Below are 57,671 nucleotides of genomic sequence, written 5' to 3'. Positions count from 1 at the left end.
AATAAGCGATAATTTCTGCGCTGGTAGCCTTAGCGCCTGTGTTGCGAGCTACTGATAAGCCTAGGGTAGGTTCAAAAATGTAGTTAAGGCGGGGATCGGTTGCTCTTTGTTCTACAACTTCACGAGTGCGATCGCTAGATCCATTATCCACTACTACAATTTCAAAGTTAGCAGTAAAGTCCTGCGCCAATAGACTGTCAATCGCTGCACCTAAATAGGTATCTCGATTGTGAGTACAGATGATAGCAGAGATTTGTAAGTCCGGCATGGGATTGATTACTATAGTTTTTAAATTTAGAATTTCGTTAAAAATATCCAATTCAACTTTTGCCTACTGGTTATTAATCTACCCTATAAAGTACTTATTGACGAACGTAATTTTGCTGAAAACAATTTTTGGCGACAAGTTTCATGAAAAAATTGTCACCAATTTAGCAATACTTTATGCTTGTCGGATATGACTGTGTAAAGCCACAAGTGTTTCTGCTAATTGACTCAGCCGAGTTTCTAGATATTGTTTGCGTCCAAACAGTTGACGTAATTTTTGATAACGGGCGATAGCCATGCTCACAGTAGGAACTTGCTCTACTGGACATAAACGCGACCAGACTTTACCAGCCGCATCGACTCCACAGAGACGGTAGCCAGTACGCGATGATGGAGATGATCCCTGATCACCAGTTTCACAAATTTCTTCCACATAATCCATCAGACGCTCAACTTCCGCATGACGCAGTGTTGCCGTTCCTCCTGGTTCTGGTTCTTGAGGATTGGATTCTAACCAGCCATTAATCACTGGCCCATCTAAATAAATATCCTGGATTTGTTGCAGAATGACCTGTAGCTCAGTTTGCCAATCAGCGACAGTCTCTTGAATTTCTTGTAAGAGATTCATTGCAAATGCTGGATTGGCTCCGTGGCGATGGTTACTGAAGCTCGGTGTTTTAAACTTAGGTAGGCTAGGTGTTTTGCCTCCACCTAACTGCGCGGGAAAAGTTTGTACGGAATTATCCTGGGAAAATAAATTGGGATCTGAAGACGATTTACTGTCAGGATCTTTGCTTAAGTCAACGGTATTGATGCCCTCATCATCTGAAGGCTCTGTAATGTCTGTAGTTTTGTTAGCTCCGATGCTAATCCTAAAGGAGAACGGGCGTTTTGTTGAATCACCTGTGTCTGTGCTTAAGTCAGTGCCACGAATCCCCAAATCATGTAGAGTTGCCTCAATCCGTTTTAAGCCTGCTTTCATAAAGAGATCCTGAAGCTTGTTCTGGTGGTATTGATTGATTTCCGAATCAGTTTGTTAAGAGAGCAAATTATTGAGAAACTTTTCTTTATTCTATAGGTAGAACAAGAGTTTATGAAAGACCAAGATTGTGATATCTTATGAGTAGAGTTATTTTAGTAACAGGCCCAGCACGCTCAGGTAAAAGTGAATGGGCGGAAACTTTAGCAATACAGTCAGAAAAACCCGTTATTTACATAGCAACAGCTACAGAAAATCCCCAAGATCAAGAGTGGCAGCAACGTATTGAAAAACACCAAAAACGCCGTCCTCAAGACTGGGTAACTTTATATGTACCTGTAGAACTTGCTGCTACCCTAGCTAATGCCCGGCCTAATACCTGTCTTTTAATTGATTCTTTGGGAACTTGGGTCGCTAATTTTCTAGAACAAGACGATGTGAGTTGGGAAAATACCCTGGCAGAATTGCTCAAAATAGTGCGTTTAGTTGAGGCTGATCTAGTATTTGTAGGGGAAGAAACAGGTTGGGGTATAGTACCAGCTTATCCCATAGGTAGGACATTCCGCGATCGCTTGGGTTCTTTAGTTCGTCAGTTAGGTGCGATTTCAGAAACTGTTTACTTAGTCACTGGTGGTTATGTTCTTAATCTCAGTCTTCTCGGTTCTCCCTTACCAGTAGCAAAGCCTTAATTCAAAATTAAAGATTGACCAGGTAAAATTTCTGAATTAAAACTACAATTAAGCATATGGCAAACGAACAAGAAGTTAAAGAATATATTGCTCACTGGTTTCAGTTAGGGAAGAAAGTGATTGTAGGTAATGGTAATCACAGCTTCTTACCTAGCCCAGTCCTAAAAGGCGATCGCTATAGCCCAGAATTTGAAGAATGCTGGCAAAGTATTCTTTCATTAGAAATTAGTGACTGTTATTTAGAAGGCACTCACGAAACCATAGCTGAACTGCTGACACCAGCCTGGGAAATGCTGCCTTGCAGTCGTTGTTCTATGCCAGTACCCATACGTAGTGTGGGAATGCCAGCTTTGTTTTGTCCCTGTAATAGTTTATCCAACTGGCCTAATACCGAACTACCAACGCCGCGCGGCCCCGTTAATAGCCAAGATCAACTGACAGTAATTTGCGATCGCTTAATCGATAATATTCCTTGCATTTGAGTTGGTAAAATCCAAACAACCGATTTCATCTCAGAGCAGAAATTTAAACTTAGAAACTAATGCATTGAACAAATGAGCTTGATAAAGTTTCTCATAGTCTCCTGTGAGCAAGAGCGTCTCAATTTCTTGACCAGCCAAGGGTGGAGAAAATAAATAGCCCTGACCCAATTCGCATCCCAGTTGTTGTAACCATTGAAGTTGTTGTGGTGTTTCAATCCCTTCAGCCACAACAGCCAATCCCAGTTGATTGCTCAAGGCAATGATAGTACTCACAACCTGATAATTACGGTTTCCTTCCTCCATCTGACTCACAAAGGAGCGATCAATCTTCAAATGATCAGCAGGTAAACGATGGAGATAATTGAGCGATGAATATCCCGTTCCAAAGTCATCAATACTAATCTGAATTTTTCTGTCCTTTAATTGAGTCAACAACTCAATTGTCTTATTAATATCCTCAATTAGCATACTTTCAGTAATTTCTAGAACTATAGAATTGCCTTCTAAACCTGTTTTTTTCAGGGTGTCATCAATGTCTTCAATTAAACTGGCTTGGCGAATATCTTGAGCAGAGAGGTTAATACTGACCTTAAGCGGGAAGTGAGTAAAATTTGTTTTCCAGTTGACCAATTGTTGACAAACTGTGTAAAACATCCAACGATCTATCTGCACAATTAACCCAGTTTCTTCGGCAATAGGAATAAATTCTCCTGGACAGACAAATCCGCGAGTAGGTGAAAGCCAGCGAACCAATGCCTCAAACCCAATTAGCCGACCGCCAAGTAAATCCACAATAGGTTGGTAGTAGACAACGAACTCTTCTCGTTCCAGAGCTTTGCGGATATCGGTTTCTAAAGAGAGTCGATTCACAGCTTGAGTATGCATTTGGGCATCAAAAATTTTGTATGAATTTCGCCCCTGAGCTTTAGCTCGATACATGGCAATATCAGCATCTCGGAGTAAATCGGCGGCTTGATGATAGTTTTGTGTAGCAAAAACAATACCAATGCTCGTACTAATAAACATTTCGTTGCCATTGAGCATCAGCGACGTTTGACAATCTGTGAGGATACGTTCAGTAATTTTAATCGTAGCTTCAATACTGACGATATCTTCTAGCAAAATTACAAATTCATCACCACCGAGTCGAGCGACTAAATCAATATCCCGCAGGTGAGTTTTCAACATCTGGGCAATACTCTGAAGTAGTTGATCTCCAGCTAAATGCCCTAAACTGTCATTGATGACTTTGAACCGATCTAGGTCTAGAAACAAGACGGCATAATGATAGGTTTCCACCCTTTTAGCTCGGTTTATAGCCAGTCCCAGTCGCTTCTCCAACAGCGTCCGATTCGGTAAACCTGTCAATGGATCGTGAAAAGCGTTGTGAATAAGCTGTTCTTCAGCTAGTTTGCGTAAGCGAAGCTCGTTGTAGAGATTGGTAATATCCGTGCGGATTGCCAAGTATTGAAATGGCTTACCCAAGGTATCCAAGAAAGGTACAATGGTGCTATTAACCCAGTAGAAACTGCCATCTTTTGACCGATTCCGAATCTCGCCCCGCCAGATATACCCTTGGCTAATAGTTTGCCACATCTGAGCAAAGAATTTTTGAGAATGATACCCGGAATTTATCACCCGATGGGTTTGACCAACTAGTTCCTCTCGGTCGTATTGAGATATCTCGCAGAATCGATCATTAGCGTAGGTGATTACCCCGTTAGCATCAGTGATAGCGACGATGGCTGATTGATCTAGGGCATATTTGAAATTGGATAATTCCTTGAGAGTGCGGTGCAGTCTTTCCTCCGCTTGTTTGCGCTCTGCCCGCACCTGAGCATCCCGAAGTTCTCGACGCACTGCCTCTGGCAATCGGTTTAAGTTGTCCTTCATCAGATAATCATGAACACCGGCTTTCATCAGTTCCACAGCCGATACTTCGCCGATTGTTCCAGAAACCAGAATGAAAGGAATATCTTTTTGAATGTGCTTTGCTATTTCCAGAGCCGCAGGAGCGCCGAATCCAGGCAATCGGTAATCTGAAATTATGATATCCCAAGTCCGGCTATCAAGGGCTGCGCGTAGCTCTGGGGCTGTTTGGACACGCTGCCAGATGGGATTGAAACCACCACGACGCAGTTCATGGAGAACTAACAGGGCATCAGTTTCTAAATCTTCAACAAGCAGAACATTCAAGTCTTCACTCATACCTTATACCATTTCACTTTCAGGTTGATACAAATGGACAGACGCACAGACATGGGGACAGAGAGATTCATTTGTAGCTTTAATTAAGTGAATTGATACAATTTCTGAAGTTCGTCTTTCAGACAACTAAGAGTTTAAGTGAGATTCACGCCGCCAATATTATTTATGAAAATATGAATCCATATCATCAATGGGTATGTTTAATTAAATATAATACCTTTCTTGTCAACTTTTCTCTTGGTAGGAGACCTGCTTTAACGTTTCCCTTTCCCTGTTAGAAACTGTGGTTAGGTATGTCTGATTTTTGATGACGATCTTCTACTTATTGTTTTACATTCAGAAACGTAAGTAGGTTAACAGAAAAATTTAAAGGTATGTGAAGAAAAGTAAAATCGCCCAAAGCTCTCTTCCTGTTCCCTGTTAAGAGTTCCCTGTTCCCTTGCCCCAACGACAATTTTTAACGCCCACCTACTTAACAACTTAAAATTATTGATTAAAGTGCCTGGGAAATTGAAACTGAATATATGGCAAAAGTTATCTCAAGGACAGGCAGAATGTATTTAACAGAAATATTTAGGTCAAAATTACCTGAAAATCGCCAAATGTGGGGCTTAATCCTACTAATTGTTGCTGGCTTTTTAGGAAACTACTTCCGCTGGACGTTATTTTTCGATATTGATTTTCTGTTTGGTTCGATCGCTGTTTGGATTATTGTTTGTCTATACGGAGTGAGATGGGGAACTTTGGCAGGTTTGATTGCCGGCAGTTGTACTTATGTCATTTGGCATCACCCCTATACTACCTTGACTTTTACAGCAGAAGCACTGTTTGTGGGTTGGCTGTTTCACCGACGGGGGTACAGTAATATTGTTTTGCTGGATGCTATTTTTTGGTTGCTGATGGGGATGCCCCTAATATGGCTATTTTACGCCATTGTTCTCCACGTCGATCCGATCCAAACTCGAATTATTCTCCTCAAGCAGCCTACTAATGGTATCTTCAACGCGCTCATTGCCAACTTATTGCTGACGCATTCGCCAATTCATCGTTGGGTTAACCGTCCACCTGCGATTAGCACTCTTTCACTACAACAAACCCTGTTTAATCTGCTGGTCGCTTTTGTCTCAGTTCCTACCCTAATTTTGATTGTGCTGGCCAGTCATCAGGTGGTCGATGACATCAAAAACACGGCTCGTTTAGACTTAAATGATGCCTCTCGTTACCTGACGGTTGAGGTGCGTGGCTGGTATGAACGACGTTTGGCTTCTGTGAATGGACTGGCCGAATTAGCGATGCTCAACTCTTTCCAGAGCGCTGCTTTACAACAAAATGCTGCATTCGTGAGCCGGACTTTTCCTGAGTTTCGACACATTCATATTTTAGATGAGAGGGGAAAAACTGTTCTCGAATTTGATAATAATGTCTCTGTCCCTCAGATCGCCTTTAATCAAAACGACTATTTCGAGCAACTGCGGCGTTCGCCCCAACCGTTTCTTTCTCCTGTTCTACTACTAAGTGGCAAGTCTTCTTTTCCCGTTGCCTTATTTGGTGTGCCAATCCGGCGTGATGGAAAACTGACAGGTGCTATTTTTACTGAAATTGATTTAAGCAATATTACGAAGTTGTTACAGTCTAATTTAGGTGAAGAAAAGCTAGATATTACATTAGTGGATCAAAAACAAACAGTAGCAGCCAGCACGAAACCAGAATGGATTGGTACTCAGGCTTTTAATTGGCGTAAAGATGGCAGGGTTGACCAAATAGGTACTCAAACTTACCATTGGCTGCCAACCACTGGTAGTCCTGTGGTCATGGTGCAGTGGCAAAATTCCCTATTTGTGAAAGAGTTTGCCATTAATCAAACAATTCCCTGGACACTGGTAGTACAGATGGCGGCAATTTCTCATGTGCGTCAAATTGAGTGGGTTCACACCCGTAACATGGCAATACTCCTAGTTGTCTCAGGACTAGCTCTGATTTCTGCTACCCTAGTTAGCCGCCAATTGGTTAAACCCTTGTCTCAATTAGCAGAAGTCACTACTAACTTACCAAATAAACTGCTAGAGCAGAAACCGATCAATTGGATGCAGAGTCAGGTGACTGAATTGGCGCTGTTATTGCGGAACTTTCGGTTGATGGCAGCTAGTTTGCAGCAAAAGTTTAGAGAAATTCATCAAGCCAATGAACTGTTAGAACAACGAGTGCAGGAGAGAACTCAAGCACTACAACAAACAAATGCCGAATTAGAGATGGAGATTGCCGAGCGCAAACGGGCAAAGAAAGACCGCGATCGCTTGGTTGCTATTCTCGAAGCCTCCACCGACTATATTGGCATGGCTGATCCTCAAGGTAATAACTTGTGGAATAATGCCCAATTACGAAGCCTGATGAATTTATTCCCGGATGTAGACTACTCTAGCTTGCGTATTCCCAACTACCATCCTCAGTGGGCATTAGAGATTATTGAAAATCAAGGAATTCCGGCAGCAATCCAGAATGACACATGGCTCGGTGAAACGGCTTTATTGGCTAGTGAAGGTAGGGAAATTCCCGTTTCCCAGATGATTATTGCCCATAAAGCGGCGGATGGCAATCTGGAATATCTCTCTACTGTTATGCGGGATATCAGTGACCTCAAAGCAGTGGAGGCTGAAGTTCGCAAACTCAATGCGGAGTTAGAAGAACGGGTAATCCAACGAACTGCCCAATTAGAGGCTGCTAACAAAGCTTTAGAGTCTTTTTCTTATTCCGTTTCCCATGACTTGCGAGCGCCTTTACGAGCGATTGACGGCTTTTCGAGAATCATCCAAGAAGACTATAGTGAAAAACTAGATGCAGAAGCCAATCGTTACTTAAAAATTGTCCGGGATAATGCTAAACGCATGGGTGAGTTGATCGATGATCTATTAAATTTATCCCGTTTGGATCGGAAAGAAATATCAAAGCAGACCGTGTTTATCAATGATTTAATTCAACAGGTGCTGAGTGATTTGACCCCAGAATGGTCAGGTCGTCAAATTGAATTTGCGATCGCTGATTTACCCATTTGTGAAGCTGACCTTTCCCTCCTCACACAAGTCTGGATCAACTTGTTATCGAATGCAATCAAGTACACTCGCTACAAACCAGTTGCCCATATTGAAGTGGGTTATGAGGTTATCGATGGTGAAGGAGTGTACTTGATCAGAGATAATGGGTCAGGATTTGATATGCAGTATGCCGATAATTTGTTTGGAGTATTCCAACGTCTACACCGTGAACAAGAATTTGAAGGTACAGGCATCGGACTAGCGATCGTCCAACGGATTATTCAACGCCACGGAGGGCGCATCTGGACCCAAGCAGCAGTCGATCAAGGTGCAACCTTTTATTTCACCCTACCGAGTAGTGAGTACCGAGTACCGAGTACCGAGTAGTGAGTAGGAATTTTCCTGCCTCCTGCCTCCTGCCTCCTGCCCCCTGCCTCCTGCCCCCTGCCCAATTCCCTATTCCCTGCCATAACCAATGACTGACCAACCCATTGATCAGCCTACTGATACATCTTATGAGCAACCGATTTCTATTGTGTTGGTTGAAGATAATCCTGCTGATGCAGAACTAGCTATCCGAGCCTTGCATCGTGGCAGAATTGGCAATCAAGTCCAATGGCTCCAAGATGGAGCAGAAGCCCTCGATTTTTTCTTTTGTCGCGGAAACTATGACCATCGGAATATGACCAATCAACCCAAAGTCATTTTGCTGGATTTGAAATTACCAAAGGTGAGTGGATTGGAAGTTTTACGACAACTCAAATCTGACCCACTTACACAAACCATTCCAGTTGTGGTGTTGACCTCTTCGGCTGAAGATAAAGATGTGATTGAGAGTTACCAACTGGGGGTAAATAGCTATATCGTCAAACCTGTGGATTTTGAGCAATTTAACCATGCAGTCCAGCAGCTGGGGTTTTATTGGGTTTTATTTAATCGAGTACCCATTTCTTGAAGAAGAGACAAGGGGACAAAAGAACAGGGGGAAATCGATCTCCCCCTCTGTGCGTCTTCTTGATCAACTACCCTGCTTAATGAGCAATGAAGCTCACGGACTTGATATTATTCCAGCACCTGGGCTGTCTTCTGCTGATCCAATTTGAGAATCAAAACTCCCAAAGGTGGTAAACACAAATCCAGGGAATAAGGACGATTATGCAAAGACCAATTATCAGTCCACTTACCGCCTAAATTGCCCATATTGCTACCGCCATACTGACGGGCATCACTATTGAACATTTCGGTATAAAAACCTGATTCAGGAACACCGATGCGATAGTGAGAATGAGGTTGGGGTGTGAAGTTGCAAATCACAACCACAAAATTTTCCGAATCCTTATCGCGACGGATAAAAGAAACTACACTATGACGGTTGTCGCTACAGTCGATCCACTCAAACCCTGGCTCGGCAAAATCCTGGGTGTACAAAGCTGGCTCAGAACGGTAAAGATGATTTAGAGCTTGGAAAAAGTCTTTTAACTGCTGGTGTGGTTCATGCTGGAATAGATGCCACTCCAAATCAGCCCAGACATTCCACTCACTCCATTGCCCAAACTCCATGCTCATAAACATGGTTTTCTTACCTGGGTGAGCAAACATATAACTAAACAAACAACGCACATTGGCTAACTTCTGCCATCTATCTCCCGGCATTTTGCCAATGATATTGCTCTTACCATGCACCACTTCATCATGGGACAGCGCCAGCATGAAGTTTTCGCTGTGGTTATACCACATACTAAAAGTGATGTTGTTTTGGTGGAACTGGCGGAACCAAGGGTCCATGCTGAAGTAGTCCAGCATATCGTGCATCCAGCCCATATTCCACTTTAAGTTAAAGCCCAACCCTCCTGTGTAAGTAGGCCAAGATACCATTGGCCAGGAGGTAGATTCTTCAGCAATGGAAAGCGCACCAGGAAAATAGCTAAAAATATTGTGATTTACCTGACGCAGGAAATCAGCAGCTTCTAAATTTTCTCTACCGCCGTATTCATTGGTTAGCCATTCCCCATCTTTACGGCAATAGTCAAGGTAAAGCATGGAAGCTACAGCATCAACGCGAATTCCGTCAATGTGGTATTTATCAAACCAGAACAGGGCATTTGCTACTAAGAAATTGCGGACTTCGTGACGATTGTAGTTGAAGACCAAAGTTCCCCATTCTTTATGTTCGCCTTTGCGAGGGTCTGCGTGTTCGTACAGGTGACTACCATCAAAGAAAGCTAAACCATGACCATCTTTGGGGAAGTGACCAGGAACCCAATCCACAATTACGCCAATACCATTTTGGTGACATTGGTCAACAAAATACATAAAATCTTCTGGGGTGCCAAAACGGGAAGTTGGGGCAAAGTAACCAGTTACCTGATAACCCCAAGAACCATCAAAGGGATGTTCGGCAATTGGTAGCAATTCCAAATGGGTGTATCCCAATTCTTTGACGTAGGGAATGAGTCTGGCTGCTAATTCCCGATAGGTAAGAAAGCGTGCGCCCGGATTTAGTTCGGAGACGGTAACTACAGGTTGAATTTCTCCATTGCTTCCTTTGGCGGGTTCCCCACTAGCCGCGTGTAGCCATGAGCCTAAATGTACTTCATAGACGGAAACTGGTTGAGTCAGGGGGTCTGTGTGACGGCGCGTTTCCAGCCAGTCTTCATCAGCCCAGGTGTAGGAGTTTAAGTCAGTAACAATTGATGCTGTTTTGGGGCGTGGTTCCTGCTGGAAACCGTAGGGATCAGATTTTTCGTAAATATGTCCTTCAAAATTTTTGATTTCATATTTGTAATGCTCTCCCACACCGAGTTCAGGGATAAATAATTCCCAAATGCCAGTGTGTCCTTTCCGCATCTGGTGTTTGCGTCCATCCCATAAGTTAAAGTCTCCCAGCAGGGAAACGTTGCGGGCGTTGGGGGCCCAAACAGCAAAATAAACACCTTTCACCCCATCTACTTCTGTGAGATGCGCTCCCAGTTTCTCGTAAATGCGGTGATGATTGCCTTCACCAAACAAATGTAAGTCAAAGTCTGTTAGGTGGGGAGAACGGAAAGCATAAGGGTCGTAGGTGACACGCTCATGTTCCCCTTCTTTAATTCGTAATTGGTAGTTTGTGAGTTCTGCCGTTTCAATTATGCATTCAAAAAAGTGGGGATCATGGGCTGTCTGCATTGGGTATTCTTTGCGTTCTTCAGGAACTACTACCCATGCGGCGCTGGCATTTGGTAGGTAGGCTCGCACAGCCCAGACGTTTTTACCATTTTGTTCTATGGCATGAGAACCAAGTATTTCAAAAGGATCATGATGCTGATTCCGAACAATGCGATTAACCTGTTCAGGGGCGATCGTGGTTATGGACATGAAGCTACCTACGTGAAATAAGGTGATTGACTAAATCTGCTTTTTTAAATATCTATATATATTCTTTACATTTATTTGCAGTTTTGTCGTCACCGTCATAGTACCTCAGAATGTATCTTGATTGGGAGATAGGGAGTTGGGAAGTTGGGGAGTTGGGGAGACGCGGTGACACGGGGACGCGGGGACGCGGGGATGGGGAAAAATAATGATCTACTGCATCCTGCACCCTGCCTGACCACTAAACTAAATACCTAAAAATGGGAAAATCTGTAATAATGCCTTACGTAACCGTAGTAGGAATATTTGGTCTCGGATTTTGGCATCGAGCTTTGGTGGTGGACTCGTTTGCAATTGGGCTTGTAATTCGGCGTATTCAGCAGCAGTTAGGCGCTTACCATCAATGGGCGATCGCGCTTCGGTGATGATCTCTGTCCGCAATATTTCCTCTGGTGTATCCTCTGGTGGTGGTAATGCCATAACTGCTTTCCCCCAATGGCTACTTACCCCAATTAAAATAGTAGTACTAATACCCAAAACCAAAATTTTTATCCGCTTCATATTTTGAATTTTGAATTTTTAAAGTCCCGGTGGCAGTTTCTCTCCACACAATTGATGGATCTGCACGATGCGCTCAAACAACCAGGGATATCTCTGACGGTAATCAGGAATGAGTGCTAAAGGACTGAGTAAGGCAGCAGCGGTAATATCTGCGACACTCAAGCATCCACCAACTAAATATTCGCTCTTTTGCCAGCGGAGCGATAATTCTGCTAAGGATGTGGATAATCTGCTAGTAGCTAATTTGACTGTAGAATCGTTAATGCCATACTGTTGTCGCACGACTCTAATCAGCATCTGGCTAAAGAATGATGGATCAACTTGTTGTCCTTCATTGGCGCGAAACTGATAATATACAAACCTTGTTGCTGTACCGATGCTTTCATCTAACCAGTCTTCAAGCATCAAAGCTTCAGTTTGCTGTTCTGGGTTGGTTAAAAATAGTGCCGGTTCAGGCTGATAAGATTCTAGGAATTTGATAATCTGGGTTGAGTCAGCGATTGCTTGCGGATGTCCCTCAATTTGGGGCAACAATACTGGCAGTGTACTCAAACCTGTCAGGGGCTTAAGTTTGAGGATATGCAAGCCGGGAGTAAGATTTTCTACCTTGTAATTAATTCGCTTATAACCTAGCGCTAGGCGGGCTTTGCGACAATAGTGAGATGTACTAAATTGCAGTAGCAACATAAAGCTACTTCTTTAAATGAGTTGAACTTTTTTTCAGGCTTTAATGACAGATATATTTTCACTGAGAGGCTTTAGAAAACGTCTTTACTTTTTTTCCCAGTTGCTGTCTTAATTAAATTAGATAGATATTTTAGCACTCTCGGTATGAGAGTACTGTTGCTGTTGCTCGAACCTGATTAAATTGAGTGATAGCGATGTAGTGAGGAGCGCTATCCTGACTTAATTAGGGTGTCGTAGTGGGTGTCGCTGCGGGACTAGCTGCGGGACTAGCTGCGGGACTAGCGCCAGTGTCAGTTGGTTCACCACCTGTTGTAGCAGCAGGAGAACTGGTGGGAGTCCCAGCTGGTTCTCCACCACCTTCGCAAGCTCCGAGCATAGTTGCCAGACTTAACATTAAAGCCAAACCAAAGATTTTTGTTTTCATATCTCTCTCCTCTTTCACCAATTAGGGCAATAGAAATCTTTTGCCTTACTGAATACGATACCCTATTTGTTGCTTTTTGTTAAATCCTTTCAGGATAGTCTCAACAAGAAAAAGAAAACATAATACTAAGTAGCTATCTTCAAGAGGTAACTCTTCAGGGGTAACAGGGAACAGGGGGGTTTCAGATAGAGATTGATACACCACCTGAAACCTGCCACTTACAGAATTCGGGGTCTTTCTTGCCCGTTGCCTCTTGCTTGTTACTGCGCCACATTGCCATAATCTTAGATATAATTTCTAGCTGGTCAATTTATTCAAAGTAGCTGATCGCCCAAAAGCAAGTATTAAACTATCGAGGAGAGGCCAACATTGGTGCAACTACCCTTGAAAACTCTGAAAAGGTGCTAAGTGTGCTGTTTTCTAAATAAACAACTTTAACCTTGGTAAAAACAAGCCGCTTAAATCAATACAATATTTACTTACCTGCACAAAAATTATGGTTGTTGACCGCAAATCAGCTATTTCCACAAAAAGTACTTGGTTCCAAAAAGATTCTATCTTACCGTGGGGTCAGCGACGTTCCAGGCGTTTGGGATTAATGACACCCAAATCCTCGACAGTTGCTGATGAATCCACATCTGTACGCTCCAGAAGACAAAGGAGTTCCTCTAGAAATTTATCAGTTTCTCCCAGCAATGAAGCAAAAAGACCGAACTTGATGAAAGAGTCGGGCAAACAACCAACCTCAAATTTAAAACAACAATCGAGCAGACGCTTACCTGTAATGTCTAATGCTGGGGCTGCGCCTTTGTGGTTGCTAAGGATGTACTCTCTTTATCGTTATTCGTCAGCTGCGGCGTTTTTGTGTGTGGCTGCAACACTTGTGGTTTATGGTTGGACTGTATATTCCCAAGAGCTTTGGAATCAAGCTTACCAGACACTAAGAAGCTTACAACGTCATGAGCGGCAGTTGACTACAACCAATGCAACACTGACTAATAAAATGGCTGAAGAAGCAGAACAGCCAGCAGCAGGATTAGTATCACCAAATCCGGCGGGGACAATTTTCTTGCCATCAACAGCTTCTAGCTCTAATTCGCTAAAAACCACAACTATCAATTCAGAAATGCAGCAACAAATACCCTCAACACTGGGATACTAAGCTGTTATACCAATAAGAGTTGCACATTGAGGCAGGGGTGCAGGGTGGAATGGCAGGGGAGAAGGTTAAAGGGTAATTCTGGCGTTTTCCCCCTGGAAGAGCCGCCCCTGATATTTAGTCCGGTTGACTACTTAAAATAATTAGGGAACCACGCTCTGACGCTCTGAGACGCAGACGGGTCGAATTTTTTTGATCAGCAATTAGCCGGACTTGATATGATCCCGACTTCTGCAAGAAGTATACTGGTCATGGGTTATATAGGTATAACTGACAGATGGCAAAAGACAGAGGACATAACCGATGCAGAAGTCATCAAACCGAAGAAAATTCAGAAATTTGCGGGATTTAGAATTCAAAAGGCAGCGGAAGTTTTCCAGACCAGGTATACCAGGCAATAGTACGGATAAAACTCAAGACCAATCAGCAAAAATTAAGTCCCGACTGTGGATAGTTTGGGGTTTACTAATTGCTGCTGGGTTGGGGTTGGTGTTCAATTTGTATAGGCTGCAAATTATCCAGGGGTCAAAGCTTACCCAGAGGGCAAGAAATCAGCAAATGGTGAATTTGCGTCCTTTTATGCCCCGCCGCCCAGTAGTTGATCGCAATAACAATATGTTGGCGATAGACCGCCCTGTGTATACTTTGTACAGCCATCCCAAGTTGTTTGATAAGTCTAATGAAGAGATGGCACAGCAACTTGCACCCATACTCAACAAAGATGCTACCAAGTTACTTAAAACATTTCAAAGTAAAAAAAGCGGGATTCTTCTAGCCAATGGCGTATCAGAAAATATCGCTGACCGCTTGATTTCATTACGCTTGAATGGCTTGGAGTTGATTCAAAAATATTCCCGTTTCTACCCACAAGGTGATTTAGTTGCTGATGTTGTGGGCTATGTTAATCTTGACCGTCGGGGTCAGGCGGGTGTGGAATACAGTCAGGAGAAGTTGCTAGAACGCTCTGTACAAAAGGTGCGTCTCAGCCGGGCGGGGAATGGGGCGCTGATGCCTGATCATGCTCCAGAGGGTTTTCTACATTTTGATGACTTACAACTGCAACTGACTATTGATAGTCGCTTACAAAGGGCTGCCCGTGCTGCTCTTAAACAGCAGATAGAAAAGTTTCAGGCTAAACGCGGTGCTGTCATTGTTATGGATGCTGCGGATGGCTCATTACTGGCCTTGGTTGCCCAGCCTACTTATAATGCGAATGAATATTCTAAAGCTGATATTTCTCTGTTTAAAAACTGGACGGTAGCGGATCTTTATGAACCAGGATCAACTTTTAAGCCGTTGAATATTGCGATCGCTCTAGAAAATGGTGTAATTAAACCTGATGATGTTTTCAGTGATAATGGTACTCTTAAAGTTGCTGACCGCGTCATCAAAAACGCTGAAAAAAACGGTTATCGCCGGATTAACATTGCTGAGATTTTACAAACCTCTAGTAATATAGGCATGGTGCAAATCATCCAACGATTGCGCCCCCCAGTATACTACAACTGGCTTGAACGTCTGGGACTAGGGCAGAAAGTTGATACAGATTTACCGTTTGAAGTCGGTGGTCGGCTCAAAAGTCAAGAAGAATTTATGGCCTCACCCATTGAACCGGCAACCAGTTCTTTTGGACAAGGCTTTTCTCTGACACCATTACAGCTGGTGCAAATGCAAGGAGCATTAGCTAATGGTGGCAAATTGGTAACACCCCACGTAGTCCGAGGGCTGATTGATACCAAAGAGCAAAATCATTATTCCCCTAATCTCTCACCACCAAGACAAATTTTCTCGCCTACAACTACCCAAAAGGTAGTAGAAATGATGGAAACTGTCATTTCTGAAGGTACTGGTAAAGCAGCACAAATTGAAGGATATCGCATTGGTGGTAAAACTGGTACAGCCCAAAAAGCCAGTCCCAATGGTGGCTACATCCCCGGTGCTAGAATTACGAGTTTTGTGGCTATTCTCCCAGTGGAATCTCCCCGTTATGTGGTTTTAGCTGTTGTGGATGAGCCAAAAGGAGAAAATGCCTATGGTTCTACTGTCGCTGCACCAATTGTTAAGACTGTGATGGAAACGCTCATCCCACTGGAACAGCTTGCTCCCAGCAAAAAATGAGGAAATTGAGCCAGAATTGTTATCTCCTGACTTTACACTCAATACTCATCACTGTTCTATTCAGAGGGAACAGGGAACGGGCAACAGGGAACAGAAAAAACTCATGTTTTTAAACATGAGATTGAAATATAGCGGTTCTTGGTTGAGTGAGATACAAACACCCCACCCCCAACCCCCTCATCGCTTGCGGGGAGGGGACTATGATGTATCTCATTCAAGTGCATACCGCTATAATGACACTGTTTTTTTCGTGCCACTCTCCTTCAAAAAACATCTTTTTTTGACTGAGCTTTAAACTCAGAACTAAAGTTTCTTATCTGTTCCCTGTTCCCTGTTCCCTCTTCCCTTTTTTTGTAAGTTTGCTTGAGTGTTTCTTCAATTGAACCTAAATTTTGGTAAATCTCAATTAGTTGATGAGATTTCGTTTTTCTCTGTGCCAAAATAACTTTTAGCGGTGTTAAAAGTTCAATATCTGGGTCATTTTTCAAAGCAACATCAGCAGCTTGTAAAAGCTTGGTTGCATTGACAAAAATATCCTGATTGTCAAATCCTGATTTGGCTGAAATTTGGTGCAAAGCCGCATCAGGTGTAGTTGCTCGACTATGCAAAGTTTTGTCTAAAATTAGACCTTTTAATAAAGCTAGTAAACCAGCATAAATCGAAAAGTCATCACAACTATCGCAAGCTTTAAATTCTATGCGTCCTATCTCGGCGGGAATCCGGGCAACTTTGGTCAATGAAGGTACACTTTTAATCAGTTGTTCTTGTTTTTCTACAAAAACTAATGTTGCGGATCTTTTGCCAGTTCGGATAAATGTTCTAACTGATAAACCTTCCCATAAACCTCCATTATAAAAAGGTGAACTATAACTAAAAGGAACAATATAGGGACTGTAATAAGTTAGTTTTTCACCTATATCAATTACATCCTCAATGGGTAAATCTGCTACAGAAATATTTAAATCTGGTCCATAGGAAACCATATAAATATTGGCAGTTTGTTCATCAGGATAAGCTTGTAATTGCTTGATTTCAAAATCATTTAATGGTGGTTCTGGCTCAAAAACGCAGGTATAAGGATTAAAACTGATTAAAATAGGTGAGAAACCAAAACTAGCGGCTACCTCCCGCAGGAGATTAAAACTTTCTGTTAATTCATTAATTGCACTTTGAATATTAGAATGTATGGTTGTTCTGATTTCGATACCTTTAGCTGCACAATCAATTACCTCTTCTGAATCAGCAAATCTTTCAAATCCCTCAATATACCAACGCTTCTTTTTAATGCCAGCGTCGCCTACTCGCAATTGTGGGTAATCATGAGGGTATGTGGGTAGCCTGTCCACAATTTGATAAAAATCAGCAAATTGTGTGCAGGAGAAATCAGCAAACTTTCCTTCATGGTTAAGGAAAGCAACTTCATGTTCAATACCAAAGTAAAACATATATAAATAGCAAAAATTGTCAATATTACTCTTCAGAGGAATTTTAACGCAAGATTTATAATTAGGGTAGGTTAGAAATAATTGAGAAAATTTTGAGGCGTGAGTTTATGATCAGTGCTGTTAAAACCCCATACAGCAGCGAACAAATTGCCGCTTGGTTACGTGGACTACTGACTATTGCTTGGTCAGATGGTAATTTTGATCCCCAAGAACAACAGTTAATTGCCAGTATCACTAAGGATGAATTAGTTCCTTCTATTAACTGGGATTCTTTAGAGATAATTACACCAGAGGAATTAGCGCTTGTTTTAGGTAAAGGTACATCTGTAGCGGAAAATTTCTTGCGGACAGCAGTGATGGTAGCGATTGCAGATGGAACATATTCTCCCAGCGAAGAGGAACTTCTGCAACAATTTTGCCAAGCCTTGGAACTGCAAACAGAAGCCCTAGCAGCCCTGGGTCATACCCTAGAAGATACAGAACAAGCAGAAAGCCCCGGTCCAACAGTTTCTGCACTCACAGCACCCCCACCGGACGCACTACGCCCCATGCGCGACTGGTTAGATGGGTTAGATATTCAAGATCCCAGAGTTGCTAGGTTTTTGTGTAAAATGATACCCTCCCAATGTCCCTTTGAGCGAGATGTCACTCTCTTTGGACGGAAGATTGTTCACATCCCACCGATGTGTAAAATTAATCCATTGTATGAACAATTGGTAGGTTTACGCTTCCGCGCCCTGTCTTACCTCGCAGATGACTGTGGTGAAGATATTTCAGCTTATATTTAGTCATTAGTCATTGGTCATTAGTCATTAGTTGGGTGAGATGATGGGGAGTGGGAGGTTTCAGGAATTACGGGTATATCAGCTTTCAGAAAAATTAGCTGATGACATCTGGAAAATCGTTAACAAATGGGAGTCATTACCGCAGGATACATTGGGTAAACAGATCATCCGTTCAGCAGATAGCATTGGTGCGAATATAGCAGAAGGTGTAGGAAGAGGAAGTTATCAAGACAATCGGCGATTCATTAGAATAGCAAGAGGGTCATTATATGAGACTCAACACTGGCTCAGACGAGCATATAGACGTAATCTGTTAACTAATGAACAGATCAACACACTGAAAGTTACCATCAATGACTTAGCACCCCAATTAAACGCCTATCTAAACTCAATTGGTAAACTTCTAAATGAAGAATAACCAACAACTAATGACTAATGACCAATAACTAATGACTAAATTATGCAATTTATTGACCAATCAGTAATTGAAGTGGAAGCAGGTAACGGAGGCGATGGTATTGTCGCTTTCCGCAGGGAAAAATATGTCCCAGCAGGTGGTCCCTCTGGTGGGAATGGCGGAAAAGGCGGTTCAGTCATTTTCGTGGCTGATACCAACCTCCAAACCTTGCTAGATTTTCGCTACAAGCATTTGTTTAAAGCCCAAAATGGGGAACGTGGCGGCCCCAATAATTGCACCGGCGCAGGTGGAAAGGATTTAATTATCGAAGTTCCCTGTGGTACTTCTGTTTATGATGCGGGAACAAGTGCTTTACTATGCGATTTAGTTGAACCCGGACAAGTTTTTCGAGTCGCTGAAGGTGGAAAAGGTGGGCTAGGAAATCAACATTTTTTGAGTAACCGCAACCGCGTCCCAGAATATGCACTTCCTGGGTTGGAAGGAGAAAAAAAGGTATTGCGTTTAGAGTTGAAATTGTTAGCAGAAGTAGGAATTATCGGTTTACCAAATGCAGGTAAATCAACTTTAATTTCTTCTTTATCAGCTGCACGTCCGAAAATCGCTGATTATCCTTTTACTACCTTAATTCCTAATTTGGGTGTAGTGAAGAAACCCACTGGTGATGGTACTGTTTTTGCTGATATTCCGGGTTTAATTGAAGGTGCTTCTCATGGTGCTGGTTTAGGTCATGATTTCTTACGTCACATTGAACGCACAAGGGTTTTATTACACTTAATTGATGCGACAAGTGAAGATGTCATCGCTGATTTTCATACTATTCAAGAAGAACTTAAAGCTTATGGACGGGGTTTAGCTAAACGTCCACAAATCTTAGCATTAAATAAAATAGATGCTGTTGATAGGGAATCTGTTGATTTGGAGGCTTTAGCTACGCAATTAAATCATCTTGCTTTAGCGCCTGTTTTCATAATTTCGGCTGTAACTCGCACTGGTTTAGAACCTATGTTGCAGGAAATTTGGCGGATTTTGGATGAAGTTAATGCTTTGGAAGCTGCGGAGGTTGCGGTTTAATTGATGGGTTGATTTTGTAGAGGAATGTAACAAAAATTTTGTTGCCTGACTAAAAATGTCAAACTAGGTTTTATACTAGTTCAGCTATCTAGTTTGAGAGTTCCGGTATGTCTGGAACTTCTCAGCGTTTAGCGAATAGAATTAGAACTAAAAACCGCATGAATCTTGCTGCTATTTTCAAAGACTCTAATTACAAACTTTCTCAATTCACACCCCAAGAAATTGATACTTTGGAGAAATCCATTTTTATCAAGCAAACAAAAAGCGGAGATGTTGCTTATATTCAATGTTTGGTGCGTGGTAAGGAAATTAAATTAACTCCAGAGGAAGCGGTAAGACAACTTTATTTGCAAGTCTTAACCCAACGTTATCAATATCCAGTTAGCCGCATTACGGTTGAGTATGCTGTTACCTTTGGACGAGAAAAGAAAAAAGCTGATATTGCTATTTTTGACAAAGATAGATTGAATGTTCCCTACATTATTGTAGAACTGAAAAAGCCGAAGTTAAAAGACGGTAAAGACCAATTACGTTCTTATTGTAATGCAACAGGCGCACCTATTGGCGTTTGGACAAATGGCGATCAGATTTCCTATTATCAGCGCAAAGATCCCAATTATTTTGAAGATATTACAGATATTCCTAATGCTAACCAAACTTTAGCAGATATTCTCAATGAAAGATTTACTCTAGAGGATTTAATTAAAAAAGATAAACTCGTCAATGAGAAAAAATCTCTAAAAGCCTTAATTGAAGAAATGGAAGATGAGGTTTTAGCAAATGCTGGAGTTGATGTTTTTGAGGAATTATTCAAACTGATTTTTACTAAATTATATGATGAGTGGCTTTCTGGGAGAGGAAATAATAAGAAAACTCGTTTATTAGAGTTTAGAAATACTGGACAAACAGAAACAGCACTAAAAAATAAAATTCAAGATTTATTTGATAGGGCTAAAAAACATTGGGAAGGGGTATTTAGTCAAGATAGTAAACTCACCTTGACTCTTTCGCATTTGTCTGTTTGTGTATCATCTTTGGAAAATGTCAAACTGTTTAATTCTAATTTGGATATTGTTGACGAAGCATTCGAGTATTTAATTAATAAAAGCAGTAAAGGTGAAAAAGGACAATATTTTACACCCCGTTATGTAATTGATATGTGTGTGAAAATGCTCAATCCTCAAGAGGATGAGTATATGATTGATACGGCTGGTGGTTCTTCTGGTTTTCCTGTACATACCATTTTTCATGTTTGGAAACAAATTATTGAAGATGAAGAAATCAATGTTAGTAATTTGTTTTCTTTAGAAGATAAACCGCCCCGTTGTGAAGATTATGTCCGCGAAAAGGTGTTTGCTATTGATTTTGATGAAAAGGCGGTCAGGGTAGCCAGAACATTAAATTTAATCGCGGGAGATGGACAAACGAATGTTTTACATTTGAATACTTTGGATTTTGAAAGGTGGGATGAAGTTGTTAAAGATGATGATTGGCAAAATATTTATTTTCAGGGTTTTAAAAGATTAAGAAAACTCCGTTGCAGTCAAGATAGTTATAAGGAGTTTCAATTTGATATTTTAATGGCTAACCCGCCATTTGCAGGTGATATTAAAGAATCACAGATTATTCATAGATATGATTTAGCTAAAAAGCCTAATGGTAATTGGCAATCTAAGGTAGGACGTGATATATTATTTATTGAAAGAAACCTAGATTTTTTGAAACCTGGGGGAAGAATGGCAATTATTTTACCTCAAGGAAGGTTTAATAATTCGTCAGATAAAGATATTCGAGATTATATATCGGAAAGATGTCGAATTTTAGCAGTTGTGGGTTTGCATGGTAATACTTTTAACCCCATACAGGAACTAAAACTTCGGTGTTGTTTGTGCAGAAATGGAATGATGATCCCAAAGCGGGGGCGTTATGTCCAAAGGTGGAAGATTACAATATCTTTTTTGCGACTATGCGGAAGTTGGGAAAAGATAATTCTGGTGAGAAAATTTGGCGGAGGGTGTTTTTGAGTTCTGAGGAGGAGTTATCAGAACAGGAGAAGGATAAGGAGTTATTACAAGATAATCATGGTCATTTAATTGTAGATCATGATTTGTTTAATCATGAGGGAATGACGGAAGATGGTATTGCGGAGGCGTTTATTGAGTTTGCAAAGAAGGAGAATTTAAGTTTTTTTAATTTAAGCCTATCTGTTGCGCCGTTTGATGCTGAGAAGTATGGACAGTTGATGGATAGGCTGGAAGCGGTAGAAGTAAGTTTTAGTGAAATTGATCTGGGAGATAGATTTGATGCAGAGTATTTTTGGAAAGAAAATTTAGCAATTGAAAAAATACTACAGCAAAAATATTCGGTTAAATTTAGAGTGCTTGCAAATTTTGTTGCAAGTGCATTTTACCCAGCCGCAACTCAGTTATATGAGTTTGGTGATACTCCTTTTATTAGATGTGTTGATTGTATTAATTATCCATTAATTACTCAAGAACAAAACGAAAATTTTGAGAGAATACCTTTCGATTTTATTGAAAATAATGCAGGTATTAACACAATAAAAGAAGAAGATTTAGTAATTACTAAAGTTGGAACTCCTTGTTATACAAGCATTATAAAATACTATTCTATAGTAGCTCTTTCAAGAACAGTTTTAGGAGTAAAAAATATAAGAAATGTAGATAATTATTACTTACTTTCTTTTCTAAGATGTAGATATGGATTTAATCAGCTTTTGAGACAAAGGGAATTAACTATTCAATATCAGTTAACACTAGATAGAGTAAAAAATATCTATATCTATCAACCAAATAAAAGCTTTCAAATTTTTATTAGAAAAATTGTTTTTAAGTATTTAGATTGTTCATCATCTTCAAAAGATTTGTACAGACAATCTGAAGAATTACTACTTTCAGAACTCAACTTAAAATACTGGCAACCCACGGAAGAAAGCATTGCTGTTAAAAGTTTTTCATCTTCTTTTCTGGCTTCTGGTCGCTTAGATGCTGAGTATTATCAGCCGAAACAACAAAAAATAATGAATATGATGGGTAGTTCTGGACTACGGTTAGGAGATATTGCTAATCTAAAAAAAAGAAAATTTCAACCTAGCCAGCAAGGTATATTTAACTATATAGAAATTGGTAATTTAACTGGCGAAGGATTTGCTAGTAGTGATGTTGTGGATGTTTCAGACACACCAAGTCGCGCACAATGGATAGTTAAAACTAATGATGTGATTACATCTACAGTCAGACCTATTAGACGACTTTCTGCATTCATTGAAAAAGAGCAAAATGACTATGTTTGCTCATCAGGTTTTGCTGTCTTAAAACCTATTAAAGTTGAACCCGAAGTTTTGCTGGTTTATCTACGATTACCTATTGTTTGTGAAATTCTTGATTTACACACTACAGCAAGTATGTATCCGGCTATTTCAACAGAAGATTTATTAAATATTCCTATTACATTGCCAGATACAAAAGTTTGTCAAAACATTGCTGAAAAAGTGAAAGCATCTCGAAAAGCTCGTGAACAATCCAAACAACTCCTAGAAATTGCTAAAATAGGAGTAGAAAAAGCCATAGAAACCGACGAAGCCACAGCTACAGCTTGGATAAACCAACAACTTGCAGCCTTGGGTATTAATTCCCTGTAAATCTTTGTCCAAACCCCATTAATTCTGAGATAATATAGATAGCCAAGTCAATACTGTTCAGGTGCAAATTTTTGTAGGTTGGGTTAAGCGATAGCGCAACCCAACAAACATCTGTAAATGTTGGGTTTCCTTGCGTCAACCCAACCTACGCAATTTTATGTTTTTCGCTTAACCGACAAGTAATTGATATCCAAGTATATCCTGTCCTACAACTACCTAAATATTATCATCTTATGTCAGAGCAAATTTACAATATCACAGTAGAAAACCAAGACCTGATCATCAGGTTCAAAAAAGATATTATTGAGCTAGATACTCTCAAAAAGTTTTTAGATTATCTTGAGTTAGAGTCTTTGAGAAAACAAAGTAGTATGACAATAGCGCAAGCTGAAGCTTTAGCAAAGGAAATTGATATTGATGTATGGTCAAATATCAAACATAAATTTGTTGGAGAGTAACTAATGTCTAGAAACCAGCCAATTATTGTTGATACAAATATTTTATTTTCTGCGTTACTCAATAGCCAATCTAGTTTTGCTAACCTCCTCTTTCAAGGAGAATATAGTTATTTTATCTGTGAGCTAGTATTGGTAGAGTTATTTAAGCGTAAAGAAAAGATAATCAAAGTTAGTCAGCTATCTGAAAATGAAATAGTGCGAATTTACCAAATATTATTACAAAGACTCAATCTCTATAAAGAAGACTTAATTGCACCTGATAACCGAGCAGCAGCTTATGCTTTATGTAAAGACATTGATGAAAGTGACACTCCCCATGTTGCTTTAACATTGGAGTTAGAAGGCTTATTGTGGACAGGGGATAAAAAATTAAAAGAGGGATTAATTAGAAAAGGCTTTGAGAAATTCTTTGAACCCAATAATTTTTAATAACTGAAGCTCAATAAATTCACCTCACTTTGATTGTAATCTTCCTTTGGAGGAAATATCATGACTACTGCACAAGAAACACGCTACTATTCACCCGCAGAATATCTAGAATTAGAAGTAAATTCAGATATACGTCACGAATATATTGATGGATTAATTATACCCATGACAGGCGGAACACCAGATCATAACCAAGTTGCATTGAATTTAAGTGGTACACTAAATTTTCTTCTCAAACGTCAACCTTATCGAGTCTTTGTTACAGATCAACGTCTTTGGATTCCTAACAGACGCATTCACACTTATCCTGATATTATGGTTGTCCAAACTCCTTTAGTTTTTGAAGAAGGAAGAAAAGACACTATTACTAACCCGGTGATGATTGCTGAAGTGTTATCAACATCTACCAAAAGTTATGACAAAGATGAAAAGTTTGCTGCTTATCGAACTATTCCTAGTTTTCAAGAATATATTTTAATTGATCAATACACAATGCACGTTGAACAATATTCCAAAGCTGATAATAACAAATGGATTTTTTCAGAATATTCAGATAGTCATGATTCTTTAAATTTAGCTTCTGTAGCTTGTCAAATTTTGCTGGAAGATATCTATGATAAGGTTGATTTTGAGTTGAAAGAATAAATCTCACGCAAAGACGCAAAGGCGCAAAGTTTTTATTACCATCTTTACGCCTTAACGAACAAAATTTACACTTTGATAAACCAGCGTTTCTGATACATCAAAACCGCCACACCATACCACAAAAACACGGTGACAAGCCCAAATAAAAATGAGCCGTTGAAGTTTCCCGCCCAAGATGCAAAGATATTTTGATAAATCCAATTGTAGATACTGATGGCATTTTCACCTGTACCAAGTTGGGTTCTAGCTGTGATTTTGATTAACATTACAGATGCGACAAAAAGAGCGATCGCATTTAATCCCATAATTTCAAAAGGTTTACTCCAGCGTTTTATTAACCTCACTTCGATTAATTCATAACAAGCTGCTAATAACATTAACGCCCAACCAGCAGTAAATACAACATAGGAACTTGTCCACAATTTTTTATTAATGGGAAATGCTACATCCCAAATAATCGCAATTACTAAACAACACAAACCAAATAAAACTAAATCCATGCTAGTTTGTGAATTAGCCTGTTTTTTCTCTTTTATCCATTCCCCAGCAAAATAACCTGCTAAAACGCTGACTATCGCCGGAATAGTGCTGAAAAGTCCTTCAGGATCTCCCAAATAATTAAAACCATCACCTTTATATAAATGTGCTTTGGGAATAATCACTCTGTCAATAAATGCGCCAAAATTACCTTCCCGCGTCAACACTCCCGCACCATAACCGGGAACTGGGATATACATCATTGTTAACCAATAACCGATGAGTAACACCCCTGCTAATATCCATTGACTTTTACGAGGTAGTTTTAAAACTATCAAAGATGCGAAAAGGTAACTTAAGCTAATACGTTGTAATACCCCCATTAAGCGAATGCTACTTAAGTCAAAAGTCCAAACACCTTTATTCCAAAAGCCGTTAAGTAGCAACCCTAAAATAAAGAGAATTACAGCACGGCGCAGAATACGTAAGTAAACCGCTTTGGTAGGTTTATTGTCTGCGGTGTACTTTGATAGTGAGAAAGTCATTGCTACACCGACAATGAACAAAAAGAAGGGAAATACTAAATCAGTTGGTGTACAACCGTTCCATTCAGCATGATCTAAAAGGGAATATTTATCGTCTGCGACTCCCACCATATTGACGAGAATCATACCCGCAATGGTGATACCGCGAAAAACATCAAGTGAAGTCAGGCGCATAGGCGGAATTTTGTCTTTGATGACTACCCTACCCTGCCTGATGCACGTTATCAAGGAAAATGTATAAACTAGGTTACAAGGTAAAATTTTATTAAGTAATGTTTGAATTTTGAATTTTTTAATATGGCTATCAAAGTTGGAGATACAGCGCCTAATTTTAACCTAACCGCCCAAAACGGTTCTCAAGTCAGTCTTGGAGACTTTCGTGGTAAAAAAGCTGTTGTCCTTTATTTTTATCCCAAGGACGATACGCCAGGCTGCACTATGGAATCTTGCGCTTTTCGAGATCAATATGAAGTGTTTAAAGCCGCTGGTGCTGAAGTTATGGGCGTAAGTGGTGATTCTCAAGAGTCTCACCAGCAATTTGCAGCCAAGCACAACTTACCTTTTACACTTTTGAGTGATAAAGGCGACCAAGTGCGGAAACAATACGGTGCAACTACCGCTTTTGGTTTTATCCCCGGCCGGGTGACTTATGTGATTGACCAAAACGGCATTGTTCAATATGTGTTTGATTCCATGTTGAACTTTAAAGGTCACGTTGAGGAAACCTTAAAAACCCTACAACAACTATCGGCAAAGTAAGATAGGCTACAAAAATTATTTCTGAATAAACAACATTGTAGAGACGTTTCATGAAACGTCTCTACCTATGCAGAATTTAATCAGACTTTATTTAGAGTGGGATTTTTCAGCAATACCAACATTAGCTGTTTTGCCGTTTTTACCGTTGCCGTTACCATTGCGGGGTTGAATTACACCATAACCACCGTGGTTACGTTCGTAAATGACGTTTATCTCTCCTGTTTCGGCATTACGGAACATATAAAAGTCGTGTCCCACGAGTTGCAGTTGTTCTTGGGCTTCTGCAAGAGTCATCGGGGGCATAGAAAAATATTTGGTGCGGACGACTTCCCCTGGTAATTCGGGGGTGCGATCGCCTATTAAATCTGCTGCTACTGGTTCTGGAACTACTACGTCAGTAGTTGATATAGGTTGGGTTTTGTGGTCTTGACGACGTTCTTTATATTTACGCAGTTGACGGGCTATTTTATCTGCAACCAAGTCAATACTTGCATATAAGTTTTCGCTGCTTTCCTCCGCCCGGATGACGCTTCCATTGGCATAAATAGTTACTTCCGCCGCTTGTTTGGTACTAATTCGGGGATTGCGAGCTACGCTTAAATGGACATCCACTTCATTTGTGATGTTCTGAAAGTGACTAACTGCTTTTTCAATCTTTTGATGTACATATTCCCGAATCGCATCGGTAATTTCAATATTTTTGCCGTGGATGACAAGCTTCATGTAAACTCTCCCGCTTAATATTTATTTGATGTGAATTGCGTTTTGTATGAACAGAAATTGCGGTAAGGTCTATTACTGCCGCCAAGACAAATTGTAAACTGCTTTTGATGTACTACTGTTGCATCTGCTTTCAGGTTGCTGCATCTTTCGTTATAACTACCTCTAGCCTTGATTTAATTTATCAACCTCTGCGCTCGGTTCCAACTGTTTGCTAGACAATTAGATATCCCCATAAACCCCCTAAATCAAGAAATTTTACTTGTTCTGTATCTGCTTTGTGAGTGATAGCAACCTTTATAAAACTAGGAGTAGTTGCTCTTGTTCTTATTTGGGTAGCTTGCTCACTGTGAATACAGAATACAAGCCTTTATGGAAGTTCAATTCTGATGGATGTACACAACTCATTGAGATACCATCAGCCAGTGCATTCTTTTCTATTGTCTTGGCGTGATGCTTATTGCAGAGAATTCCTCCCAACACCATTGAGGTTATATATTCAAATTAACACTTTGTGGTTAATATTGCTGATTCCGTTGACGTTCCTTTAAAATCCTTTGCATAGCTTGACATTTGTTGACTAAATTTCTGTGATTTTAAATATATTTCGTCATTTACCCAATTGATTTTTGACATGATTCATAGTAATGCAACCAACAAACATCGGTGTTTTTTATATAACCTAGGATTAATGCCGTATTTAAAGGCTCTTCAATGGCAGCGATCGCTACTCACAGAACGCATCAATAACCCTAACCTAGAAGACGTACTCATTTTGCTGGAGCATCCACCTGTCTATACTTTGGGACAAGGAGCCAACCTGGAATTTATTAAATTTGACCTTGACAAAAGTAACTTTGATGTGCATCGAGTTGAACGGGGTGGTGAAGTCACTTACCATTGTCCTGGGCAATTGGTGGGGTATCCAATTTTAAATCTGCAACATTATCGTCAAGACTTGCATTGGTACTTGCGCCAAATTGAAGAAGTGTTAATTCGTGTCTTAGCCAATTATGAATTGCAGGGAGAACGCATTCCCGGTTTTACTGGTGTTTGGTTGGAAGGGCGCAAAGTCGCGGCCATAGGCATTAAAGTTAGCCGCTGGATTACTATGCACGGTTTTTCCTTAAATGTTTGTCCAGATATGACTGGCTTTGAAAGCATTGTCCCCTGCGGTATTGCTGATAAGTCTGTCGGCAGTTTAGCGGAATGGATTCCTGGTATCAAGTCTCAAGAAGTCCGCTTTTGTATAGCACGGTGCTTTGCTGAGGTGTTTGGCGTTGAATTAATCGATTCTCAACCAGAAGGATTGTTGTTATCACAGTAATTTCACTTAATTATGATTTGTTTTTGAGGATATATGATCTGTGTCACTTATAAATTTCTGTTGTCACCATAGAATATGCTCATTTGCCTGCAAATATGTTCACTTAGTGTTAAATTAACAAAAACAGTGCTTGTGAATTACTCAGATAATCTACAGGTGAATTTTTCCTCATACACCTCCCTCAGAGAACGCGACTGGGAGGCTTTGATATCACTGTTCGATAGAGACGACAGTGATGAAATTGAAGCGGAAATCACAAATAAATTGGTGTGGTTAGTACCGGAACCATGTTGGGAAGATAATCCCTTCGAGTTCTTGCGCGAGTTTCTCTAATTAATACTGAATGCTGTTAACAATCAATTTTCCACCATCAAAGCTTTTTAAACCCTTGAATTAAGAACACAGAGTGCTTCTACTACAACTATAGCGATAGTTACAACTAAGTAAGTTGATGAAAAGAAATCAAACTATGTTAAGCAATGTAACTACTTTTCAAATTCGCTCGTAGTCAGGGCTTTAGCCCTAATTTGAAGTCTAAAACCCTCTCTACAAACCTTTAATTATTGACGTTACTCTACTTACGTCTCCTCGATTGATTTCGCGGCTAAATTTCTTTGGGGACTTTTAGGAAACCCAAATTTTTTGAAGATTCTCAAAAACAGTTGCTGGGATGGTATCATCCATTGCTATGAGGTTGATTGTAGTATGTGGAACGTAAATGTAAAGCAGCGTGCCGCAGGCTACCGCAGAGGCATTAAAGATGGTAAAGTTCACTTTTGGGCGTTGGTGGCGTTGGTGTTTGGTACTAGGGTTAAGCTGCTGCTTATTAACTGGTTGTAGTGTGACTCCCAGTGGTGTAAAAACTCTGCGGGTAGCTACTGAACCCGCGTTTCCGCCCTTTGAGTTTAAGGGAAAAGGTGCAGAATTAACAGGTTTTTCGATTGATTTGATGAGGGCGATAGCAACTGCTGCTAGTTTCCAAGTAGATTTTGAAAGTTTACCTTTTGATGGCATCATCCCTGCATTACAAGCGAAAACCATAGATGCGGCCATTAGTTCAATTACTATAACCGAAGAACGGGCGAAGACTGTAGCTTTTTCCCGTCCTTATTTTAAAGCAGGATTAGCAATTGCAATTCGTACCGATAATCAAGATATTACTAGTTTTGAAAGTCTGCAAAATAAAAAAATCGCTGTCCAAATTGGTACAACCGGCGCTGGAAAAGCTAAAAGTGTAACCGGGGCGCAAGTTCGCAGTTTTGACTCTGCATATCTAGCACTGCAAGAATTACAAAATGGCAATGTCGATGCAGTTATTAATGATGCACCCGCAACTTTATATGCCGTCAATACAGGTAATCTCCAAGGAATCAAAGTCATACAGCAATTGCTGACAGAGGAATTTTACGGAATTGCAACTGCTAAAAGTTCGCCTTATTTGTCTTTGATAAATCTAGGTTTGACAAAGGTATTAGAAAACGGCAATTATCAACAGATTTACCAAAAATGGTTTAAATCTACACCGCCACAATTACCAGCAGCATCACCATTTGCAAATCAAAATACAACAACCTTAAATTCTTTTGTGGTATTTTTTCAGTCTTTGCCCACTTTATTAAGCGGCGTATTGATAACATTGCAATTAGCATTTTTATCAGTTTTGTTTGGTTTAATAATTGGTTCCCTAATTGGTATTATTCGTCTTTCTAAAATTGCACCTATACGTTGGTTAGCGCGGGCTTATATAGACTTTTTCCGAGGCACACCTTTACTAGTGCAAATCTTTATGATTTACTTTGGTTTACCTGCAATTTCTCAAGATTTGGGTTTTACCTTTTCATTAAATCGTCTTGTAGCCGGAGTAATTGCTTTAAGTTTAAATAGCGCCGCTTACATTGCTGAAATTGTTCGTGCCGGTATTCAATCAATTGAACGAGGACAATCAGAAGCAGCCCAATCACTAGGTTTAAATCCTGTCCAAACAATGCGCTATGTGATTTTTCCCCAAGCCTTCCGAAGGATGATTCCACCTTTGGGTAATGAATTTATCAGTTTATTAAAAGATACTAGTTTAGTTGCAGTAATTGGTTTTGAAGAATTATTTAGAAAAGGACAATTAATTGTTTCCGAAAATTATCGCGCTTTTGAAGTTTACGCGGCTGTAGCTGTGATTTATTTATGTTTAACGCTGGTTTCTTCTCAAGCCATTAGCCGGTTAGAAATGTTGATGAATCCAATCAGTAAGGAAAATGTAAAATAATTATTAGACATCTCCGAGAATTAAATGTGCATGAATTGAAACCATTGTAGAGACGTTCCATGGGTAGGGATTCTCGGCTCTACAATCTTTTTTGGAGATGTCTATTATGTATTTTGTTCTAGAAATTTACCAATATTACTATCATATAAATCAATGATATTACTAACCACAGTTTTAACTTTTAAGGGATTATTACTACAGAAATTACATAATTCATACTTTTGTTGATCATTTCCCAATAGTTGTTGTGATTGTATCAAATAAAAAGCTATTTCTGATGAACCCAACAACCTCAAAGAACGTACTGATAATAACCACTTCTCCAAAAAAGCGATTTCTTTAGGTTGTTCTCGAATAGTAAAAATTAGACAGCTTTGATGGTGAGTTTCGGCAATTATTTTGATTAATTGAATATATTTTAGATGATCAACATCTCCAAGCATATCTAGATGATCCAAGATAATCAGACAACGACGGGTACGCAAATAATGGATAACTCGATTGATTTCCGGTTTGCTTTCTTTGTGATTTGAGATAAAAGATAGCAAGTCAGTGATCATACTATCAAAAGATAGGACTGTAGGCACTGAACGCCAAAAAACGTAATCAAACTCATCCTGAATCTCTTGTGCTAGTTGAGTAACTAAAGCTGTTTTCCCAACTCCAGGCATACCGAACAATCCTACCAAACGACAGCTATCTTGTAAAATCCATGACTCTAGCTGCGTCAGTTCTTCGTTGCGTCCGTAAAATACTGAAATATCAACCGCTGTTCCCCAGTCTTGAAATTTAAATTTTGTTTTTTTTTACGTATTTGTACGTATTGCGGGGGGGGGGGTAGAAGTTACTTCAATGTTAGTACTAGCAATTTCTCGCCAATCCAGATTTAATCTGCGACATAGTTCTTCAAACGTAGCATAACTAACAGGTTTACCAGTGAGGAAGTTGCTAACTGTGGTTAAGGACAATCCTGTATCATGAGCCAAGGCTCTTTGGTGAGGATAACCATTGCGTGTAACCGCTAATTTAACTTGATTAATGCAGTCATGACTAACCCTGAGTGACTTTGACATAAATAATTAATTACGGAATTTACCCATTGACGGAAATAATCAAGTCTTTATTCGGAATTTTGCCAAATTTCCGATGTTATAAATTTAATTTATCCATGATTAATGTTTTCTTACAATCTATCTTTAGATATATGACAAAAGTTTTAACTTATAAAACTAAATATTTTATACAATGGTCTATTTCTACACTGAGTAAATCTTAAGACTTTCGGTGAATTTGCGATTTTTTAATAAAACGAGAAATTTTATTACAAATATAGCAGGAGTCAGGAGTCAGGAGTCAGGAGTCAGGAGTAAAACCCTCTTGTAGTGAGAGTTTCATTATCAATTGATGTCCTAACCACCCTGTCCACGGCTATATATTTGAATTGGAATATTTTCCATTATTTGGGCTTGATAGCGTTTCCTAATCACATGAGCTACATTGTAGCCCCCTCCTCGCTTGCGGGGAGGGGGTTGGGGGTGGGGTGATTGTATTTCACTCAACCGATAAACGCTATATCAAGATTTTTGAAGCTGATATCTATATCTATCTACAGGTAGCTTTTCCCTTTTATACCTCAAAATAGGCTTTGAAATTATCTAAGTCCAAATAAGTCAGAATAAGTCGGTATTTCTCGGTACGGAAGTTGGTACAGGGTTGGGTAGGCTGGGTAAACGCTAACTAGTGTTACTCGCACTGCGTGGAAATATCACGAAAACTATATCTGCAATTTCAAAATCAGGAGTCTGTCATGACCAGCTTCAGAACTGTACCCAACCATTCACATAAAGTCCGTTTTCCTTGGGAAGTCGTCGATTCTCAGTATTTATCAACTAATTTAGATAGCATTTTAGATCAAGCGTTACAGAATACATCTGAATATCTCAGTCAGTTCCGATTTGATGCAGGGTACACCACAAAGCTAGAAACTGCTTTTGGTAGTGATTTTAATCAGTCAGTAGCTAATTCAATATTTGACAAATTGGCTGAAGGGGATTTTAGCGATATTCCTACCATCGAGATTGTGAATCGTAATGATATTAATGGTGCAAATGGGGCTTTTGCTGTAGCTACAGGTAAGATTTATCTATCCCAAGAGTTTATTACCGCAAATGCTAATAATCTCGATGCAATTGTAGCTGTATTGTTGGAAGAATACGGACATTATGTAGATTCACAGATTAATACAACTGATGCAGCAGGAGATGAGGGTTATGTTTTTGCGAGGTTGGTGGAAGGGAAGAGTATAAGTGAGCAAGAATTAGCGGTTTTGCAGGCTGAGGATGATAGTGCGACTGTGACGGTGGATGGAAATTTAATTACCATAGAACAAAACAACCCTTTTAAAGTCACTAACAATAACGATAGTGGTGCTGGTTCTCTGCGCCAAGCCATCATTGATGCAGGCAACATGGCTGGAGTAGATACCATTGATCTGACAGGTGTGAGTGGCACAATTCGTCTTAACAGTTCTCTACCCACTCTGAATGCAGGCAATGACATTGTTTTTACTGATGATGGTAATACCTACATTTATGGTCAAGGTGGATATCAGATTATTACAGTCAATGGGGCTACGGTTACTTTCTCAGGACTTACCTTTTTCGGGGGTTACGCAAAAGGAGGCGATGGCTACAATGGTGGTGGCGGTGGTCTAGGCGCTGGGGGGGCGCTGTTTATTAATTCAGGGAATGTAACTGTTAAGGATGCATATTTCTACAACAATCTGGCTGTTGGGGGTAATACTATTCCTTCTGGTGGAGGCGTTTTTATTTCAGGTGGTAATTTGGGGGGGGAAGAAGGTAAAGCAGGAGGTCATGGCGGAGGATTTAATATTACAGCCGAATATAAAACAGATGCCGGTGGTTCAGGCGGTAGCGGTGGTCAAGGTTATAGCTACGATTGGGGGACGGCGACATACTACGCTAACAATGGTACAAACGGGAGAGACGGTAGCTTTGGGATTGGCGGTGGTGGCGGCGGCGGCGGCGCTGGTGCTTGGGGACTAAGTTGGGTTGATTATGCTGGAAATGGAGGAAATGGAGGAAACGGGGGCTTTGGTGGCGGCGGTGGCGGCGGCGGTGGCGGCGGACAGGATTATGATGGTTCTTCTGCACCTGAGTATGGAATAACAGGAAAAGGAGGAAAAGGAGGAGAGTTTGGTGCTGATGGTTCAGGGGGTAACGGGTACACCATCGGTAGACACAGTGGAACAGCCGGTGGAGGTGCTGGCTTAGGTGGTGCTATTTTCGTCAGGTCTGGTGCGAGTTTAACCCTGACTAATAGCAACTTCAATACCAATTCAGCCAGAGGTGGTAATACCCAATTTGATTTCTCTCATGGATCTCATGGTAAAGGTGTCGGTCAGAATATTTTTGTCCAGAATGGAGGCAGTTTTAATTATCAAGGCAGTAACAGCAATGATACTCTAGCAGTAGATTTGGGTGATGATATTTATGCAAAGGACTCCTATACTCTCAACGGTCTTGATGGCAATGACACTATCTATGCAGTCGCTGGTGTAAGTAATAATCCTAATCTTACAAAGACACTGTTTGGCGGAAAGGGTGCAGACAAATTTTTGCTCAACCTAAAAGGTCAAGTAAAATTGGCTTTTAACTTTAACACTCAAAAGTTAGCTGATTTTGTCAATGCCGTGACAATAGATCCCTCCGCTTCCGATGTGAATTGGGGAGGATTCTTTGGAGATTTAGCCTTAGATTTATTGGGTGCAGGTTTAGGTAAAATAGCAGGCAAAAAATTTGGCGAAACCGCACAATCAGTCGTGGAGTGGATATTTTCAACAGGTCGAGGAATCGGTGAGTTATTGAATGATTCTAACGCAGCCCAAGCTGCCATTGAAGCTCAAAAAGAGCGCGCTAAAAATGCTGTTACAAGCTTTGGCACGGAAAACTGGGGAGACATTATTCAGCAAGGAAACAGAGAAAAAATAGTCGTTAGGGATTTTCAGCCTGGATTAGATACGCTAGTTTTGCCATCTTTGCTAGGTGCAAAAGACAAACCGTATTCTTATAACCTACGATTAGGCTCTTCTCAAAGTGGCATAGATATCTTAGTGAATTATTCAGATAGCTCTAATCTGGAACGCTCCGAGCTTGTTGCCACTCTCAGCAATAGTTTGAAGGATTTTGGTATAGACGATGCCAGCTTTCTTGCATTAGTACAGGATTTAAGAGTGACGGATGCTCAAGGAAATTTTACTGGCACAATCAGTACATTCAAACAAACTCTTATTTTAGGCAGTGATACTGCTGATACCTTCGATACCAGTAATAAATCCTCTTTTGCAGGTGATAGAATTCACTCTTTCGGTGGTGCAGACATAGTTTTAGGTCTTTTAGGCAACGACATAATTGAGGGAGGTCAAGGGAATGACATCCTCTTTGGGGGGTTTGGCATAAACAATAACAGTTCCCAGGAATATCGCAACAAGTACCAACCACTGATCAATTTCTACGGCAATGATGGTAATGATTATTTAGAGGGTGGTGAAGGTAATGATATCCTCAATGGTGAGTCTGGTAATGACATCATCAATGGTGGTGATGGAAGTGATGAACTTTGGGGTGGAGAAGGTAGTGATGTTTTTGTTTATGACTCATTCTCCTATTCTGGAATAGATACTATCCAAGATTTTAATGCTCAACAAGGAGATAAAATACTCGTCAATAAATTCGCTTTTACAGGCAGCATTGATAAGACCAAGTTTAGCTACAACACTACCACTAATACTTTAAGTTTCAATGGAAAGAATATTGCTTTATTAAATGCAAATTCTGGTTTCAATCTTCAACGAGATTTGATTATAGAAGCAGCAGAAATCTTTGAAGATAGCAACTATCAAGGTAGAAGTTTAACATTAGCACCTGGTAGATACGATGTAAATTACTTGACAAGTAATGGTTTTGGTGACAACATTTTAAGCTCTTTAAAACTTCCTAATGGCTGGAGTATGAGACTGTATCATAATTCAGACTTTACAGGTGCTAACAAAGTATATACTTCAGATACTTCGTTCACAGGAGATTATTGGAATTTTAATGACACTGTTTCTTCCCTTGTAGTATCTGATCGTTATGCAGAAGTTTTTGAACATGGAAGTTATGGTGGTAAAAGTTTCAAATTAGCACCAGGAGAATATGATTTCAATCATTTTACTGCTTATTCCTTTGATCCTCGGAGTATAAGTTCTCTCATAATCCCGGATGGGTGGAAAATAACCCTTTACAGCAGTCCATACGAGAATACATCAAGAACTATATACGAAAAAGTTTTTAATTCTTCAGCTTCTTGGGTAGGAAATGACTGGAATGATAGAGCTTTCTCTGTCAAAGTTGAACAAGTCGTTTATGTAGCTCAAAATCTAATTCAATCCAGTATTACCTATAGTCTAGCTAACATAGCAAACATTGAAAACCTGACTCTGATAGGAACAGATGTGATTAACGGTACAGGTAATGCTGGTAATAACCTTATCACAGGTAACACCGCTAATAACATCCTCAATGGTAGCGATGGCAATGACACCCTCAATGGTGGTACTGGGAATGATTCCCTCAATGGTGGTACTGGGAATGATTCCCTCAATGGTGGTACTGGGAATGATTCCCTCAATGGTGGTACTGGGAATGATTCCCTCAATGGTGGTACTGGGAATGATTCCCTCAATGGTGGTACTGGGAATGATTCCCTCAATGGTGGTACTGGGAATGATTCCCTCAATGGTGGTACTGGGAATGATTCCCTCAATGGTGGTACTGGGAATGATTCCCTCAATGGTGGTACTGGGAATGATTCCCTCAATGGTGGTACTGGGAATGATTCCCTCAATGGTGATGCAGGTATTGATACTTATGTATTTGATACAGACTCCCAACAAGGAAGTGATATCATCAAGGAAATCCTCATCACTGGACTACAGACAGTTCATAATACCTATCTTCAAGCTAATGGTGACAAGACAAGTGTAGTTCAAACCACTAATTTTAGCACTTGGGAAAGCTTTAATATTGTTGATGCTGGCAATGGAAAAATAGGATTAAAAACAGATCACAATACCTATCTGCAAGCTAATGGTGACCTGACCAGGGTAGTTCAAACCACTAATTTTAGCACTTGGGAAAGTTTCAATCTTGTTGATGCTGGCAATGGGAAAGTAGGATTAAAAACAGTTCATAACACCTATCTTCAAGCTAATGGTAACCTGACCAGTGTAGTTCAAACTCCTAATTTTAGTACGTGGGAAAGCTTTAATGCTGTTCAAGTTGCTAAAGATCAAGATACACTCGATTTCTCACAAACTACCACCAAAAATATCAACGTCAATCTGAGTTGGGCAGGATCACAAGTCATTAATGAAAATCTCACCTTAACATTAGGTCAAATTTGGGGTGGTCAGCATTTTGTCAATATCGAAAACGTGATTGGTGGTAGCTTAAATGACAACTTAGTTGGCAATAGTCTGAATAACATCCTCAATGGTGGTGCAGGTAACGATACCCTCAATGGTGGTACTGGGAATGATTCCCTCATAGGTGGTACAGGGGATGATACCTACATTGTCGATAGCACCACTGACACTATTACCGAAAATGCCAATGAAGGCACAGATACAATTCAATCCAGTGTCACCTTTAGCCTAGCTACCCTGCCAAACATTGAAAACCTTACCCTGACAGGAACATCTGCAATTAACGGTACTGGTAATGCTGGTAATAACGTCATCACAGGTAACACAGGTAATAACATTCTTGATGGTGGTGCTGGTGTTGATACCCTCATTGGCGGTTTAGGCAACGATACCTACATTGTTGATAGCACCACTGACACCATCACCGAAAATGCAGGGCAAGGCACAGATACCATTCAATCTAGTGTCACCTTTACTATTGCCACTCTCACCAACATCGAAAACCTCACCCTGACAGGAACAGCCGCGATTAACGGGACAGGGAATGCTGGTAATAACGTTATTACAGGTAACGCTGGTAATAACATCCTTAATGGTGGTGCTGGTAACGATACTCTCAATGGTGGTGCTGGTATTGATACCCTCATTGGTGGTTTAGGCAATGATATCTACATTGTCGATACCACCACTGACACCATCACCGAACTTTCCGGGCAAGGCACAGATACCATTCAATCTAGTGTCACCTTTACTATTGCCACTCTCACCAATGTTGAAAACCTCACCCTGACAGGAACAGGTGCGATTAACGGTACAGGTAATACTGGCAATAACGTTATCACAGGTAACACTGGTAACAACATCCTCAATGGTGGTGCTGGTGTTGATACCCTAATTGGCGGTTTAGGCAACGATACCTACATTGTTGATAGCACCACTGACACCATCACCGAAAATGCAGGACAAGGCACAGATACAATTCAATCTAGTGTCACTTTTAGTATTGCCACTCTCACCAACATCGAAAACCTGACTCTCGTAGGAACAGCCGCGATTAACGGTACTGGTAATGCTGGTAATAATGTCATTACAGGTAACGCTGCTAATAACATCCTTAATGGTGGTGCAGGTAATGACTTACTAACCGGTGGAACTGGAAAAGATACTCTCACTGGAGGGTTAGGAATAGATCGTTTTGACTACCGCAACTTAGCTGATTCCGTCTTCAATAGCTTTGATGTTATTACAGACTTCAATGCTACTGCTGGTAATGATTTATTCCTCGTTTCCACAGCACGCACCGCATTCAATAACGTGGGAACTGTAGCAACACTTGATACAACTGGCATTACAGCCAAATTAACCACCGCTAGTTTTGCCGCTAACTCTGCTGCTCAATTCTCCTTTGGTAGCCGTACCTTTGTCGCTATTAATAATGCTACAGCCGGATTTAGTGCCACTGCTGATGCAATTATTGAGGTGACAGGATTAACAGGTACTCTAGGACTCAATAACTTTACAACTACCTTGGTGTAGCTTCTCATACAGCGGTTTCCGCTCTTATGAAGTACATCTTAGCCCCCTCATCGCTTGCGGGGAGGGGGTTGGGGGTGGGGTTCTTGTACCTCATAACACCGGGAAGTGCTGTATCATTTAGGGAAACCACATTGTAGAGATGTTTCATGAAACGTCTCTACATCATCCTTGTCATTGATGCGATATTATCAAGATTCAATTATTAATAACGGCACATCATAAAATTTAAACTTTTCATCTACCGTAATTATCGTTAACCCTTCCACCAAAGCCTAAGCAATTAACATTCTATCAAAAGGATGTTTGTGATACATTGGCAAATCAGCAACTTTGATTCCATGTAAGTAGCTTGGCGCAATTAAATATAAAACCTCTCTCCAAACCTCTCCCCTACAAGGGGAGAGGCTTTGACTCCCACTTCCCTGGTAGGGAAGGGGGCTGGGGGGTTAGGTCTATATTATATTTTTTAACGCCCACCTACTTACCAACTTCATCTCTAAAACCTCTAAACGACTAAAGCGCAAAGCCTCCTCTAAATTACTAGGAGCTATTAACTTTCCTAAAGACTGTTTAATAGAAATTTCCCAAGCACTAATAGCACTAACAAAAATTAAATTTTCAGGATTAGTAATTACTTCTCGTACCTGATTTGATAACTTAGAATTATTTTCTAAAAACCATAACAGAATATGAGTATCTAACAGAAAATTCATTATTATATTATTCCCCATAAAAAGCAGCAATCACTTCTTCTGAAGTTTCATCAAAATCATCAGCAATCTTCACCTGTCCTTGCCAAAAACCCGCAATTCTTGGCTCTAAAATACCTTGGTTACTCATTTGATTTAAACCCACTTTTTCCACTGTAATATTTTCTGAAGAAATAGGTAAGACTTTTGCCCAAGGAACCCCTTGATTAGTTAGCGTAATTTCCATATTATTTTGGATATCTGATAATAACTCCAGTAAATTATCAGATAAGTAAGCAATATCGAAAGTTTTTTCTGACATTGTTATTGATCTCCTACTCACTACAAATATTATATAGCAATCCGCTTTGATGGTCTCGTTTCTTCGCCTCTTCCCTTTATTATGATTTATCCCGACAGCCTACGTAACGGGTTACACCAAAGCCGTGCTAATCCCCTACTCCACTTCTAGGTTTTCTATTCTCAATTTTATAACCTGTAAAAATCCTCATCCAGTCACCCTTGACTTCTATCTTTCAAACATCAATTTCTTATTATTGCTTAATTCTGTAAGTTTGTCAACCAAGATTATTCTCATAGGTACTGCCAAAAAAAACAGAATCAGCTTCTTACTGAGTATTGTTTTTGGTTTTGATACGTAATTGATGTTAACATAGCCAATAAATTTTCAAACCGCAGAAAGCTTGCCAGTAATTATTTACAGCCGTCAGAACATAGAAAGTTAAAATTTATCTTCACAAGTCATCACACCAAAATGTAGACAAACCAACTCTTTACTGTAGAATCAAAACCAACTTTAAACCTTTATTATTGCGTACTTTTTTTGGAGGTAGGCTTATTAATTCTTCTAGCAGCTTACCAGATGCCAAGTCTTCACCTGAAGCAGACTCCTCAGTTTTGCAAATTTGGGGTGGGCATCCTTTGCAAGGTCATGTAAAAATTAGCGGGGCAAAAAATTCAGCACTGGTAATCATGGCTGGAGCTTTGCTTTGTTCAGGAGATTGTCGTATTCGCAATGTCCCCTTATTAGCGGACGTAGAGCGCATGGGGCAAGTTTTATCAGCTTTGGGATTGCGCTTAACCAGAGAAGACGACATTTTAGATGTTGATGCCAGGGAAATTAGCACATCCAAAGCGCCTTATGAACTAGTTACTCAACTGCGAGCCAGCTTTTTTGCCATCGGACCTCTGTTAGCGCGACTGGGAGTAGCACAAATGCCTTTACCAGGGGGTTGTGCCATTGGTGCTAGACCAGTTGATTTGCACGTCAGGAGGGTTAGTATGGATTGAGACTTTTCAAACATTATCTAAAACATCTCTACATTAGCTTTATTTACTTATTTCCTTTCCGATAATTCCAAGGATCAACAAATTTCCGATCACTCCAAATCCCAATTCGTTGCTGTTGCGCTTGCGCTTCCGCTTGTTGGACGATATCTTTACTGGGACATTTGTTTAAATAAGGACGATATACCTTAGCTAATCCTTCTTGTAACAAAACTTGTTGGACAAAAGTACCATCTTTTAAACGCACTTCTGCAACTTTTCTACCATAGCGATCGCTATCCGTTATACTCAACTTGACGCGATTACCTGCCTGCTGCACAAGTTCCTCTACCCGTGTTTGTGCTTTCACACCCCAAGCAAATTGATTTACATCTTTAGTAAATCTACTGTTTTTTTCTTTCTTAGAATGAGGTATTTCTGGGGAATCAACACAAGCAAAGCGCACTGTGAACTTCTTGCCATCAGCGTCTTTCAACACCAATGTATCACCATCGCTCACCCTCTCAACAATATCACCAGTCGGGGGAAACAGCCGATCGCAACCAACGACGCTAAAACCGATAATAGCTGCACCCAAGCAAATTAGAATTTGTTTAATCGATTGATTCATTTCAACAAGTTTGGCAGTCAAGCCTACTAATGTGTAAAATTGATACTAGACCAAATAGTGGTGAGCAGATAGCTATCATAAATAATTTTAGACGGCTCAAATTGACTGGATTAGCGACTACAATCGACAATTACTCAACTTCACCCTGATTCTTTTTCTTAAGATTATGAAACCTATTCAGCAATATCAGCGCTGTGACGCTGCTCAAGAGTTTCAGCAATCCCTGCTTCAGTTAGAAGACATCTTACAAGTCAATTCCCCTGGAAATCAAGTGGAAACTAAATCTAATAATAGTAGTTCCATGAACGATAGCTTAAGCAACAAGACGGATGCTATTGATATATCAGCTTTAGAGGATGCAGTTGCTGATATTGAGCAATATTTAGCAAAAAAACACAAAAATTAAAAACCGATTAACTATAAATCTTTTGCCGCTGGGCTTCATATAACATTAAAGCCGCTGCGATCGCTACATTCAAAGATTCTACTCCAGGACTAAGAGGAATTTTCACTTGTGTATTCGCCATTGCTGCTAAATCTGCTGATAACCCAGCCCCTTCATTTCCCAGTAGAATCAAACTAGGTTTACGCCAATCCACTTCCCAATAAGTTAAATTTGCATTTGGCATAGTAGCAACTACCTGCATTCCTGCTTGCTGGCTTTGAGCAACTGTCGTCCTTAAATCTTCACTCACCGCCATATTTAAGCGAAACCACTGCCCCGCAGACGCACGTAAAACCTTGGGATTATCTAAATCCACACTATCACTATTTAACCACAAACCGGATGCCCCAGCAGCCGCAGCGGTGCGAATCATAGTCCCTAAATTCCCTGGATCTTGCAGAGTTTCCACAGCTAGAACCAAACCAGTAAAAGGGACTTGGGTTGGCTGTTCACTCCGCTTTGCAATGGCAACGACACCATCTGGCTGTACCGTCGTTGCCATTGCCGCTAAAACGTCTTCACTGACAATTTCTGAGCGATCGCAATAACTACAAGCATTATCCCACAATTGAGGATGTGCCATTTGCCATTTTTCTGTACAACAAACCGTATCTAAAGGGTAATTCACCGCACAAGCTTCTTCTAGCAAGTGCGTCCCTTCCAGTAAAAATAGCTGCTGCTTATGTCTCTCTTTGGTAGAGTGCAGCTTACGGATTTGCTTAACTAGGGAATTTTGTAAACTTGTCAACACGATTTTATATTTTGAGATTTGGGATTTTAGATTCATCTGAAATCCCAAACAAATTAATATGCGGAACCCGGGACTTGAACCCGGAAGCCTTGCGGCACTAGAACCTGAATCTAGCGCGTCTGCCAATTCCGCCAGTTCCGCTGGCATCGATATCTTATCGACAATTTCTTATTATTGCTTAATTCTGTAAGTTTGTCAACCAAGATTATTCTCATAGGTACTGCCAAAAAAAACAGAATCAGCTTCTTACTGAGTATTGTTTTTGGTTTTGATACGTAATTGATGTTAACATAGCCAATAAATTTTCAAACCGCAGAAAGCTTGCCAGTAATTATTTACAGCCGTCAGAACATAGAAAGTTAAAATTTATCTTCACAAGTCATCACACCAAAATGTAGACAAACCAACTCTTTACTGTAGAATCAAAACCAACTTTAAACCTTTATTATTGCGTACTTTTTTTGGAGGTAGGCTTATTAATTCTTCTAGCAGCTTACCAGATGCCAAGTCTTCACCTGAAGCAGACTCCTCAGTTTTGCAAATTTGGGGTGGGCATCCTTTGCAAGGTCATGTAAAAATTAGCGGGGCAAAAAATTCAGCACTGGTAATCATGGCTGGAGCTTTGCTTTGTTCAGGAGATTGTCGTATTCGCAATGTCCCCTTATTAGCGGACGTAGAGCGCATGGGGCAAGTTTTATCAGCTTTGGGATTGCGCTTAACCAGAGAAGACGACATTTTAGATGTTGATGCCAGGGAAATTAGCACATCCAAAGCGCCTTATGAACTAGTTACTCAACTGCGAGCCAGCTTTTTTGCCATCGGACCTCTGTTAGCGCGACTGGGAGTAGCACAAATGCCTTTACCAGGGGGTTGTGCCATTGGTGCTAGACCAGTTGATTTGCACGTCAGGGGACTGCAAGCAATGGGAGCAGAAGTCCAAATTGAGCATGGCATTTGTAATGCTTTTGTTCCTGGTAGCAATGGTAGATTGAAGGGAGCGAGAATCTACTTAGATACTCCCAGCGTTGGTGCAACTGAAACCCTGATGATGGCAGCTACCTTAGCTGATGGTGAAACTATCCTAGAAAATGCTGCCAGAGAACCAGAAGTAGCCGATTTGGCGAATTTCTGTAACTCAATGGGAGCGAAGATTCGAGGAGCAGGAACGAGTACAATTACCATCAACGGTGTTGAAAAATTACATTCTACTGACTACAGCATTATTCCTGATCGGATTGAGACAGGAACTTTTTTACTCGCTGGAGCCATCACTCGTTCAGAATTTACTCTTTCCCCAGTGGTTCCCGACCATTTAATCCCAGTGATTGCCAAGTTACAAAAAATTGGCGTACCCATCATTGAGGAAGGGTCAGACTGTTTACGCATTTTACCAGCAGAAAAGCTCAGAGCCACAGATATTGATACCTTACCCCATCCGGGTTTTCCCACAGATATGCAAGCGCCGTTTATGGCATTGCTGACTTTGGCAGAAGGTGACAGCATCATTAATGAATCTGTGTTTGAGAATCGTCTGCGTCATGCTTCCGAGTTAAATCGCTTGGGGGCAGATATTCGCGTTAAAGGTAATACTGCCTTTGTTCGCGGCGTGCCAATGTTATCCGGCGCACCAGTAATAGGCACGGATTTACGAGCATCTGCAGCCTTGGTGATAGCTGGACTAGCAGCAGAAGGAAAAACCACAATTCAAGGATTAAAACACTTAGATCGTGGTTATGATCGCCTGGATATGAAATTGCAACAACTAGGAGCAAAGATTATCCGTGTGAATAATGAAGCATCAGCTGATGCAGAGTTACATACAAACAACAGCAATCCCCCGGCTTCAGTTTCTATCTAGAGTTAGGGGATTTTGTATTTGGTGATTTAATGGCGGATTTTACCTGTTGATGAAATATCAAGTTGGTAACTTTCGTCATTAATTTATTTAATTTATTTTTTTTACTTTTTTATTTGCTAAAATGCTTGACTCTACCTGAACTACAACTTAAAAAAGTTAATTAATATAGTTATACAATGGGTGCATCCCATCAAAAAGTTCTTTTACTTCCCCATATTGAAAATAGTTTTCTTATGCTCCAAAGATTATATGTACACAACTTCAGATGCCTAGAAAACAAGGTACTAGCAATGCCCACCCTTCTGAAATCGCTATACTAGCTGTGGGAAATATATTTTTTATTGATTGCCATAATTATGTCTTTACTTCAAACCCCACTAATTGGTTTAAAAGCTGACTCATTCCGTCATCCTCTAGACTTGGAAGCAACCAACACTCTTAAGCAAATTCCTGGCTTAGATATGATGGTGCGGAATTTGTTGGGGCCAATGGCAGAGCAAGTGTTTTATGTAGAAAATATTGCTGCGAGTATTTTGGTTGGTGAACAACAACTGCCCGATTTACACAAGCTGTTGTTAGATGCTTGTAATATCTTAGATATCGAACCGCCCCAGTTGTATGTCCGTCAACATCCGGCTCCTAATGCTTACACATTTGCTATGCGGGGTAAGCAGCCGTTTGTAGTTCTGCACACTTCCTTAATTGATATTCTCACACCAGAGGAAATACAAGCTGTAATTGCCCATGAGTTGGGACATCTCAAATGTGATCACAGTGTTTATTTAACACCTGTAAATTTATTAGTTTTAGTAGCAGGAATTGTACCTAATGTTGGTGCTGTTGTGGCTCAAGCGTTACAGGCACAATTATTAGAATGGGTACGTTGTGCTGAGTTTACCTGCGATCGCGCCGCTTTGTTAGCTACCCAAGACCCCAAAGTTGTCATGTCAGTGTTAATGAAGCTTGCTGGCGGTTCTCCCACCTTAGCACCCAAGCTAAATCTCGATGCCTTTGTTGCCCAAGCTCGTGCTTATGATGACATTAGTAAAACCGAACTTGGTGAAATGGTCAAAGAAGCCCGTACCGCCCAATTAAGCCATCCAGTACCAGTATTGAGAGCTAGAGAAATTGACCGTTGGAGTAGTACTTTAGAGTACCAGAAGCTACTGCAAAATCACGGTTTTAAGGACAAGATTGAAACTGCACCGAAGGGCGGCTGGCGCAATTGGTAAATATCCCAAGGAGTGACAGGACAGAAAGCAGGAGGAGTGAGGTAAAGTGCAAGAGCTTGTATCACCTATAAACTTATTTGAATATGAACAGTTAGCAAAAGCTCATCTTTCCCAGATGGCGTTTGATTATTACAGCAGTGGTGCATGGGATGAAATCACTTTAAAAGATAATCGCACTGCTTTTACACGAATCAAACTCCGTCCAAAAATGTTAGTTGATGTCAGTGAAATCAACTTGACTACCAAAGTTTTAGGTGAACCTTTGCAGCTACCTCTGCTGATTGCACCAATGGCTTTTCAATGTCTCGCTCATCCAGATGGGGAAATTGCTACAGCTTCAGCTGCGGCTTCAGCAGGTGTAGGTATGGTTCTGAGTACATTGTCTACTAAGAGTTTAGAAGAAGTTGCAACGGTTGACAATGGTTTGCAATGGTTCCAGCTTTACATCCACAAAGATCGGGGTTTAACTCGTGCTTTGGTAGAAAGAGCATATACAGCAGGTTACAAAGCACTGTGTCTAACTGTTGATGCTCCTGTGTTGGGAAAGCGAGAACGAGATCAACGCAATGAATTCACCTTACCTCCAGGTTTACATCCCGCTAATTTAACCAAAATATCAGGGTTAGATATTCCCCATGAACAAGGGGAATCTGGTTTATTGACCTATTTTGCTCAACAGATTAACCCCGCACTGACTTGGAAAGATTTAGAATGGCTGCAATCTCTGAGTCCCTTACCTTTAGTATTGAAAGGGATTTTACGGGGTGATGATGCTGTGCGGGCGGTAGAATATGGCGCTCAAGGGATTGTGGTTTCTAATCATGGTGGTAGACAATTAGATGGTGCGTTAGCTTCCTTAGATGCTCTACCCGAAATCATCGCCGCAGTAGACGGTAAAGCAGAAGTTCTTTTAGATGGTGGTATCCGTCGCGGTACAGACATCCTCAAAGCCTTAGCTATAGGCGCAAAAGCTGTTCTCATCGGTCGTCCTGTATTGTGGGGATTAGCGGTATCTGGACAAGAGGGCGTGTCTGATATTATCTCGCTTCTCAAAGATGAATTAACTACCGCAATGGCACTCAGCGGCTGTGCTAGTCTACAAGATATTGATTCAACTTTGGTAAACCGGAATTGGTAATTCTTGATTATTCCCAATTCTCAAAAATACCTGTTGCCAAAATCAAAAAATAGGCTATAATAGGAAAGTTACACCCAAGGGCGGGTGGCGGAATTGGTAGACGCACCGCACTCAAAATGCGGCACCGAAAGGTATAGGAGTTCGATTCTCCTCCTGCCCATTAAGATTTTCAATGACTAGCCTGGTTTTTTCCCAGGCTTTAAATGACAGAAAATTATTAAGTCAGAATCAGGATGTCCAGGATTAAAGGATGTACAGGATGTTACTGTTAACCTACTCAAAGATGACAGACGTTGTTCTCTGCGTCCTCTGTGTCTCTGCGGTTCGTTAATCTCATAAATTTTTGCATAAGACCCAAGAAAGCCTGAATCAGGATAACCAGGATGAGAGGATGTACAGGATGTTACCCTCATCCTACTCCAATATGACAGACGTTGTTCTCTGCGTCCTCTGCGCCTCTTTGGTTCGTCATCAATCTCCTAGTCAAAGATCCCCGACTTGAAAACCAGGTAAAATCAAAGAATGATTAACCAAAGGTGAACAATGGAAACCCAACAACTGAAAGCCCTCATAAAAGAAAGTATTTTAGAACTTATACAAGAAGAAAAATGGACAATTCAAAAAATGTTAATCCCTATCTTGACTAACAAAGAAAATGAAGAATGGAACGAGTTTTCCTTAGAACAAGCTATGAGAGGCTTAGAAAATGATCATCTTCATGAATACACTGAATCTGATCTGATAGAAAAATGGCAATAGCAGGTCAAATTGTTCTCTTCAGATTTCCGCAAACTAACCTGACACTGGGGAAACTACGTCCTGCACTACTCATAAAACCCCTATCCAATAATGTATATGATGACTGGCTTGCCTGTATGATTTCCACAAAAACAGGACAAGAACTAGCAGGATTAGATGAAATTATCTCACCCCAAGATGTTGATTTTTCGCAAACAGGCTTAAAATCAGAAAGTGTGATTCGAGCTTCACGACTAGCTGTGGTTTCAGAGCAGATACTTTTAGGAAAAATTGGTGAAATTTCTGAAGCAAGGTTAGTAAGAATTAGACAAAATTTAGCAAATTGGATTTTACAAGATTAATTAAGTATATTCAGTATGTCAGGATGTACAGGATGTTATTGTTAACCTACTAAAAAATAACAGATGTTTTTCTCTGTATCCTCTGTGTCTGGAGTGGTATACGTTTATTTTGTGACCTGTGCGTAAGTTCAATATCCAAATAGCGATCGCCATTATCGTTCCAACTTCCTGTAAAAAGTGAAATTTTTGTAGTATAATAAGGCAAGTGCTGTTTATAGAATTTCATAATCATTACTCACCGTCAAAAACAATATGCGCTTAAAAAGATGGGAATCCCCCCGAAAAGAAGGGAGAAACGATAAAGGCCGAGGCGGTTCTGCCAGAAAGAGACAACTGAAGAAACAAAGACAGATGCTGAGAAACAAACTCAAAGAAGCGCAAAAGCCAGAAAACAACCAAAACAATCAAAACAACAAGCGGGGGGAAGGTATTTTAACCTTCCCTCTTTTTTTATGCCTTTCTTGGACAATATAGCAGGTGACAGGGAACAGGTGACAGGTGACAGTGCTAGAAGCCTTTTAGTGTCTAAGTTTTAGGATTAGTTGATGTCCTAACCACCCTGTCCACGGCTATAAATAAGAATAAAAATATTTTCTAAAAAGTACTTGACATAACCCCCAGGGTAACTGCTATATTATTTGAAGTTGACTTACTTCGTTGGGGCGTAGCCAAGTGGTAAGGCAGTGGGTTTTGGTCCCGCCATCCCTAGGTTCGAATCCTAGCGCCCCAGTATTAAGAAGGGCAGGTTTTAAAACCTGTCCTTTTTTTTGTGAATTATCAAAATTAACAACGAGATTTGGTGTAAAGTCACAGTAATTCCTAATTATCACCCCATGTCTAAAGCCAGGGGCTTAAACCAAGGAATAAATTTTTGGATCTCCATAACTAAAGTTAGTTGCTCTGTAACTTTGAATTACGAATTACGTTGGCGGTAGCCTGCCGTAGGCACTATTACGAATTACGAATTACGAATTATTCGGTCACTTTTCAGGTGATTTGAGAGCTTGATCTAAAACTTGTCTAGCCTGTTCTGCTTTTGTTCGTGCTTCTTGATAACGGATATTAGCTTGGGCGAAATTTTTGAGAACCTTAAAACCTTCCTTGAGACGGGTGATTTCCTCCTCAGTAACCATATTATCTGAGAATAGAACATCAACCGCTTTGCGAATTTCCAAAGCTTCAGACCGTGATTCTTGCACCTTCAACTTCAGTGTAGCCAAATTGTTGAGAATCTGGACGGCTTGGGTAATGGCATCCTCACCGCTAGTATTATCAATAGTTGGTTCCTTAACTTCAATTAACTGTTGAGGTCCAAATCCTTCTTCTAGTTCTGTGGATAGCTGATCAGTATCCATGAGTTCCATCAGCTGATCCATTGCTTTGTCGCGGGCTTTAGCCGAATCTTTGCCAGGAACAGAAAGAATAATTTCTGGGCTTTGAGCGAGAGTATACTGAACCATATTAGGGAAAATGTGCTGGTTTACTAAGCTAGGGAGAAACTAGACACAAGAATTGTCCAGCGCCATAATGACCATATCATTTGGTGATGAGTTTATGCTATGGGTTTAAACTAAAATCAAACTTTATACTAGATTAAAGAGAAACTCAAATACAAGAGGAGAGGAGAGCAATGACTCCCAATCCCGCCATTATGCGATCTGTAGAACAATTGGGCTACCGAGTTACCGTTGGTGACGTGGCAACCCAAGCTGGTTTAAATTTAGCTGAAGCCAATCAAGGACTATTAGCCTTAGCATCAGATGCTGGGGGACATTTACAGGTAGCAGAATCCGGTGATATTGTTTATAAATTTCCCCAAAATTTTAGAACAATCTTACGTAATAAATACTTGCAATTACGGTTGCAGGAATGGTGGAAAAAAGTTTGGGGAGTGCTGTTTTACTTAATTCGCATTTCCTTTGGAATTTTCTTAATTGCTTCTATCGCGCTGATTACTGTCACCATCATCATTATTATTACTGCTGCTAACTCAGATCGGGATAACGACAATCGGAGCGGCAGTGATCGTGGATTCAATTTCTTCTTTTTCCCAGATTTATTCTGGTATTTTAGTCCCGATTATAGACAACAATCCCAAGAAAGGCGACAACAAAGAGGGGAAGAGAGCGATCTCAATTTCTTTGAAGCTGTGTTTTCGTTTTTGTTTGGTGATGGTAATCCTAACGCCAACTTAGAAGAACGCCGTTGGCAAGAAATTGCGACAGTGATTCGTAATAACAAAGGAGCAATAGTAGCAGAACAAATTGCGCCATATCTGGATAATTTGGGTGAAACATATCAGCAAGAATATGAAGATTATATGTTGCCTGTACTGGTTAGATTTAATGGGCAACCCCAGGTAAGTGCTGATGGGCAAATTGTCTATTATTTCCCAGAGTTACAAGTAAGAGCCAGCAAAAAAAAGCGGCAGTCAATAGCTCCTTATTTAGAGGAATTTCTTTGGCGGTTTAGTGCGGCGAGTTCAGGAAAAATCATGTTGAGTGCTGGTTTAGGTGTACTCAATTTTGTGGCTGCTTTAATACTGGGAAGTTTATTGAGGGATGGTACAGCCGCAGCACAAATAGGTGGACTAGTAGGCTTTGTACAAGGAATTTATTGGTTGTTGTTGGCTTATGGAGCAGGTTTTTTAGGTATACCCTTATTGCGTTATTTTTGGATTCAATGGCGCAATGGTAAAATTGCTGCTGGTAATAACCAAAGGATAGAAAGAGCAAGATTGTTAGCAAATGCTGATTCGGCTTTACAGAAGAAAATTGCTTTTGCTAGTGAATTTGCTAAAGAAAAAATCATTGGTAAAGAAGATTCTGTTTATTCCAGTGATACAGATTTGCTAGAACAGGAATTTGAGCAGGTTAAAAAACAGAATCGTTTGGATGAATCAAAGGATTAAGGTGGGCATCACAGTTACCCATACTCCTGTAGGGGCGTATTGCTCCTGTAGGGGCGTATTGCTCCTGTAGGGGCGTATTGCAATACGCCCCTACTGCCTATTTAGCCTGAATCGGCGTTAGAGCTACACCTTGGTAATAATGTCCCAAAATTTGTAAATGGCTGGCTCCGCGTTGGGCTAAACTATACGCGCCCCACTGACTCATACCTAAACCATGTCCATAGCCTAGCCCTTGGAGGACAAAACTGCCATTTTCTCCTTTGCTAACGCTAAAACGGGTACTTTTTAGCCTGAGTGCGGTACGAACTTCTTCACCTTTAAGTACTTTAGTACCTTGATCACCGATTATTTTCAGGGTTTTCACGCTGCGGAAAGGTGAGAAAGATTCAGCAATCATATCTTTGATGTTGCCTATCCCGGAAATTCTGGCGCTAATTTCTCCAGGTGAGAAGGTTTTTACCCAATTGCATTCTTTGAAACCTTGATCAAAGTCTTGTACTGCACGCAGGTAAGGGAGAGTATTTCCCCAAACATCTTCTACATTTTCGGTGTGTCCACCAGAACAAGCATGGAAGACTGAGAGAATAATTCGGTTGTTATAGGTGAGGACTTTTCCTGCTGTGCCATCTACAGCACCATAAGTGTTACGGGATTCGCTGCTGACACCTTTGTAGATTTGCCAGCGATCGGGACTATCTCCTAAGTCATAAACGGGATTGTTGCGCTGTTTTTCTCGTTCATAGAGGGCATAGGTACGGGCTGCGATCGCTTGGGCTTTGAGGGCTTCGGGAGGCCAACTAGAATTCATTTCCCCACCGATGACGCTGTAGAGATATTCTTCTAAATCGACCCAATTAACTGCGGTTAAGCCTTTTTCGGTAGGAATGACAAGAGTTCTACCTCGAAACCAGCGATCGCCAATATAAACAAATCCCTTAGCAGTTGGCTCAATCCAAAATAACCCAGATTGCCATTTATCCAAAGCCACTCCCCCCGGAACTGATTGAGCAGCATAAGCGCTCATTGCTGGTAATTGTCCAAGAGTACGTCCTGCACTATCTTTAACTATTGCAGTTGTGGAAGCACCAACTTTGACTTGATTTACTCCCCTCTCAATTGCTACGCGCAGGATGACAGATGCTTGAGCAGGAGCAACCAAAACAAACCACAAGAGGATACCTATCCACCAATGTTGTCCTTTAATTTGGGAAAATAAAGCGCCTAAATAAAGTTGGATTTTCATGCTGATTGTCTAATCACAAGCCTCTACAAGTTCAACGAGACGTTCTCCCAGGTAGGAGGTTGCCACTTCTACCTATTATGCATTTTGATTAGACTTGTGGGGTTTTAATCAGCAGATTTTATCGTGTCAGAACGTTTGGGAGATTTCCTGACTTTTGGCGAATTATTCACCTCATTAGCCACAATACCGATTAAATTCAACTGGCTCAAAATTTCCGTTGCTTGCATCAGTTCCTGTGGGGTTAACTGGCCAATACGCCCAACTATGACAATTCCATTACAAACAGAGGCGATAATTCTAGCATCAATGCTATCTAAAACAGAAGGAGCATCTATCAACACCAAGTCATAAATTTGCTCAAAGGACTCAATCAATTCTTTCATTCGTCCAGAACTCAGCAGATTTACCACATCTTCTGGTGTCGGACCAGCAGTGAGAATATCAACTGAGGGGTGAATAGGCTGGATATAATTATGAGCTTGGGTTTTGATATCATCCACCAATAGCAGAGATAGCCCCCAATCATTGGAAATTTCCAGGATTTTGTGTAAACTGGGCGATCGCAAGTTAGCATCAATAACTAGTACCCGTTGATGCATATGTGCAGCACTAGCCCCAAGTCCCAAAGCTAAAGTTGTTTTTCCCTCTCCTGGTACGGCTGAAGTCAACATCAAGGACTTAAAAGGCAAGGGATTCTTGAATATTTGAATATTTTGATAAATCATATCCAGGGTTTCATGGCTGGATAATTTATCGTTGTTTTCCACCGTTGAAGGTGCTGAATTTTGCCGCCCACGCCTAAAAATCCGCTGGAGTCTGTTTTTTAAACTTGGTTTTCCCAACTTGGAAACAGAACCCAGTAATCGAATATTTGTTAGTTTCTGTAAATCCTGTGCTGAAAAAATTGCCTTATTAAACACTTCCCAAATCAAGGCTGCTGCTGCACCTAAAATTGGACCAATTAGCACTCCGGCAATTATCAATAACCATTTACGATTACCGATATAAATACCCAAGTCTGGCTCTTCCAATACTTGCCAATCAAATCCGCCTTGAGCAATTTTCATTCCCAATGATTGTTGTACCTGAAGCAATTGCTCAAGTGTTCGGCGTTGGAATGTGACATCTGCAAGCAATCGATTGTACTCTGCTATTATGCTTGGGTATGTACTTAGCTGCCAGCGAATTTGTTGTTCAGATTTAGCTAAATTATTTTCATTGCGAATTAGTTCAAGGGCTGTTTTTTGTAATTGCTGTAATTCATTAACTAACTTCGGGTCAATTCCTAATAAATTTTCTGTTGCACGGCTCGTTTTGGTAGCTTTCTCTTTTACTTCTTGCTGTAATAAGGCAATTTGAATTTGGCGTTTTTGCTTGAGTTTTATGACTATTGGTGAATTATCAGTATAGCGCAGACGCTCCTGAGCCAAATTCAATTCTGTCTTTTTTACCTCATCTAATAAGGCTTGGTAGCTGTTAGAACGACTCATACTAGCTGAAACTTGTGCATTCTGGGTGGAAGATGCTATTTTTTGATCTAGGGTATTGTACTGAGCTTGTACAGCTTCAAATTTAGAGCGAGTAGTTTGTCGTTGTTTCTGAATATCAGCAAGAGATTCTAACAGAATTTTACTTTGTACTGACGGGTCAACTAAATTATGTTTCTGGCGAAATAATTCTAATTTTTTCTCTGACGCTATTACGTCTTTTTGCAACTTAGGTAATCGATTGTTAACAAAAGCTAAAGCTTGATTTAAACGCTGCTTTTTTTGTTCACTATTATTGTCTTGATAAACTTTCTGGAGAGCTTGCAATACCCTTTTTGTTTTTACTGGATCTGGGTCTTTGAAAGAAATAACAAATACTTGATTAACAACCTGATTAGATTCTGATAAACCCTCTAATGGGGTTATTTGTAAAGCTCCTTGATTGCCTGAATCATTTTTACCCTTAATATTTTCTATAGTAATATTGGGATAATCAGAGCGCAACAAATCTACAGCTTTTTGTACTAGCTTAGAACTCAGCATTAATTTCATCTGATGAGTATATTCTACAGATGAAAAATTAGGGGTAATTAACTCAGCTTTGGCATTTTCCTGCTTCTTGATTGATCCTGATGCTTCATCTAAATCAGAACTCACCATAATCTGCATAGAACTCTGGTACATCGGTTTAGTAATGACAGCTAGAAGAGAAGTAACTGACATCACTGCACAGGAAACCCCTAAAATGAAAAAGCGTCGGTAAAACAGAATTGTAGATATTTGTCTAATGTTAACTGCCCTTGGCTTAGAGGTAGTAACCAGTTGTTGATGATTTAGACCAGTTGTAGCCACTATAAAAGCCCTCTATTATTGAAACCATATATCTGGAAAATAATGATAAAACAGGTTTTTGAGATAATTTATACACAACTTTCTCTCTTAAACCACTAATATTTATTTTTTCCCAGGATGATATAACTACTTGATAAAACGTATCTTTAAGCAGCTATCCTATAATCAATTCATCCAGATATATGCCCGGTCAGCACTATGATAGTAAATTTATTTATAAGATTTTTAAATATTTAATGAAGGATAAAAAGGGAATATATAAAGGTTGATACATATGATTTCTAAGAAGATGTTTTAAAAGTCTAATTTATTACTTTTTTATTACTTGAATGTCAGGGTTTAGCAGCACTCGGCACTCAGCACTCGCTACGCAACATTGGTGTCAACTTAACGTGAAAGATTCTTCATTGACGTTATATGCAACTGACTCAATGACCAATCAATCCAGAAGCACCCCACCCCCGTTTTACTAACGTAAAACTTCCCCTCCTCTCTTGACGGGAGGGGACTAAGGTGTGGGGTAGAACGGCTGTGGGACAACGGTTTGAGCGTTGATACTCATATTGCTCCCGCTGCGCTTTACCCCTATGCCACATTTAGGTTTTCTATTTGGCTGAATTCTTAACACCATAGACTACAGCCTAATTGAGGACAACTTCCCGCCGTCTAGGTATGTCGTAAACCATAAAGTCCTGAGCCATTATGGTATTGGGGAAAATAGCGCGGGCTTCCCGAAGTAAATCTTTTAACTCAATGGCATTTCCGGGAGCATAGCGGGGACTAAAATGAGTCATAATTAATTGATTTACCCCGGCGGCATAAGCTGTTTGTGCCGCCATTGTAGTTGTAGAATGTAATCTTTGAAAAGCCATATCTGCATCCTGATGAGCAAAGGTGGCTTCATGAATTAACACATCCGCATCCTGGGCTAACTGTACAGCACCGTCACAATAAACTGTATCTGTACAATAAACAAACTTGCGGCCAATTTCCGTATCTCCACACAATTCACTACCATCAATTATTCGTCCATCTGCAAGGGTAACGGTTTCACCGCGCTTGAGTTTTCCATAAATGGGACCCGAAGGAATTTGTAAAGCTTTAGCTTTTTCTACATCAAAGCGTCCGCTGCGGTCTTTTTCTTCTACACGATAGCCAAATGCTGTAATACGATGATGCAGTAGACCACAGCTAATGATAAACTCATCATTTTCGTAAATTACTCCTGGCTGGACAGTATGTACCTTAATAGGGTAAGAAAAGTGGGTGTGGGAGTAACGTGAGGCGGCTTGTAGATATTCATTTAACCCAGATGGGCCATAGATATCAACTCGTTCTACATTACCAGCTAAACCGCAACTAGCAAGAAGTCCCATCAAGCCAAAAATGTGATCACCGTGCATATGGGTGATAAAAATTCGGGAGAGTTGGCTAATTTTTAGGTCACTTCGCAAAATTTGATGCTGAGTACCTTCACCGCAGTCGAATAACCACAGTTCTGCCCGTTGTGGTAATCTCAGTGCGACACTGGAAACATTACGTGATCTTGTAGGTACTCCGGAACTCGTCCCTAAAAATGTTATCTGCACAGCGTTTTTTAGCCTTTCTCTTGCTCAATATGAGGATTTATTCCCTATAGTGACATGGTTGTTGAGCAAATATACGTTCACCCATAAGCCACCTGAGAGGGGGCAAAATGCCAAAATATAATAATTTATCCATGATAACTCACAATATATCAGAAGCTACCCACTCTGCTTTTAGCAATCTGGAACTCTGAAAAAATTTGTCTCATTCCAAGATAGTTCACAAATAGTTCCTTGAGGAGAAAGGGGAACCCGTCGAAATTGACCTTTAATTTGTCGTGCTAAATTTTTAAACTGTTGCGTTCCCCGACCTTCCCTTGAGGAGTTAACTCCCAAACCATCATCTCTAATGCTGAGTGTGTAGCAGCCCGCAGATGAAGAGGAAGCAACTTGGAGGCAGGTAACTCCTGTAGCGTGTTTGCCCACATTACACAAAGCTTCTTCCAGAAATCGGCAGAGTCCTCGCTTGTTGTCAAGGGTCAGATTTCTTTCATCTATAGGCTCAAAGGTGCGAATCTTCAGCTTGAGGGTTTTAAAGCAGGGAAAATCTCGTTCCAAGGTATAGCTATAAACTTGATAGAGAATTTCATGCAGAGGGTCTTGTAAATTGATGATGATACTCTTTCCTAAGTAAAGGCTAGGTTCTTGGGTGAGATTTTCTTGTTGCCAAAACTCATAAATTCCTCGTAGATCTTGGTTTAATTTCTTTAGTTCTTTTTCTAGTTCCGGTAGTAATTTGTGAGTTGGTAAATCTTGTTCTTTGACTAATTTTAAAACCCTATCTAGGTTTTGGAGCGGCCCGTTGTGAATTGTTTCAAATGTAATTTCAATGATAGCTTGTCTGGCTTTAATTTCTGATCTAACAGCTTGGTTATAGTGATAGAAAGCTGTGATAGCTATAGCATTGATTACAAAAATTAAACTTGCTGGAAATATTGAAATCAAAATACTTTCATTTAAAAGTAAATACCCAATGCTAATTAGACTAGAGGTGGCGATACTAATAACTGTAATAGTTTCTAGTGGAGATTGCGTGAGTCTAGCACTAGCAATGTCTAAAATAGACCACCAGAAAATCAAAATATATTGCCATCGCTCTTTAATTGTTTTATCAATTCTCACCCGCATAAGCTTTATATCTAGTCTCGGTATTTGATTTTGAGATTGATAATTAATCAATTAAGCCTTGTTTTCTGGCTTGCATTTCAGTTTGGATACGGATGTTTTTCCCTTCTTCTGGGTAAACATTTAATGCATCTTGTAGCTTACTCCAATAATGACGTACCATGCGTTCTGATATACACATTTTTTCAGCTATTGATTTATCTTGTAATCCTTCCTCAAATGCTAGAGTCAGTACCTTCAACCACTCTGGTTTAACTTCTAATCCTGAGTGAATTCTACTAATATCTTTTGTATGAGTTAATCCTTGTAATGCCCAATCAACTCTTGTTAACATTTCTTGGGTAGAAAGACTTTTATCG

At 40.3% G+C, this 57,671-nt stretch carries 48 protein-coding genes, 3 tRNA genes and 2 pseudogenes (2 of these 53 cut by a window edge); 30 read left to right on the top strand and 23 right to left on the bottom strand.

Annotated features, from left to right (window positions below):
• Both A9Y75_RS09250 and A9Y75_RS09245 read right to left on the bottom strand, forming a co-directional pair.
• On the bottom strand, nucleotides 1-268 hold the start of the coding sequence (locus A9Y75_RS09250; protein ID WP_071189660.1) for a glycosyltransferase family 2 protein. Its footprint begins 665 nt before the window's first position; only the first 268 of its 933 coding nucleotides appear in the window; its start codon is at nucleotides 266-268; the stop codon falls past the left edge of the window.
• Nucleotides 269-442: 174 nt separating this feature from the next.
• A complete protein-coding gene (locus tag A9Y75_RS09245) occupies nucleotides 443-1,249 on the bottom strand; it encodes a hypothetical protein (protein ID WP_071189263.1) in 807 nt (268 codons plus the stop codon).
• A 137-nt stretch (nucleotides 1,250-1,386) separates the two neighbouring features.
• Between A9Y75_RS09245 and cobU the strand changes: the two genes are divergently transcribed.
• Together cobU and A9Y75_RS09235 are read left to right on the top strand one after the other, a co-directional pair.
• Nucleotides 1,387-1,935, top strand: coding sequence for a bifunctional adenosylcobinamide kinase/adenosylcobinamide-phosphate guanylyltransferase (gene cobU / locus A9Y75_RS09240; RefSeq protein WP_071189262.1), 549 nt, complete (start codon nucleotides 1,387-1,389; stop codon nucleotides 1,933-1,935).
• A 56-nt stretch (nucleotides 1,936-1,991) separates the two neighbouring features.
• A complete protein-coding gene (locus A9Y75_RS09235; RefSeq protein ID WP_071189261.1) occupies nucleotides 1,992-2,417 on the top strand; it encodes a hypothetical protein in 426 nt (141 codons plus the stop codon).
• Between the two features lie 30 nt (nucleotides 2,418-2,447).
• On the opposite strand, the gene A9Y75_RS09230 is transcribed toward A9Y75_RS09235, so the two are convergent.
• Nucleotides 2,448-4,625: an EAL domain-containing protein gene (locus A9Y75_RS09230; RefSeq protein ID WP_071189260.1), complete on the bottom strand. Its 2,178-nt coding sequence runs from the start codon at nucleotides 4,623-4,625 to the stop codon at nucleotides 2,448-2,450.
• Between the two features lie 524 nt (nucleotides 4,626-5,149).
• Here A9Y75_RS09230 and A9Y75_RS09225 point away from each other — a divergent pair.
• Together A9Y75_RS09225 and A9Y75_RS09220 are read left to right on the top strand one after the other, a co-directional pair.
• On the top strand, nucleotides 5,150-8,041 hold the full coding sequence (locus A9Y75_RS09225; RefSeq protein WP_083389533.1) for an ATP-binding protein: 2,892 nt from the start codon (nucleotides 5,150-5,152) through the stop codon (nucleotides 8,039-8,041).
• 88 nt (nucleotides 8,042-8,129) lie between these two features.
• Nucleotides 8,130-8,609 carry a response regulator gene (locus A9Y75_RS09220; RefSeq protein ID WP_071189258.1) on the top strand — a complete coding sequence of 160 codons (480 nt, stop codon included), beginning with the start codon at nucleotides 8,130-8,132 and terminating at the stop codon, nucleotides 8,607-8,609.
• Between the two features lie 107 nt (nucleotides 8,610-8,716).
• On the opposite strand, the gene glgB is transcribed toward A9Y75_RS09220, so the two are convergent.
• The 4 genes from glgB to A9Y75_RS09200 all read right to left on the bottom strand — a co-directional run bounded on the left by glgB (nucleotide 8,717) and on the right by A9Y75_RS09200 (nucleotide 12,677).
• Nucleotides 8,717-11,008 (bottom strand): 1,4-alpha-glucan branching enzyme, encoded by a 2,292-nt coding sequence (glgB, locus tag A9Y75_RS09215; protein WP_071189257.1) that lies wholly within the window; start codon nucleotides 11,006-11,008, stop codon nucleotides 8,717-8,719.
• Nucleotides 11,009-11,251: 243 nt separating this feature from the next.
• On the bottom strand, nucleotides 11,252-11,566 hold the full coding sequence (locus A9Y75_RS09210) for a hypothetical protein (protein WP_071189256.1): 315 nt from the start codon (nucleotides 11,564-11,566) through the stop codon (nucleotides 11,252-11,254).
• Nucleotides 11,567-11,584: 18 nt separating this feature from the next.
• Nucleotides 11,585-12,253, bottom strand: coding sequence for a glutathione S-transferase (locus A9Y75_RS09205; RefSeq protein WP_071189255.1), 669 nt, complete (start codon nucleotides 12,251-12,253; stop codon nucleotides 11,585-11,587).
• 223 nt (nucleotides 12,254-12,476) lie between these two features.
• A complete protein-coding gene (locus A9Y75_RS09200) occupies nucleotides 12,477-12,677 on the bottom strand; it encodes a hypothetical protein (RefSeq protein WP_071189254.1) in 201 nt (66 codons plus the stop codon).
• Nucleotides 12,678-13,173: 496 nt separating this feature from the next.
• Between A9Y75_RS09200 and A9Y75_RS09195 the strand changes: the two genes are divergently transcribed.
• Both A9Y75_RS09195 and A9Y75_RS09190 read left to right on the top strand, forming a co-directional pair.
• Nucleotides 13,174-13,839 carry a hypothetical protein gene (locus tag A9Y75_RS09195; protein WP_071189253.1) on the top strand — a complete coding sequence of 222 codons (666 nt, stop codon included), beginning with the start codon at nucleotides 13,174-13,176 and terminating at the stop codon, nucleotides 13,837-13,839.
• A gap of 300 nt (nucleotides 13,840-14,139) precedes the next feature.
• Nucleotides 14,140-15,948, top strand: a pseudogene (locus A9Y75_RS09190) (penicillin-binding protein 2); the annotation flags it as partial.
• Between the two features lie 269 nt (nucleotides 15,949-16,217).
• Here A9Y75_RS09190 and A9Y75_RS09185 read toward each other — a convergent pair.
• The gene (locus A9Y75_RS09185; RefSeq protein ID WP_236721363.1) at nucleotides 16,218-17,399 is read right to left on the bottom strand and encodes a glutamate--cysteine ligase; all 1,182 of its coding nucleotides are present in this window, start codon (nucleotides 17,397-17,399) and stop codon (nucleotides 16,218-16,220) included.
• Between the two features lie 107 nt (nucleotides 17,400-17,506).
• Between A9Y75_RS09185 and A9Y75_RS09180 the strand changes: the two genes are divergently transcribed.
• From A9Y75_RS09180 to A9Y75_RS09150, 8 genes are all read left to right on the top strand, one after another.
• On the top strand, nucleotides 17,507-18,187 hold the full coding sequence (locus tag A9Y75_RS09180; protein ID WP_071189251.1) for a Mo-dependent nitrogenase C-terminal domain-containing protein: 681 nt from the start codon (nucleotides 17,507-17,509) through the stop codon (nucleotides 18,185-18,187).
• A gap of 40 nt (nucleotides 18,188-18,227) precedes the next feature.
• On the top strand, nucleotides 18,228-18,602 hold the full coding sequence (locus tag A9Y75_RS09175; RefSeq protein WP_071189250.1) for a four helix bundle protein: 375 nt from the start codon (nucleotides 18,228-18,230) through the stop codon (nucleotides 18,600-18,602).
• Nucleotides 18,603-18,644: 42 nt separating this feature from the next.
• Nucleotides 18,645-19,673, top strand: a complete 1,029-nt coding sequence (obgE, locus tag A9Y75_RS09170; RefSeq protein ID WP_071189249.1) for a GTPase ObgE — start codon at nucleotides 18,645-18,647, stop codon at nucleotides 19,671-19,673.
• Between the two features lie 107 nt (nucleotides 19,674-19,780).
• Nucleotides 19,781-21,697, top strand: a complete 1,917-nt coding sequence (locus tag A9Y75_RS29045) for a type I restriction enzyme HsdR N-terminal domain-containing protein (protein ID WP_201788400.1) — start codon at nucleotides 19,781-19,783, stop codon at nucleotides 21,695-21,697.
• On the top strand, nucleotides 21,640-23,334 hold the full coding sequence (locus A9Y75_RS29515; RefSeq protein WP_236721362.1) for a restriction endonuclease subunit S: 1,695 nt from the start codon (nucleotides 21,640-21,642) through the stop codon (nucleotides 23,332-23,334). Before A9Y75_RS29045 ends, A9Y75_RS29515 begins: the two co-directional genes overlap by 58 nt.
• 233 nt (nucleotides 23,335-23,567) lie before the next feature.
• Entirely contained in the window at nucleotides 23,568-23,792 is a 225-nt protein-coding gene (locus A9Y75_RS09160) for a hypothetical protein (RefSeq protein WP_071189248.1), read from the top strand.
• Nucleotides 23,793-23,795: 3 nt separating this feature from the next.
• The gene (locus A9Y75_RS09155; RefSeq protein ID WP_071189247.1) at nucleotides 23,796-24,221 is read left to right on the top strand and encodes a PIN domain-containing protein; all 426 of its coding nucleotides are present in this window, start codon (nucleotides 23,796-23,798) and stop codon (nucleotides 24,219-24,221) included.
• Between the two features lie 60 nt (nucleotides 24,222-24,281).
• Nucleotides 24,282-24,866, top strand: coding sequence for a Uma2 family endonuclease (locus tag A9Y75_RS09150; protein ID WP_071189246.1), 585 nt, complete (start codon nucleotides 24,282-24,284; stop codon nucleotides 24,864-24,866).
• 65 nt (nucleotides 24,867-24,931) lie between these two features.
• Here the strand turns inward: A9Y75_RS09150 and A9Y75_RS09145 are convergent, their stop codons facing one another.
• Nucleotides 24,932-26,062, bottom strand: coding sequence for an acyltransferase family protein (locus A9Y75_RS09145; protein WP_071189245.1), 1,131 nt, complete (start codon nucleotides 26,060-26,062; stop codon nucleotides 24,932-24,934).
• Nucleotides 26,063-26,185: 123 nt separating this feature from the next.
• Here A9Y75_RS09145 and A9Y75_RS09140 point away from each other — a divergent pair, with 123 nt between their 5' ends.
• Nucleotides 26,186-26,647, top strand: coding sequence for a peroxiredoxin (locus A9Y75_RS09140; RefSeq protein ID WP_071189244.1), 462 nt, complete (start codon nucleotides 26,186-26,188; stop codon nucleotides 26,645-26,647).
• An 87-nt stretch (nucleotides 26,648-26,734) separates the two neighbouring features.
• Here A9Y75_RS09140 and raiA read toward each other — a convergent pair whose 3' ends face one another.
• On the bottom strand, nucleotides 26,735-27,370 hold the full coding sequence (gene raiA / locus A9Y75_RS09135; protein ID WP_071189243.1) for a ribosome-associated translation inhibitor RaiA: 636 nt from the start codon (nucleotides 27,368-27,370) through the stop codon (nucleotides 26,735-26,737).
• Nucleotides 27,371-28,001: 631 nt separating this feature from the next.
• Between raiA and lipB the strand changes: the two genes are divergently transcribed.
• The 3 genes from lipB (at nucleotide 28,002) to A9Y75_RS09125 (ending at nucleotide 30,954) form a co-directional block, all read left to right on the top strand.
• Nucleotides 28,002-28,694 carry a lipoyl(octanoyl) transferase LipB gene (gene lipB, locus A9Y75_RS09130; protein ID WP_071189242.1) on the top strand — a complete coding sequence of 231 codons (693 nt, stop codon included), beginning with the start codon at nucleotides 28,002-28,004 and terminating at the stop codon, nucleotides 28,692-28,694.
• A 132-nt stretch (nucleotides 28,695-28,826) separates the two neighbouring features.
• Nucleotides 28,827-29,027 carry a hypothetical protein gene (locus A9Y75_RS26330; RefSeq protein WP_143046386.1) on the top strand — a complete coding sequence of 67 codons (201 nt, stop codon included), beginning with the start codon at nucleotides 28,827-28,829 and terminating at the stop codon, nucleotides 29,025-29,027.
• Nucleotides 29,028-29,454: 427 nt separating this feature from the next.
• A complete protein-coding gene (locus tag A9Y75_RS09125; RefSeq protein WP_071189241.1) occupies nucleotides 29,455-30,954 on the top strand; it encodes an ABC transporter permease subunit in 1,500 nt (499 codons plus the stop codon).
• A gap of 104 nt (nucleotides 30,955-31,058) precedes the next feature.
• Here A9Y75_RS09125 and A9Y75_RS09120 read toward each other — a convergent pair whose 3' ends face one another.
• Both A9Y75_RS09120 and A9Y75_RS09115 read right to left on the bottom strand, forming a co-directional pair.
• Nucleotides 31,059-31,685, bottom strand: coding sequence for an NB-ARC domain-containing protein (locus tag A9Y75_RS09120; RefSeq protein WP_269086292.1), 627 nt, complete (start codon nucleotides 31,683-31,685; stop codon nucleotides 31,059-31,061).
• Between the two features lie 75 nt (nucleotides 31,686-31,760).
• Nucleotides 31,761-32,027, bottom strand: coding sequence for a helix-turn-helix transcriptional regulator (locus tag A9Y75_RS09115; protein WP_071189239.1), 267 nt, complete (start codon nucleotides 32,025-32,027; stop codon nucleotides 31,761-31,763).
• A 734-nt stretch (nucleotides 32,028-32,761) separates the two neighbouring features.
• Between A9Y75_RS09115 and A9Y75_RS09110 the strand changes: the two genes are divergently transcribed.
• The gene (locus tag A9Y75_RS09110) at nucleotides 32,762-38,977 is read left to right on the top strand and encodes a bluetail domain-containing putative surface protein (RefSeq protein ID WP_071189238.1); all 6,216 of its coding nucleotides are present in this window, start codon (nucleotides 32,762-32,764) and stop codon (nucleotides 38,975-38,977) included.
• Between the two features lie 452 nt (nucleotides 38,978-39,429).
• Here the strand turns inward: A9Y75_RS09110 and A9Y75_RS09105 are convergent, their stop codons facing one another.
• Both A9Y75_RS09105 and A9Y75_RS09100 read right to left on the bottom strand, forming a co-directional pair.
• Nucleotides 39,430-39,690, bottom strand: a complete 261-nt coding sequence (locus tag A9Y75_RS09105; protein WP_143046385.1) for a type II toxin-antitoxin system VapC family toxin — start codon at nucleotides 39,688-39,690, stop codon at nucleotides 39,430-39,432.
• Between the two features lie 7 nt (nucleotides 39,691-39,697).
• Nucleotides 39,698-39,988, bottom strand: a complete 291-nt coding sequence (locus A9Y75_RS09100) for a hypothetical protein (protein ID WP_071189237.1) — start codon at nucleotides 39,986-39,988, stop codon at nucleotides 39,698-39,700.
• A 536-nt stretch (nucleotides 39,989-40,524) separates the two neighbouring features.
• Between A9Y75_RS09100 and A9Y75_RS09095 the strand changes: the two are divergent.
• A pseudogene (locus tag A9Y75_RS09095) lies at nucleotides 40,525-40,959 on the top strand (UDP-N-acetylglucosamine 1-carboxyvinyltransferase); the annotation flags it as partial.
• A gap of 61 nt (nucleotides 40,960-41,020) precedes the next feature.
• Here A9Y75_RS09095 and A9Y75_RS09090 read toward each other — a convergent pair.
• On the bottom strand, nucleotides 41,021-41,584 hold the full coding sequence (locus tag A9Y75_RS09090; RefSeq protein ID WP_071189235.1) for a thermonuclease family protein: 564 nt from the start codon (nucleotides 41,582-41,584) through the stop codon (nucleotides 41,021-41,023).
• A 166-nt stretch (nucleotides 41,585-41,750) separates the two neighbouring features.
• On the opposite strand from A9Y75_RS09090, the gene A9Y75_RS09085 reads away from it, so the two are divergent.
• Nucleotides 41,751-41,990, top strand: a complete 240-nt coding sequence (locus A9Y75_RS09085; protein ID WP_071189234.1) for a hypothetical protein — start codon at nucleotides 41,751-41,753, stop codon at nucleotides 41,988-41,990.
• A 7-nt stretch (nucleotides 41,991-41,997) separates the two neighbouring features.
• Here A9Y75_RS09085 and A9Y75_RS09080 read toward each other — a convergent pair whose 3' ends face one another.
• Together A9Y75_RS09080 and A9Y75_RS09075 are read right to left on the bottom strand one after the other, a co-directional pair.
• Nucleotides 41,998-42,780, bottom strand: a complete 783-nt coding sequence (locus A9Y75_RS09080; protein WP_071189659.1) for an RNA methyltransferase — start codon at nucleotides 42,778-42,780, stop codon at nucleotides 41,998-42,000.
• A gap of 59 nt (nucleotides 42,781-42,839) precedes the next feature.
• Nucleotides 42,840-42,921, bottom strand: a tRNA-Leu gene (locus A9Y75_RS09075).
• A gap of 334 nt (nucleotides 42,922-43,255) precedes the next feature.
• On the opposite strand from A9Y75_RS09075, the gene murA reads away from it, so the two are divergent.
• The 8 genes from murA (at nucleotide 43,256) to A9Y75_RS09035 (ending at nucleotide 48,838) form a co-directional block, all read left to right on the top strand.
• Nucleotides 43,256-44,638, top strand: a complete 1,383-nt coding sequence (gene murA, locus A9Y75_RS09070; RefSeq protein ID WP_071189658.1) for a UDP-N-acetylglucosamine 1-carboxyvinyltransferase — start codon at nucleotides 43,256-43,258, stop codon at nucleotides 44,636-44,638.
• Between the two features lie 356 nt (nucleotides 44,639-44,994).
• Nucleotides 44,995-45,870: a M48 family metallopeptidase gene (locus A9Y75_RS09065; protein WP_071189233.1), complete on the top strand. Its 876-nt coding sequence runs from the start codon at nucleotides 44,995-44,997 to the stop codon at nucleotides 45,868-45,870.
• Nucleotides 45,871-45,916: 46 nt separating this feature from the next.
• The gene (locus A9Y75_RS09060) at nucleotides 45,917-47,008 is read left to right on the top strand and encodes an alpha-hydroxy acid oxidase (RefSeq protein ID WP_071189232.1); all 1,092 of its coding nucleotides are present in this window, start codon (nucleotides 45,917-45,919) and stop codon (nucleotides 47,006-47,008) included.
• Between the two features lie 78 nt (nucleotides 47,009-47,086).
• Nucleotides 47,087-47,168 (top strand) — tRNA-Leu (locus tag A9Y75_RS09055).
• A gap of 383 nt (nucleotides 47,169-47,551) precedes the next feature.
• Nucleotides 47,552-47,767 (top strand): hypothetical protein, encoded by a 216-nt coding sequence (locus A9Y75_RS09050; RefSeq protein ID WP_071189231.1) that lies wholly within the window; start codon nucleotides 47,552-47,554, stop codon nucleotides 47,765-47,767.
• The gene (locus A9Y75_RS09045) at nucleotides 47,758-48,108 is read left to right on the top strand and encodes a type II toxin-antitoxin system PemK/MazF family toxin (RefSeq protein ID WP_071189230.1); all 351 of its coding nucleotides are present in this window, start codon (nucleotides 47,758-47,760) and stop codon (nucleotides 48,106-48,108) included. The genes A9Y75_RS09050 and A9Y75_RS09045 overlap by 10 nt, the downstream gene beginning before the upstream one ends.
• 252 nt (nucleotides 48,109-48,360) lie before the next feature.
• Nucleotides 48,361-48,582, top strand: a complete 222-nt coding sequence (locus tag A9Y75_RS29510; protein ID WP_071189229.1) for a hypothetical protein — start codon at nucleotides 48,361-48,363, stop codon at nucleotides 48,580-48,582.
• 184 nt (nucleotides 48,583-48,766) lie between these two features.
• Nucleotides 48,767-48,838, top strand: a tRNA-Gln gene (locus tag A9Y75_RS09035).
• A gap of 250 nt (nucleotides 48,839-49,088) precedes the next feature.
• Here the strand turns inward: A9Y75_RS09035 and A9Y75_RS09030 are convergent.
• Nucleotides 49,089-49,568, bottom strand: coding sequence for a hypothetical protein (locus tag A9Y75_RS09030; RefSeq protein WP_071189228.1), 480 nt, complete (start codon nucleotides 49,566-49,568; stop codon nucleotides 49,089-49,091).
• Between the two features lie 170 nt (nucleotides 49,569-49,738).
• Here A9Y75_RS09030 and A9Y75_RS09025 point away from each other — a divergent pair, with 170 nt between their 5' ends.
• Nucleotides 49,739-51,019 carry a hypothetical protein gene (locus tag A9Y75_RS09025; RefSeq protein WP_071189227.1) on the top strand — a complete coding sequence of 427 codons (1,281 nt, stop codon included), beginning with the start codon at nucleotides 49,739-49,741 and terminating at the stop codon, nucleotides 51,017-51,019.
• A gap of 97 nt (nucleotides 51,020-51,116) precedes the next feature.
• Here the strand turns inward: A9Y75_RS09025 and A9Y75_RS09020 are convergent, their stop codons facing one another.
• The 5 genes from A9Y75_RS09020 to A9Y75_RS09000 all read right to left on the bottom strand — a co-directional run.
• On the bottom strand, nucleotides 51,117-52,262 hold the full coding sequence (locus A9Y75_RS09020) for a SpoIID/LytB domain-containing protein (RefSeq protein ID WP_071189226.1): 1,146 nt from the start codon (nucleotides 52,260-52,262) through the stop codon (nucleotides 51,117-51,119).
• 104 nt (nucleotides 52,263-52,366) lie between these two features.
• Nucleotides 52,367-54,601, bottom strand: coding sequence for a polysaccharide biosynthesis tyrosine autokinase (locus A9Y75_RS09015; protein WP_071189225.1), 2,235 nt, complete (start codon nucleotides 54,599-54,601; stop codon nucleotides 52,367-52,369).
• 641 nt (nucleotides 54,602-55,242) lie between these two features.
• A complete protein-coding gene (locus A9Y75_RS09010; protein WP_071189224.1) occupies nucleotides 55,243-56,190 on the bottom strand; it encodes a ribonuclease Z in 948 nt (315 codons plus the stop codon).
• 171 nt (nucleotides 56,191-56,361) lie between these two features.
• The gene (locus tag A9Y75_RS09005; RefSeq protein ID WP_071189657.1) at nucleotides 56,362-57,315 is read right to left on the bottom strand and encodes an ATP-binding protein; all 954 of its coding nucleotides are present in this window, start codon (nucleotides 57,313-57,315) and stop codon (nucleotides 56,362-56,364) included.
• A gap of 43 nt (nucleotides 57,316-57,358) precedes the next feature.
• On the bottom strand, nucleotides 57,359-57,671 hold the end of the coding sequence (locus A9Y75_RS09000) for a response regulator transcription factor (RefSeq protein ID WP_071189223.1). 365 nt of this gene lie beyond the right edge of the window; the window shows 313 of its 678 coding nt (coding positions 366-678); its start codon lies beyond the right edge, outside the window; its stop codon occupies nucleotides 57,359-57,361.

This window comes from Trichormus sp. NMC-1, assembly GCF_001858025.1.
Classification (GTDB): Bacteria; Cyanobacteriota; Cyanobacteriia; order Cyanobacteriales; family Nostocaceae; genus Anabaena.
The sequence above is the reverse complement of the archived record's forward strand: the minus strand, read 5'-3'. Positions and strand labels throughout refer to the sequence as shown.

Coding starts and splice junctions, on each gene's coding strand:
- A9Y75_RS29045 (WP_201788400.1), top strand. CDS start 19,781: ATGTCTGGAACTTCTCAGCGTTTAGCGAATAGAATTAGAACTAAAAAC.
- A9Y75_RS09220 (WP_071189258.1), top strand. CDS start 8,130: ATGACTGACCAACCCATTGATCAGCCTACTGATACATCTTATGAGCAA.
- A9Y75_RS09155 (WP_071189247.1), top strand. CDS start 23,796: ATGTCTAGAAACCAGCCAATTATTGTTGATACAAATATTTTATTTTCT.
- A9Y75_RS09205 (WP_071189255.1), bottom strand. CDS start 12,253: ATGTTGCTACTGCAATTTAGTACATCTCACTATTGTCGCAAAGCCCGC.
- A9Y75_RS09065 (WP_071189233.1), top strand. CDS start 44,995: ATGTCTTTACTTCAAACCCCACTAATTGGTTTAAAAGCTGACTCATTC.
- A9Y75_RS09005 (WP_071189657.1), bottom strand. CDS start 57,315: ATGCGGGTGAGAATTGATAAAACAATTAAAGAGCGATGGCAATATATT.
- A9Y75_RS09050 (WP_071189231.1), top strand. CDS start 47,552: ATGGAAACCCAACAACTGAAAGCCCTCATAAAAGAAAGTATTTTAGAA.
- A9Y75_RS09210 (WP_071189256.1), bottom strand. CDS start 11,566: ATGAAGCGGATAAAAATTTTGGTTTTGGGTATTAGTACTACTATTTTA.
- A9Y75_RS09105 (WP_143046385.1), bottom strand. CDS start 39,690: ATGAATTTTCTGTTAGATACTCATATTCTGTTATGGTTTTTAGAAAAT.
- A9Y75_RS09235 (WP_071189261.1), top strand. CDS start 1,992: ATGGCAAACGAACAAGAAGTTAAAGAATATATTGCTCACTGGTTTCAG.
- A9Y75_RS09045 (WP_071189230.1), top strand. CDS start 47,758: ATGGCAATAGCAGGTCAAATTGTTCTCTTCAGATTTCCGCAAACTAAC.
- A9Y75_RS09230 (WP_071189260.1), bottom strand. CDS start 4,625: ATGAGTGAAGACTTGAATGTTCTGCTTGTTGAAGATTTAGAAACTGAT.
- A9Y75_RS09085 (WP_071189234.1), top strand. CDS start 41,751: ATGAAACCTATTCAGCAATATCAGCGCTGTGACGCTGCTCAAGAGTTT.
- cobU (WP_071189262.1), top strand. CDS start 1,387: ATGAGTAGAGTTATTTTAGTAACAGGCCCAGCACGCTCAGGTAAAAGT.
- A9Y75_RS09145 (WP_071189245.1), bottom strand. CDS start 26,062: ATGCGCCTGACTTCACTTGATGTTTTTCGCGGTATCACCATTGCGGGT.
- A9Y75_RS09225 (WP_083389533.1), top strand. CDS start 5,150: ATGGCAAAAGTTATCTCAAGGACAGGCAGAATGTATTTAACAGAAATA.
- A9Y75_RS29515 (WP_236721362.1), top strand. CDS start 21,640: ATGCGGAAGTTGGGAAAAGATAATTCTGGTGAGAAAATTTGGCGGAGG.
- A9Y75_RS09180 (WP_071189251.1), top strand. CDS start 17,507: ATGATCAGTGCTGTTAAAACCCCATACAGCAGCGAACAAATTGCCGCT.
- A9Y75_RS09245 (WP_071189263.1), bottom strand. CDS start 1,249: ATGAAAGCAGGCTTAAAACGGATTGAGGCAACTCTACATGATTTGGGG.
- A9Y75_RS09125 (WP_071189241.1), top strand. CDS start 29,455: ATGGTAAAGTTCACTTTTGGGCGTTGGTGGCGTTGGTGTTTGGTACTA.
- A9Y75_RS09090 (WP_071189235.1), bottom strand. CDS start 41,584: ATGAATCAATCGATTAAACAAATTCTAATTTGCTTGGGTGCAGCTATT.
- A9Y75_RS09150 (WP_071189246.1), top strand. CDS start 24,282: ATGACTACTGCACAAGAAACACGCTACTATTCACCCGCAGAATATCTA.
- A9Y75_RS09030 (WP_071189228.1), bottom strand. CDS start 49,568: ATGGTTCAGTATACTCTCGCTCAAAGCCCAGAAATTATTCTTTCTGTT.
- raiA (WP_071189243.1), bottom strand. CDS start 27,370: ATGAAGCTTGTCATCCACGGCAAAAATATTGAAATTACCGATGCGATT.
- A9Y75_RS09195 (WP_071189253.1), top strand. CDS start 13,174: ATGGTTGTTGACCGCAAATCAGCTATTTCCACAAAAAGTACTTGGTTC.
- obgE (WP_071189249.1), top strand. CDS start 18,645: ATGCAATTTATTGACCAATCAGTAATTGAAGTGGAAGCAGGTAACGGA.
- lipB (WP_071189242.1), top strand. CDS start 28,002: ATGATTCATAGTAATGCAACCAACAAACATCGGTGTTTTTTATATAAC.
- A9Y75_RS09025 (WP_071189227.1), top strand. CDS start 49,739: ATGACTCCCAATCCCGCCATTATGCGATCTGTAGAACAATTGGGCTAC.
- A9Y75_RS09115 (WP_071189239.1), bottom strand. CDS start 32,027: ATGTCAAAGTCACTCAGGGTTAGTCATGACTGCATTAATCAAGTTAAA.
- A9Y75_RS09200 (WP_071189254.1), bottom strand. CDS start 12,677: ATGAAAACAAAAATCTTTGGTTTGGCTTTAATGTTAAGTCTGGCAACT.
- glgB (WP_071189257.1), bottom strand. CDS start 11,008: ATGTCCATAACCACGATCGCCCCTGAACAGGTTAATCGCATTGTTCGG.
- A9Y75_RS09175 (WP_071189250.1), top strand. CDS start 18,228: ATGGGGAGTGGGAGGTTTCAGGAATTACGGGTATATCAGCTTTCAGAA.
- A9Y75_RS09185 (WP_236721363.1), bottom strand. CDS start 17,399: ATGTTTTACTTTGGTATTGAACATGAAGTTGCTTTCCTTAACCATGAA.
- A9Y75_RS09100 (WP_071189237.1), bottom strand. CDS start 39,988: ATGTCAGAAAAAACTTTCGATATTGCTTACTTATCTGATAATTTACTG.
- A9Y75_RS29510 (WP_071189229.1), top strand. CDS start 48,361: ATGCGCTTAAAAAGATGGGAATCCCCCCGAAAAGAAGGGAGAAACGAT.
- A9Y75_RS09020 (WP_071189226.1), bottom strand. CDS start 52,262: ATGAAAATCCAACTTTATTTAGGCGCTTTATTTTCCCAAATTAAAGGA.
- A9Y75_RS09140 (WP_071189244.1), top strand. CDS start 26,186: ATGGCTATCAAAGTTGGAGATACAGCGCCTAATTTTAACCTAACCGCC.
- A9Y75_RS09110 (WP_071189238.1), top strand. CDS start 32,762: ATGACCAGCTTCAGAACTGTACCCAACCATTCACATAAAGTCCGTTTT.
- A9Y75_RS09160 (WP_071189248.1), top strand. CDS start 23,568: ATGTCAGAGCAAATTTACAATATCACAGTAGAAAACCAAGACCTGATC.